We start from the raw sequence: 57,671 nt of genomic DNA on the forward strand, positions 1-57,671 counted from the left end.
GGTTATGATGTTCTGCTGCAGAAAACTATGAAGAGCTTAAGGCTAAATCAAACCGTTATTATCACAGGTGCTTCAAGAGGTGTTGGTGCAGCATGCGCCAATATTTATGCCAATACATACTCAGAAGGTATTAATTTAGTTTTAGTCGCAAGGCATATTGAAGGTTTAAAAGAGATTGAGAGCAAGCTTTCTAATAGTTCAAACTGTAAGGTGTTATGTGTTGAAGCAGATGTTAAGCTAAGGTCTGATTGTAATAAAATAATCGAAGCAGCTCTTTGTGAATTTGGAAGTATAGATGTCCTGATAAATAATGCGGGTTTACATCATCGAGGTGATTTTATAAACCAAAGTGCCGATTGTTTAGCAGATATGGTCGATATAAACCTCAGAGCACCTGTGTATCTTTCTTCATTAGCAATACCATACCTTTTAAAAAGTTCGCAAGCGTCGATCATCATGGTTGGTTCTTTAGCAGGGCATGCACCATTTCAAGGTGGAGCGGTTTATGGCTCAACTAAAGCAGGCTTAAGAAGTATGACTTTTGCTTTAGCTGATGAATTGAAAGACAAACATATTAAAGTTGCTGTGGTATCAACAGGACCTATAGCGACAGGCTTCATTATGGAGCATATTGAAAACGTTGCAGATATCTCTTTTGCTCAAAGCATCACTAGTGCAGAGCGTGTTGCAGAAGCGGTACTTGCTTTAACTCATAATAAAGCAACTGAGAGCTGCATTCCTTGGTTTAATAGTAAATTGTTACTTCTCGGGTATTTATCACCAAGTTTTAGACGATTAATTCAGCCGCTGTTATCAAAAATTGGCTTAATTAGAAAAAGAATATATTTAATGAATAATAAGTCAAAAATAGATAGGTAGAAATATATGGCTATCATTCCTTCACATTAATTAACAGTGTTTATAGGGGGCTTTGGTAAAGTTAATTCAAGGCGTAATGACGAGTCATAGCCACAGCTATTGCGAGGAATTTTATCGATGTAATAACGAAGCTAAAGCAACATCTATGAAATAGTTAATTGGTACCAATGGTATCATTTCATGTAAGAAAGCGAACCTGTTTAGGTTCGCTTTCTGATGGTGTTCTGTTCACAAATTTAATTGAAGATCCCCACTGAGGATCTTAAATTTAAACTGTGAATACGTGGCCTGCAAAATCAATAGGTTACATCGTCAAAAAATTAAATCTAAACTGTGAATTCTGGTGGGTTTTAGAAAATACAGACTAACAATTATTTAAATTAAATTTGTGAATAACTGTTTCTCAAATGTAATTTCTTGCAGTTTGCTAATGAGCACTATGAGATTTGCATGCCCCAGGAGCTCGGCATGCGCAGCTGGTTGGAGCATGACAAGGATGATCTTCGCACCTTGCGGCTATAAGAAGTGACTCTGGATATTTGCCGAAGTGCTTTTGATAAAGTGCTTTTGTTTTTTCGAATGCACTCTGAAGTTGCGCCTGATCTTCATCACCATAAATTCCGAAGTATGGGTAATGATGAAGAAAATAACCAAAAATGCTTTGGCAATCTTTATAGTATGCTTCAGTATCAAGGATATGAGCATGCCAGTATTTATCGACCAATTTATTAGGAACAAGATCAATTTTTGGATAAAGTTTTTTTAAAGTTAAGTACTTTTTGTATTCCTCTAATGCCAATTCACAATCATCTTTAGTCATTGTTGCTTCAGAGGAACTGTGAAGCTTCCAAGAAATACGGTCAAAATCAATCTTCGCTACTTGGTGAGCTATTTGAACAGAGGTTAAACTTGATTCGTTCATCTCAACTCCATATAAAGTCAGGAAATCTTGATTATATCCTTAGCGTTAATTTGCGAAATTTGATTTAGAAACTACTTATAACAAACCTGAATATAGAAAGGTTTCATACAAACTTGGCGTGCTTTTTTGGAGGTGTTCAGCAAATTGATGCTAATGTCAGGTATTCTTTTTTATATACCTTTCATTACGGGGAATTGAGCCTGGGATTACAGAGTAGAGCCATTCTTTGTCGTTTTTAAATAGCCATGTATAACTAGTCCTCAAAAGCTGCTGGATTTGCCCTCTGGCTAAGTTAGGATTCGTTTGGAGTAAGTCTTTCAGTAGTTTTCGATGCTTCAGTTGAGATGTTTGAAACCGCTGCTTTTTTCTTTGCTGAACGATGTCAGGATGTTGAGATAGTATTTGTTCGATAGCACCTCTACTACAACTGTGTTTGGCTGCTATAGCCTTGGTAGGTTGTCCAGCTTTTAACATTTCAACAATTGATTCTTTGCTACTGCCAAAAATTTGTTTAGGTCTCTTTGCTATATAAATGTCATTTTGAGTAGCGACTTTCTTCACGAAAGTTACACTCTTATTCAGTTCTTTTGAAACCGCTCTTAAGCTTAGTCCGCTTTTCAACAACTCCAAGCAGTTATTATCATTCCTACTCTCGACTTGTACACTGGAAACCATTTTCGCGGCTCGCTCTGAGCAACTTCGTTCCTGTTCAACTGATGATAAAAAGCTTCCCCAGTCAGTCCAGAGCAAACCAATAAGTAAAGCATGTTTGATAGGATGAAAGTTGCATCTGATATTGCGCAATAAGTGTGCAGGGTAGTTATTGTTTGCAATGATTGCATTCACAGTATCATTGCTCGTATTCGACCAATACTTGTTCGTCGCTTCTTTTAATTTTGATTGGTTAATTGAGTTGAGGTTAGAAGCTAGATTTTTTTCTACAAGGCGTTTTCTGTATACCTTATTAATTGTATTCAAATTAACCTTTACTTCCTTAGTTTGCCAAGCGTTAAATAGGAGTCCTGCAAGCAGCTTCTCTGAGCTATGAACTGGAGTTTGCTTTGGAGTTACTATGGATGATGGAAGGCAAAGTTCCATTCGGTGAGGTGCTCTCTTTAGTAATCTGACATTATGTTTGAGGCATATTTGAATTTGAGGGATTTGGTGAGTGACATGCCAAAAAGTTCGGCCGAGCGTTTTATAATCTATGGCGGCACACTCAGGGCAAAAATACAGAGCAGTATCTGCTTTAATACGGTTTGCTGAAATAGACAGTTTACTATGAAGGCTTTCAGTCTTGCCCAAATGCAATTGTTCGGTAACCTGCTCGTATCTCCGCTTATGTGTGAACATCTGAAAGGTGGGCAAAATTGTATGTTGCTCAATTAATTCAGTAGCTGAAATCCCAGTTAAGTCACTTGCTTGAGTTAGATAGGATGGAAAAATTGATGCTATTGATGAATGCTTAGATTGAAACAGCTTATCGATAGCGTCAATAGGTGACGAAAAACCATAGGTTATACTTACTGCTACTAACCAGCTGTATATTGTTTCGTCTTTATTCAGTGGTAAATGGTAATCTAACATTGAATTCTTTGGGGTTTTCAAAGAAGGCCATCCATATAATGTGCGCCATAGGGCTGACCTTTCTGGGGGTTATTACCGATTGGTGTAATGGTAATACTGCTGTAATTTTGTTTTTAGCTGAATGATTAAAAAAGACGTCCACCTTATTGTCTTCAAACCAATCAATGAAAATTTTTTCAAATACTCTAGCCATAACCTCTGCTGGTGATTTGTGAGCATCACTACATTGATAAAGATGGGCTTGTAGTGTATGAAGCATCGGGTATTCAAATACCGGCTTTATCAATGAACTGGGTTCCATATGTAACTGATATCCTATTCTTTGAATCAGGTGAGTGGCAGGGGTATGAGTAAAGTCCTCGTGAGTTAAAGGTTCTCCACAATCCGGACAATCTAAAGATGGTAGCGGCCATTTCCCTAGATTGTTGTTTGTCCATTTACACTTTTGGCATTGTGAAATGAGAACTGAATTGTCGTGTACACTACAAGTAATGGCAGTAGGAAGCTGATGACTTACTTTCCAATATGGTACACCGTGCTTTTGATAGTCTTGTTCTACGCACTGGGGGCAAAATCGCCAAGAATACGCTGACTTTAATGAGGTAAGCCCTGGTATATAAGGTTTTCTACCTTGCTGTTCATGTTTCCCGTTAACTAATACTTTCCTGCTTTGATAATGCAAAAAATGACTATAAAAGCCAGCAGTAGTGTTTTCCCTGAATACCTTTTCCCTATCTAACTCACCGAATTTTTCAAAAAAGTAATCATAAAGAGGGTGAGTGATATTGTGCGGCGATAAACGTTCTATAGCCCCAAATTCAGTTCTCTTTAATGTGTTGAAATTGCTGTATGGTTCTAGAAGCATCATTCTAGCTATACGAGAAAAATAGTGCTCGTCCGGTAAAATGGGAGTGGAGTAGGGCTTTCTTTTCATTGTATTAATCCTTTTCTCTATCACCGCTCAAAAAGCGAATTTCGGATATTTTCAAATGCTTGGACGATGTTGAGCTTGAGGAAAGTGACTGACTAAAAGTTGGTGCCGTAACTGGTGTCATAGACTTCTTTGGAGAGTTCTTACTGACTTTTGTTTCTGAAGCTGTTTCGCTACTTTCCTCATATTTTTCCTCCAGATGCTTTTTAGCCCTCAAATCATCCAGTTGATATGAGTGTATTGCTCCCTGGAACAGGGAGAATTGTGAGCGATGTAACTCTTCTAATATCTCTATCGAGTCAGTGCGAATTTTTTTATTGTTTTTGAGCTTGTGGTGCTTATGGGCTAAATATTCATTATGTAGCTTAGCGAGCCTTACCACATTGGAGGTTAAACCTACGGTGAGCTCATGGAACCGTCTTCTAAACTCTGAACTCAAAGAATGACAATTTAGTAATAATCGTTCTGGATAAAGTGCATTCATTAAGTCATTAAATGGCTTTTTATCATATTTAAGTCTTGATAATGAAAACTGTTTGTCTGAGAGCATTCTGCGAAGAGTTGTTTCCTCATACAGATGAGAAGAAGCGGTATTTCTTTGAGCATGGTCAAACAATCTTAACCCTTGCTCTGTGCAAGTGAGAATGACGGGAATACCAATCTTATTGAATAATGCGTCAAGGGTGATTAATGTCGGGGATTTATCTGATTTACTATATTTCAGCATGAACTGCACCTCATCGATGTGTATTAAGCCTATCTTGTATTTCTCTGCGATTAACTGCATTGCTGAAATATGTTCATCAACGGTATTTCTATTTTTATTACTCCAGTGGTCTTTAAGCTCAGTAGTACCTAGAGCTTGATCGACAGCTTGAAAAAAATTCAAAGCCAAGGATTTTATTGATGCAGTTGGGGGAAGATCGATAGACAGCCAGACAATTTGGGTTTGTGAGAACGGCTGGCCGCAATAGTTTGAGTGATTGATAACTTGTGGTATGCAGTTCAACGCAAATTGAATCATCGTACTTTTTCCAGAGCCACTTGGGCCAGAAACGACAACAGAAGGAGAGGTGGTACGTTTTATTGTTGTTTTAACGTACTCGGGTACTTGTATTTTGTGATGAAGCTTGAGAGCCAACGCTAGTTGGCAACTTAATACTTCAGGGGTGAGTGGATTTCTATCAATATACCCGTCGATGATAAGAGCTATGCATTTTTGATAAAATGAATATAACTTTTCATTAGCTATATGAGTTCGATCTATACGTTGGATGAAGACCTTTTGCTGCTCTTCGTTCAACTCCCAAAAGTCATGAGGATACTCCACCACACGGTTAACGACGTCATGTAACGCTTTTCTTGAAGGCAAGGTATGTAAGGCTTCAATCAATGGGTTTCCTTCACATTCAAGAATCGATGTTGTTTTGTAAGTAGCCTCAATCGTTAACGACATTAAAAGTCCTCCATGTCTTCATCTTCTGTTGAGAACGGCAGATCATTCTCTGGGGTGAATAGCCCTAGAGCTGAAAACACATCTTTTGCATGAGTGAGCGTGTTTAGCCTTTTTTGGACTTCCTTACGCTTTTTAATGTCGGGAACTATCCCTTTGCGAGTATTTTCTGGCAGTAAGCTAACTTCTCTGAGAAGCTTTTCAAACTCTTTCTTATGGAGGTTTCTCATATATGCTTTAAGCTGCTCAGCCATTTCGGCATATTCGACCTCTTTGGTTTTATTCCACTCAAGAAGATGTAAAACAGGTTCCCAGTGTTGCTGTGAGTAAGGAGACTCATTGTTAGGGTTGATTAAGGTCAGCAAAATATACTGGCCAGAATCGGATTGGTAGATAATATGATTGGTCCAGTCTCGGATGCGTTTTACGACAATTTCAATTCGGCCATGCAGTTTAGCCTTTTGATATAGCTTTGCTTTTTTAAAATAAGGATGATGGTATTTCAGACCATTAAAATAGACACAGTCAGCTCGAATTTTTGCCTTTTCTTCCGGAAGAAAAGCCCAACATATTTCGCCTCTTTCGTCCTCACAGGTTGGCCGTCCGCCTTCCATTTGAGTACTTAGAGAGTGCTCAAAGATCTCTTGGGGAGATGGAATTATGTCATCAACCGTAGCTTGGAAGTTAAGTCGTTTAAGTCGTTCAGCACTTTTGTTTTTTTCGATAATGATTAGAATCAACTTCCTGACAAGTGCATCGTAATCGTAAATGGCGTCATTGGACGGATGTGTCTCGGTTCTATCACATTCTTTAAAAATTGAGCCTGGCTCAAAATGAATGCTCGCATTATTTATCGCATTAAATGAGCTCTCCACAGTGCCTTTGCAATCTCCTCGGTATGCTGCGACAAGGTTTACTGCCTCTACACCAATTTGGCTCTTGAGAATTGAGTTTATTTGACCGTTAGGGTACTCAGTACCATTATCAATCGTTAACTCCCTTGGGATATGTCTAGCTGGCCAATCAGTTTCATCTATTTGTAACCCGTATCTTTGTGCAAATTTAACCTTACACATACAAGCATTGACCATAGCTTGTGCTGAACCATCAGAGTTTGGTCCATCAAAACCGAGGTAAAAACCAACGATCATAGTAGAGTAAACGTCGACGACAAAATATAGAACAGGGCGCCCCATTGAGTACCTGCCTGATTTATCGTATGGATAGCGGACATAAAGGTCTAAAACTGTGGCATCGATTTCATATCGATGGGTTGCACCTAAGACACCGTCAATTGCAGTTCCTTGTTTGTCTTTATGATCTTTTTCGAAATTAATATCACCCACTTCCATTTTTAATAAATCTGCTTTTTTGAGCATATTATTTAAGTGGTAATAAAAACAGGAACTTGAAATACGCCGATTTTGAGGGAGTAAAACCGTAATTTCAGCTTCCTCTTTTATGCCGTTGGAGTGAGTCAGAGGTCGAATAAGAGTTTGAGATTGGTGATGTTCGTTAAAATATTCAAAAAGCTTTTTCTTGCTGAGTTTCTTTCTTTGTCGATTCCATTTGGCAGCCACTTTTTTAATGAGCTTTTTATCTAGCTCTGTGATGCCTCTAAAAACCGTCTTAGAATATTGGTTGTTCTTGCCGCAACGACCTCTTTTGATTATTTGGTCACTTGGAGTAAGAGCAACGGGAAAGTTTTTACCAATCTTGTGCCAGTTTGTTGAAAGTAGGGCGTTTGGTGTGCACCCAAAAGTGATAAACCGATTAAGCGCGTTATAGAAAACCCCTTGTGACTTCCAATCACCACTTGGAATTAGCTGAATAATTTCTTCACCTAGCCCGTTCCCGTATAGGTATTTTTCAAGTGATTCCGGTGTAATTAAAGAGCGGATTTTTTCTAGCTTTTCATCACGACGCTTAATCCAAAGGCTGTAGTTTTTTTTCTTTAAAACTGCGTCACTGAGCGAATGTACTGCGGGCAGTTTATAATTGGAACCAAACGTAAGTTTATTGCTTTTAATATATGCGTCTAATTCTTCTTTATTAAAAATGAGTGGCTTGGGTGGATTTGCTGTTTGCTCTGCTTTAAGCATATCAGCAACGGCAATCTTAGACTGATTTATACTTATATGACAAACTCTGTACGACTTTATCAATACTGTGTTTTCATTTTCGCAAGGTTTCTCTCGATATAAATGCTCACCTATAAATCTCATGCAATCGCCTCCATTGACTGGGAGTCCAATAATTCAACGGCTCTAAATTTTTGGAGGTACTGATGGGGACTTAAAGGTAAGAAACCATACAGCACACAGAACTTAAATAACGAAGTAACTGTCTGAATATCTGTGTTTAACTGAAGGCTAATGGTGTGAAGGAGATCACTTAAGTGAGTCCATGGAGCTTTACACCAAGTTGTTTCGAAGCATTTAAGAAAAGCTTGAATGTTACTTTGAGATGGCGATAGGTGTTCAGCGGATTTGCAAAACTGTATATTCCAATGTCGCTCTTTAGTGGCATCTCTTTCCGTAACAACTTTATATTCGATACCTAGGCGGCGCCAATATTCAGCTTCGATTGCAAACTTTTGCCAAGTTCTACGGCGAATTTTTTGGCGAGTTCCATTTTTGTTTTCTTTGTAAATTTGGTCGAAATACTTGAATGAATACGCCGTAAAGTGGGTTCCTTTTCCGTCAGGAGAAACACTCTCAACCACAAAGTCAGTTGTCATAACATGAGCTTCAAATGTTCTCCAATTCCGAGGATGAAGAATATTCATTTCAACCGCAATATCAAGTGTCGTATCCAGATCTAATGCGTATTGCTCAAAAATAGCGACAGTTTCAATCTGATATAGAAGCACCGCGTACATTCTTCTTTCTCCGTCGCTCAAAAGATGCACCTGGCGATTTTGCTTAGTGCAGTGGATCCAGTGGCGACGACCGATTTTGTTAACACTTCTTACGCTTAAAAATGGGCGATAAACTCCATCTCGAATATCTCTCTCCCAAGTTTTGAACTTCTTTAAACTCTTTGTCGTAACATGTACTGAAACTTTTCCCATTTCGCCCCCTGCTTTGTCCAAATTTGTGGCTGATTCCTTTTTATTTATTATCAAAATAATCCACGTGTCAATAGGTGTTATTTGTGTAAGCTTATGAAAAACAACAAAAAAAGTTGTTAAATTGAATGGTGTGTTTTAGGCGTTTTAAGCGAACGAAATTTGCTTTCATTGGTTAATTTCAATGTTTGCAAATTGCATTCTTTTTAAGTTATTGAACTTCAAAGAGATATTATTTTGTGGCTTGCTAGCTATTTCTTGCATTGCAAAATGTTTTCATTGTGTATTTTCAAGGTTTACTTTTTGATGTGTGAGTAAATTTTTTTATAAATTTATGTTAATCAATACGTGAGGTGGTTAGTTTTGTTGTTTTTTTGTTCAGGAAGGTTCGGTGATATAGCTCTAAATTTGTTATGGGTGTCCACTATGAATAGCTAAGTTTAACTAATTGTATTGCCTGTTAATTGCTTTTATTTTCCCCTTGCACGCTTGGATTTTTGAGTGTATTTTGCTCATAATTTGTACAATTCATTATCAATTAAACTCAAACAGAAACACTTTAGAAGTGTTTTTCACGATCCTCGATAACCCGAAAAGAATGAGGTGAAGCATGGTATTAAAGCCGCGTGCGTATTCCTATAACGCGATCATTGAAGATGCGCTATCCCAAGCAGTCCGTTTAGGATTGCAGTCTCCGAAGTCACGCAACACAGGTAAGCGAGGTATCGCTGGGCTTTGCATGTTGCAAGGTCCAACTGGAGGGGGTAAAAGCAGTGCCTTGTATCGGCATGGCAAGGATGATGGACTGGCTCCTGCTCTTGAGCAAATAAAGTCAGTAAATCACCAATCAATTTTTGTCACCCATAGGTGGAATATTCTCCATGACGTATACGCTAATGTCATGAAGAGTAAGGATTCTAGTGGAGCTCCTCTCACTGCAAGTGTTATCTACGCTCAGGATGAAAATATCATTTCAGCCCTACTAAGAAAGCCTCTTCCTCATGAGATAGATGTTCAATCACAAGACTTACCAGATCCTCAATATAGTTTAGAGAACTTGTATAACAAGGGATTATTGCCTCATGAAAAATGGGGGTATCCTGTTATACGGCGAATCGCCCGTAAAATAATGCGTGATGCGAGTATATTGGAGAAAAACAGTTTTCAGTCGTCAGCATCGTCAGATAAATATTCGCTTTTGAGGAAAAAAGATTTACAACGTTCTTGTGCCCAACTTGAGTTTATGTTGTTAAAAAATATGCAACTTATTGAAGCTGAAGTTAAAAAAACAGAAGAAAACTATGGTGAAGATTCTAAATTAACAGAGGTGGCGAAGCGAAAGCTTCATGCCTTTAGAAGTGATGAATGGATTCGTAGACTATTTCCAGGTATTGCATGGAATGATGATAAACAACACCTACTAATCATGACGACACAGAAACTATTTTCCTCCTTTTACGACGGTGTGAAAAAAGTGCGGATATCAAGTAATGATCTGAAAGATCACGTTATATTTATTGATGAATTTGAATATCAGTCTGATGTACTTCAAGGGTTACTAGCTCAATCTCAATTGGTACATGAGCCACCTGAATGCTTAGGGCAATTACTTGATTGCGGTCGAAGGTTACTTAAAAGAATGCAATTTGATGAAAGTGGCAGAGTACCCGAGATCAGAGAAAGACTTACAAAATTATTAAATGATCTTGAAGGCGAATTGAAAGACAACAACATTAACCTGAAAGAAGATAGGGCTCTAGTGATATCAGCTGAAGATCACCTAGAAGGAAAATCCTTTAAGTCACAGTATCTATTTCGAGCTGACCATCTGGTTACTAGTAACAAACTTTCGATGACTCAAGCTTCACACGGATTCGAAATAAAAGAAAGGCATTACAGTTATAAATTAACAGCTGATGAAATCGATATCGATAAATTCCTACGGCTAATGGAAAAATACATACGCCGATTCAGTTTACTGTTGTCAGACTTTTCTGCTTCAAACGGGGAAGAGCAAGATTTATTAAGAGAATTGAGTGGCTTGCTGTTTGACGCAGCTAATGATTATCGACCTTCTCACTATAGCAGTGCTTTACCAAACATGTCACTGTTCTCTTTACCGCAGACCAGTTTGCCAGAGCTTAACAGTCTTCGAAAAAGCAATATCCTACCCAATACCCATGCAAACATGTTTGGGCTTACTAATTGGCAATTAAAGCAAAATGATCACAAATATGACCTAGACCGTCTACGTATTCAGGTTCGGCGAGCTTTTTTACCGACGACTCCCGAAGGTTTATTGCTTTCATTAGCCAGTCGTAATTTAGTATTTGGACTATCTGCAACATCGTATATTGAAAGAGCGCTTGGTCATTTCGATATTCGTTGGCTCAACTCTGCATTGCGTTACATTGCGGAATGCCGTACGCCTGATATCCAGAAAAGCTACTTAGGGCATGAGCTCAAAGATAAACCAAAAGACTGGAATAAAAGGCCTATACCTTACTTTCAATCTAGCGCTGATATACAAAGCCAAAATGATATGATCTCCTACTTGAGTGATAAGAAGGCAACCCTCCGACAAATCGACCTAGCAGTATCAGTTTCTGACTTTGACGATCATTTATGTCAGAGGGATCTACTCGAGGTTCTCTCTAATTTAGCCCCCGATTTCTTTCAGGACTCCGACAGAGATATTTCATCAGGAACTAAGGAATATAGAGAAAGAACGCTTTTAAAACTCATCAATGTAATTGCATTGGCTGCCACGAAAGAAAAGCATAAGGGTCAGCTCGCTTATGTTAATTCAACGAAATATTTTCGAAAATGGTTAATAGAAGATGAAGCAAAAGCTAGCCGTAACAGCATCAAAGGGCTATGTAAAAATGAAAAAGTTGTCAAAGAATTCAGCCAAAATAAGCTATTGGCTCCATTCAAAGATGTTTTCATTCCAATTAATGTAAATGGACAAGGCATTACTATATGCCTACTAAACGCTGAATGCCAAAAACGGTCTGGGTTTAAAGACGCCTACCAAGCCGCATTCGATTTAGAATATCCAGTTCTTATTATTACCCAGACTGCCTCTGCAACAAATGGAATCAATTTAGACTTTAAACTGGGCAACGGTAAGAGCATGGATCTTACATGTATATATATACTTGAGTCTCGTCATTACTATTTTGCATCGCATGATGATAGCGATGAAAACTTAGATAAAATGGCACATGCGGGTTATGAAATGCGAAATTTAGACAAACTCCGTAGGTACGGTGAAATTTCGAGAAAAGAGCATAGAAAATATATTTCAGCTGTAATGGATGGAACTGGTTACCAAATATCAAAGCTTAATAATTCTGTTTATAAAAAGAGTTCGGACTACATAAAAAATACGGCGGCAGATATACAGCAACAAGTCGGTCGCTTGGAACGAGTTTGGGATCATATTGGTAACGTTGAAATACACTTATCGCATCAGCTGGCTCAAGACTTAATTAGATTTACAGCCTTACCTGCTTATACTAACCATAGACAAATACTGAGTGAGTTAAATCAGAAACTTCTTTGTAGGCTAACTTCCATTGATGATGAATCTTCTAACGATTTTTTCAGTTCCATGTTCACTCCGAGTCAGACTGGTAAAAACGCCGTCAGTATTATTGATGACAATCTAATTCCTGCGATTCGAAAGTCACGCAACAACCCTGAAATGACAAATGACATAGCCGAACTTTGGACTCAATTGGGGCGTGCTGTACTTCAATTAGATTATGCTTGGAATCCTAAAAGTTTTGTTTATGGCATTCATACGCCATTAAAAGATTGGGCATGTATTGAAAAGCCAACTCACAGCAGTACATTCAGAGAGTTATGGTACGATTCTGAAACATGGCAGTTCTTCAGTGAACCAGGTAAAGGACGAATCCCCTATTGTCCAGACAAACTATACAGCTACATTCAGTCACACAGCGCCATCATAGACTGGTTCAATAAGAAGGGTTACAGAACTTCAATGTACCCAATCGCTTGTGAGTTAGAAGAAAATTATGTCCTCCACCCTCATGTTACTCAGCGAATTTTACAAGGAAGGTTGGGTGAAGAAGCAATACGAGGTTTGTTGCATGCGCAAGGCGTAACTACTCACGCATCCTTAAATTGCCAAAGTGTACTTGAGCTTTATGATTTTACAGTCTCAAAAACTGATTTTAGGGTAGACGCAAAATTCTGGGGAAGTGATAGCCTCGATAAAACTGATGAGCAATACCTAGAGTGGTTAATAAATGGCGCTCAACCTGACAAAGCTCCGCTTGGATTGATTAGTAGATTGCAAGCAATTCGAAATGCGGAAGGCTCGAATACTAAACTAGCCATACTTAACTTTGTCTGCACAGAGCATGACGCTTCACTTGTAGGATTTAACGAACAATTGAAGCAAGTGTCTGTTACTGTAGCCGACATTATCGTACTTAATGGCTGCATAGGTCGTGATACTAAAGAAACGGTAACCACTGGCTTTAACCACTTTGTGGATTTAGTTTCTGAACAACAAAACAAAAAAGAGGATTAAAAGGTGAGCAATAACAATCAAATAGTACGAGAATTGCCCCTTTCTCACACAATTTACTTAGACAGTGAAATAGACCCAGAAAAAGCTCAGAAGCTAGTGGTTTACCATTACCCATTGAACAAGTCATATAGATGGCGGGAGTGGAAAGAGCATCTAGATGCAGAACTCTCTAATCGCTACTATCCATATTTGATGCGAAGCTACAAAGGGCAATTTGGCTTGTTTGTAGCGGTTGATTCTGACAACAGTAAGCCGCCAGTTATCCTCAATAAAGATGAAGTGGAAATTCGCCCTGAGAAAGTCAAATACTCTGCTGAAATGAACCCCATCTGGATACGTTTGATAATGCGAAAAGTATCTGCGTTTGGTACCCACTGCAAAGGAAGTCATACATTAGGTCGACCTTTACTTAAAATAGATACTTGGAACAATAAAAAAAGTGCTGGAGTCAATGCCATTAGTTTAGATTGCAGAACCCAGCAACGAAGGGATCGGAATACGACAGAAGTAGTTCTCTTTCATGAGAATGTGCCACTGCGAGTATTAGATAGCAAAAAAAACACCGCAGAACACCGTAGCTCAATGTGGGTATATGATAAGAACAACGTCTTAGTCCGCTGGATACCTAAAAAAGGTGAAAAGTCTTCAGGGCCTGTGTATTCCGAAATACGTAAAAATAAGAATAAACGAAAGCAACGTGTATTTATTGATCTTTCCAATGCAGAAGCATTTAAGACCAGTTGGCCATGTTTACTCAAACCTATTCAAGATGAGTTGATTGATAAAGCCCAAGAATATGGTTTTAACCTAAAGCCTAAAATCTTAAACCTTAGACCATTACCTCTCAAGACTAAATATAAACAAGGTCCAAAAACTCGAAATACAATGCCTAGTGTAGCATTGCTAGAAAAAGTTCTTGTGCTCGACTTACGGTTCTCAAAGAACATATCGGCTGAGCAAATGTTGTTACCACTTAATCAAGCGCTATCTGAAAAAAGTATTAACACGCAACTTCATCTATTACCTGATTGTGCCCCTCAAAATATTGATAGCCTTGAATTCAGTAAGTCTGATTCAATTTTAGTTCTTTTAGATCAATATCCTGGAGTTATTGAAGACCATTACCCTCTCACCGCTAAGCTTCGCGCTAAGGTCGCTTGCCAGCATATTAATGTAAACCCATATGACTTAGATGGTGACTCCATCGAAGCCAAGCTTATCAATGAAATTAGCGACGAAGAAAGTGCTGAAACATACTTAGTACCTGAAGACGAATACTATAATTATGATCCATGCATGTTTGAAACAGATAGCAGGATGGAAGCTCTGAAACGCAATTTAGAAATTGTCATCAAAGAATTAAGCATCAAGCATTTGCTGCATGATGAACACGTTAAACTAAGCTCTATGTTTCCTGAAGAGCGCAACATTCTAACAGAAGAACTAGTCGTTATAACCGACGGTTACCTTTTTACAGTTGAAAATGATAGACCAGTACTCATTCCCTTTAATTCAACCATAGTAGAGCATGAAAAAAATTGTGATTTAGTTTTAGGGAAATTTAATACCTCAGTAAAGCAACTGTTTGCATTGTTGAGTAGAGAATGGCCATACAGCTACCAACCACAGGTGGTAATGCAAGGTTTTGGTAGTGATGCAGAAAAGTATGCTAGGTTTGCTCGTAGGCAGACCATTGTTATACATAAAGCAGAATCTGTTTCTATCTACTACCAAGACCCCAAGTACGATACACCTCATATGCTTCCGAACCACCTTGCAGAAACTCTGCAAGAACTTCAATCACAAAACATCTCTATGCCATTAAAACAGTGGCAGTTACCTGAAAGAGGTGTGTTAGAAGAGCATATTAATGAATTGAAAGAAGAAGGTGAGCTACCAGAGAAAAGTGCAAATACCTTACTTACGCAGCTTGATGATATTCATGCATGCTGGCATGAAGCACTTGGTGCTTTATGGAAGGAAAACCGATCATCAATTGAGTACAAAGAACTCAAGCAACATGCATTTAAAGCACTGTTAGGTGTGATGAACAATAAGTTGCCTGAAGGTGAAATGCCCAAAAAAATTGTAAGTTCAAGCCTCAGCGGTTCTTGGACCAAAGTTGCCTCCAGAGTATTTGGTATTCCATTGCAAGATATTCGAGCTTGGTTAAGAGACATTCCGGGTATTCAAAGATTATGGCATGACCCAGAGCAAGGATATTATATTGTAGGCAGTTTAGCGCCGCCTAAATTACAACTAGCCAGACAACCAAGTATCCGCCAATGGCATGCACTTCAAGGAGATATGAATACTGAGCTACTTGCCTCATTAATTGATGTTGACTGGGTTCGCTCCAACCAACTTGCTGGTAACCCTTGTGTGGCATTACTCGTTAGACGGTGGAGGGATTGTCAACATAACGAGGAAGTGGCTTTATAGGTAGTTTTGTCTTTGATAAAGCAAGTAATAGCTTAGCATGTGTTTTGATGCTTAAAACAATCATTATAGATATGGCTAAAATGATTGTTTTAGGTAAGAGAGAATAGGCTAATATGAAAGTATTCTTAGTTTGTATTCAAGAGGTCAGAGTTCCTAACAGTAAATTCATATTTACTGTAAGCCTAAACTTTGGTCGCTTGTTTTGGCACTATGAAATATAAAAGTATCCGTCTATCACCTTCTTACATACAAGCGAGAAATGACAAAGTCACCAGAAGATTCAACTTGAGCAGTTTCTTTTCTTATATATTCTGAATATAAACAAGTAACATTGGGGTAATTAAAACTGCATAATATTGCAGATAAAATATGCGGTTTGGGACCAAATGGTATGATTGAAACGTTGAATTCAGATCGAAGAGGCGAAAGCATTTGTGACATGTTGTCATAACATGTAGCGATGCTATTTATTGGAAGCTTTATCAACTTGTCTTCACCGCCAAGACTATGAGAAATGAAATCTTTGTTCTTTTCTAAGCATGTATTTTCATAATCATAAGTTGCGGCCGGAGCCGCCATAATGCCAAAACATTTATTTGGATTTAATAGATTATATAATCTTTGCGGTCCATACCTATCGAAACCGAGCATAAAAATTGCAGCATTATGTCTTTTGGTTAATGAAATACCTTCACAGCCAGGGATAATACGAAGTTCACCTAGCTCTACATTGAGGTCTAAACTTTTATATATTGCTGTTGCGTATGTTAAATCAATAATTACTTTTTTATTACAGAAATTCACTAAATAGTTTAAAATTGAAGCATACCAGGCACGAGACATAGATGTATAATCAATCAGTATTTTAACTTCAGAATGATTGATTGTACTGATTCTTTCACTTAACTCTTTGTGTATTATAGAAATCTCTCTTTGTGAAACTTCTAGAAATTGGTGTCCGCTCCAGTTGTCTGAGAAATAATTAAAACACTCTGTACGAACAGGATCGTTTTTATGTTGGTCGAAAGCTAAAATTATGACGTTGTCGATATTATCTTGATTTAACCTTGTTGCTACATCAATGCAACGCTCTTCATAACCACAAGAAAATAAGGCAATATCATATTTTGAATTACTCAGTTCACCAATTGATATGTCATCTACATGTAACTTATTCATTAACCCCCTCCAAATCTAAATTGTATTGCCCATCATTATTTCTTTTATTTTTTGCTTTAAATCTGCTATACGAATGATTGTTAATTATTACAGATAAGTTAATAGAATTTCCCTTTCTTGGCATTAAATAAAAATGAGGTGATAAGCAAAAAGCTAATACGAACCTTCCCTTTCTGTTTGGCATTTTATTATCATTGTCTAACCCTCTAAAGTCAGGGTAGATAAGACCTAAATCGACAGCTGTTTCTACATATTTCCATATATTGTCATCTTCAACATCAAATGAAAAAGAACTGTACGTGTCTGTATTTATTTTGTCTGTATGCAGCTTATCCTTGAGAAATCTTCCAATTGTTGTAAACAAGTCAAAGGCTTTTTTACCGTCAATTTCGAGATTAAGACCATCTAGCTCAGAATAAGAAAATTCTTTTAATTTTGCACCTTGTTCCTTGTCTGAAAGAGTCTTTAATTCAGTGCCAGATTCGATGTTTTTTGAAAATAGATAGTTGAATAATCTTAATAATCTTCTTGGATTGCCATCTGCACAACGGACAACTAAAGAATATCCAGAATATATAGATGGAGAAGCATTTCCTTTATATTTTTGAAATGAATCCTTTAAGGTTAAAGTGCCTCTTAACTTTCTTGATATTGAATTGTTAAAAAGAGTGTAATCATGTTTTATTAGCCTTTTAGATCTTTCTATCGTGTTAATGTCACAATATTCTTTAATTTTTTCCATTAATTTTTCATCTGGAAAAGCATCTTTGGGCGAATCAATTAAAATGGAGTTCCCTAAGAGAGATTTTAAGGTAATGTCTTTGTTTATAACAGATGAGTTAGCTATTCTTTTTTTAAAGAGTTTTTCTGCGAAATGTTCAAAAAAGTATTGAGAATTATTTTTTGCATTTCCATGAAGCCCTTGTTTGTCAATGTTCAAGTAATCAAAGTCATGCCCCATATTTAAAGGAGTGCCCGTGTCAGTTTCTAATGTGTAGTGACGATATGGCATAGTTGTTATCTTAAATATTATCTCATTATATGATCTCATATGAGTATTCAAGATTTTATGGTGTTCCTTTGTTAAAAATTCTGCTTCATCAATACATACACAAAAAGTTGATGCGCTTGATAATCCAATTTCTTTCTTTACTGTCGAGAGAGCCATTGTTAATGGTTTAAATAAATCTGTATTAAAATTTAGTCCCACCAACTGCTCTTCAGAAGTTAATTCTAGTTTTAATTTTATTTTGTTAAATATAATATTTTTTTTATACTCTATGATTTCAAGTTCATCATAAATATCACTGATGGTATTTAATTTTTTTGATAACCATAATTCGGAAATTTTATTACAAATAGCTTGCTCTTTTAAGACCCTATCTATTTCATCCTCAACATATGAAACCAAACAGCTTCTAACAGTATCAAGAAATCTTGCGCAGGAAGATAAATTTAAACTCCATTTGAAAAGTTGATTGTTTTCATCGATATCACCTATTGAGTTAACCCACTCTACTTTTAGAGGGATATAAGTAGCTATAAATGAGCGTTCATTTATAATTTGATTTGCTTTATCACTCTTAAGCTTAGTTAGACACTCATGAGAAAGCATTTTAATTAATGCAGTTTTCCCTGAACCTCTAGAACCTAAAATTATATGGTTTTTATTGGATATAAGAGACTCAAATGCTGGAGTCCAAACAAACTCGTCAGCTAGTTGATCGGCAGTGAAATATCTTGCATTAGAATGCTCAAATATATTATTGAATCCAAATAAGTTATGCATATTAGTTTCCCTTCAACAGAATGAATAGCTCATTTTGTCCCGGAGTTTTAAATATTGTGAATCCCATTTCATGAGATAAATCACAAATAGTCTTGTCAAGTAACTTTCTTGAAGTGTAGATAATATCTGCATAACTTTTTGAAAGTTCACTCCACTTTACATGTGTCTGAGTTTCAAAAAAATGCTCGATCGATTCCTTTAGCCGTTCTTTTAGCTCGACGGGGCGCATTCTATTACCGAAATATTCCTTGTGAGGAATTCCATTAATAGATTCATCTTTTGTCCAACCATGCCCTGTGTTGTGCGACCAGCTCACGACTTTTCCAAAAGGAGTTTTATTTAGGTCACAAATTTTATCTATTTCAATTTGATGTATAGTATTTGGTACTCCTTGGAACCACCTGTCATCTAAACGTGCTGAGAAGCTGCCTGCACAAAGTATATTTATCGGGTGCTGGTAATCATCTGAATACTGGGTGAGCCTTGGGATATGTTTATGACCATGAACGATAAAATTGATGTTATTTTTGGAGGCTATATCCATTAATATGGCTGCATTTTCTATAATGCTGTGGTCTGCTCTATCAAAAGGTAAGTCAGGCTGTTGAATTGGGTGATGATGTACGACTAATAAGTTAATTTTTTCACAATCTGAAATTTTTAACTCTTGAAGCTTCAAATCCAGTGCTGCTAAGTCTTGTTTTCGAACAACACCATGGTGAGGCTTTTTGTCATAATGATCAAAAGCCGAACTATTAATGCCTATTACGTTGAGGCAATCATCAGACCAAATTGTGAAATATGGCTCACTGTAATAGCTACCAGAATGGGATTTATTTAGACATTTTGAAAAAAAGTCATTAAAGCGTAGATTGTTATATTTACGCTCTATTGTGATTCTGATGTCTTCATTTGCTTTCATTGATGCTTCTTCTTCGTCCCAATTACCATCATGATTCCCTGGAACAAAAAAAATATTTGAATGATCCACCCTTAAAATGTCTGCAATTTCTTTTAAGCGTTTAGATGCGAGTTCAAATTCATCTTTAGTAGCTCTATTTGTTATATCTCCCGCTATAATCACATAGTCTGCGCTTATTTCCTCTTGTTTAGAAAGCTTTTTTAGTTCTTCTAGTAGCTGGTTTTTTACTGCATTACCTGAATTTCCAACAGAAAACTCATTTGAAACAGCTGCATCACCAACATGTAAATCACTAATAATTATTATTTTCATTTATGCTAGATAATTACAGGTATACCAATATGGCATAATGATAACATATCCATGTTAATAATTAGGTCAGCGATTAAACATTTTTGGATGATTTAACAAAGATTATAGGTGGGATAAAGTAGCATGTGCTTACAATAAATAATGAAAATTGTGGCAAGAGTAACAGAATGTATTGCTAAGTAAGATGACTCGAATTCTAGAGTAAGAAAAAAGCGAACCACCTCAGGTTCGCTTTTTTTCTTCTCAATGCGTTCACAATTTTAATTTGATTCACAATCTTAATTTAATCGTTCACAAATTTAATTGAAGATCCCCAACTAGGACAAATTACTCATACGCTTCCATTGGCACACAAGCACAGAACAAGTTGCGGTCACCAAACACATCATCAATGCGGTTTACGGTAGGCCAAAACTTGTTGGCTTTAACCGCATCTGTTGGGAATACCGCCAGCTCGCGACTGTATGGACGTGAATCAAACTCTGCGTCCATGATGTCTTCTAGCGTGTGTGGTGCATTACTTAACGGGTTGTTGTCCGCTGGGAATTCACCTGCTTCAACTTGAGCAATTTCCTTGCGAATATTAATCATGGCTTCAACGAAGCGATCTAATTCAACTTTAGACTCAGACTCTGTAGGTTCAACCATTAGCGTACCCGCAACAGGGAAGCTCATGGTTGGCGCGTGGAAGCCATAGTCGTTTAGGCGTTTAGCGATATCCATTTCGGTTACACCAGAGCTTTCTTTAAGCGGGCGCAAGTCGATAATACATTCATGAGCAACACGGTCATTACGACCTGTATAAAGCACTGGGTAGTGTTCAGCTAGCTTTTTCGTTACATAGTTGGCGTTCAAAATCGCAACTTGAGTCGATTGTTTTAGACCTTTGCTACCCAATAAACGAATGTACATGTACGAAATCGGTAAAATGCTCGCGCTACCGTAAGGAGCCGCTGATACCGCGCCATTGTTGTCGCTCTCGCGACCTGGCTTAATCAAGCTGTGACCAGCCACAAATGGTGCAAGGTGAGATTTCACACCAATTGGTCCCATACCTGGGCCGCCGCCACCGTGTGGAATTGCGAAGGTCTTATGTAAATTAAGGTGAGATACATCAGCGCCAATAAAGCCCGGTGAGGTGATACCTACCTGAGCGTTCATGTTGGCGCCGTCTAGGTAAACCTGGCCACCGTGCTGATGGATGATTTCACAAATCTCTTTAACCGTTTCTTCGTATACACCGTGGGTAGAAGGGTAGGTGATCATGATGCAAGATAAGCTATCAGCCAGCTCTGCTGCTTTTGCTCGTAAATCTTCTAAATCAACGTTGCCGTCTTTATCACATGCGGTAACAACGACTTTCATACCTGCAAGTTGTGCAGAGGCTGGGTTAGTACCGTGAGCTGATTGTGGGATCAAACATACATTACGGTGACCTTCACCACGAGACTCATGGTATTTTTGAATCGCTAACAAGCCAGCGTATTCACCTTGAGCACCAGAGTTTGGCTGCATGCATACAGCATCGTAACCCGTGATATCCACTAACCAATCAGATAGCTCATTGATCAGCTGAGTGTATCCTTGAGCTTGATCTAGCGGGCAGAATGGATGCATGTTTGCAAACTCAGGCCAGCTTACCGGTAGCATTTCAGCAACAGCGTTAAGCTTCATCGTGCATGAACCCAATGAAATCATTGAGTGGTTCAAAGCTAGATCTTTGTTCTCTAGGCGTTTGATATAACGCATCATTTCCGTTTCGCTGTGGTAACGGTTAAATGTTGGGTGCGTTAGGATTTCATTATCACGTTCTAGGCTTGCTGGGATTGAAGCAGAATTAATAACTTGTGCATCTATAGCTTCAACATCTAAACCATGACCTTCACCTAAAATGATGTCAAACAGTTGTGCAATATCATCACGAGTGGTGGTTTCATCTAAGCTGATACCAAACTGAGTATCAGAGTCGTAACGTAGGTTAGCTTGAGCAGCGATAGCACGAGTTTTGATGGCTTCTAATTCTGATGACTCAAAGCTAACAGTATCAAACCAAGTGTTGTTTAGGCTGTTTATGCCTTTTGACTTAAGACCTGCTGCAAGAATATCAGTCATGCGATTGATACGAGTAGCAATGGTCTTTAGGCCTTGTGGACCGTGGAACACTGCATAGAACGAAGCCATGTTTGCGAGCAGTACCTGTGCAGTACAGATGTTTGAGTTCGCTTTTTCACGACGGATATGTTGCTCACGAGTTTGCATTGCCATACGCAAAGCACGATTACCGCGAGTATCTTGAGAAACACCAATGATACGACCTGGCATTGAGCGCTTGTAAGCATCACGAGTAGCAAAGAAGGCTGCGTGAGGACCACCATAGCCCATTGGAACACCAAAGCGTTGCGCACTACCAAATACCACATCAGCACCGAGTGAAGCTGGTGATTTAAGTAGAACCAATGACATGATATCAGCCGCCAGAGTTACAATCGCTTTTTTGGCTTTTAGTTCAGCAAACAGTTCAGAGTGATCGTTAATTTGACCTAGCTTGTTGGTGTATTGGAATAGCGCACCAAATAGCTCGTGGTTAACGGCTTCATGAGCAGGGCCAACGATAACGTCAAAACCAAAACATTCAGCACGCGTTTTTACTACGTCGATGGTTTGTGGGAACACATCATCAGCAACAAAGAAAATGTTGGCTTTTTTAGCTTTTGATACACGCTTTGCTAATGCCATAGCTTCTGCCGCTGCCGTAGCTTCATCAAGCAAAGAAGCCGATGCTAAATCTAACCCTGTTAAATCCATAGAAAGGTGTTGGAAGTTAAGGATGGCTTCTAGACGACCTTGAGCGATTTCTGGCTGGTAAGGAGTGTAAGCCGTGTACCAACCCGGATTTTCAAATACGTTTCTTAAAATGACGTTTGGCACTGTGGTTGGGTAATAACCCATACCAATATAGCTTTTGAATACTTGGTTTTTGTCAGCGACACCACGAATGTAGGCTAAGCCTTCCGCTTCATCATTTGAGCGCCCGACATTTAGTTCGCGACCTAAACGGATATTTTCAGGAACAATTTGCTCCATTAAATCATTGAGTGACTCAGCGCCTACTTCATTGAGCATTTGCTGTTGCTGCTCGGCATCAGGGCCAATGTGGCGAGTCAGAAATAATTCGTGTTGTTCTAGTTGGGTAAGAGTTTGTTTGCTCATTTTCAGCTCTGTTTATTGTTGCAGGTCAGAGGTATATACGAACAAAGCCCCAAAAGGGGCTTTGTTTATGCACAAAATATTATTCTTCGTCGATAACAGCTTGATAACCGTCAGCGTCTAATAGGTTATCAAGTTCTGCTTCGTCAGAAGCTTTAACGCGGAATAACCAGCCTTCAGTAAAAGCACCGCTGTTTACAAGTTCTGGTGAGTCTTCTAACTCTTCGTTAATCGCAACAACTTCGCCAGATAATGGAGAGTAAATGTCAGAGGCTGCTTTTACAGACTCTGCAACTGCACAGTCTTCGCCAGCAGAAACGGTGTCGCCTACTTCAGGCAACTCTACAAATACCATATCGCCTAAAAGCTCTTGTGCGTGTTCAGTAATACCAACAGTAAAAGTACCATCGCTTTCTTTACGCGCCCATTCATGAGACTTTGCGTATTTTAGTTCAGTAGGTAGATTGCTCATCGTTTTATTCCTTTTGGTATAGCTTAAATCTTAATTCTTAATTATTGATTCTTAAAATGCTTGTTTGCCGTTACGTACAAAGGATGGCTTAACAACTTTAACTGGGACGCGTTTTTTACGCATTTCTACTTCAGCTGTTTCGCTAATGCCTTTTGGTACACGAGCCATGGCGATAGAGTATCCCAACGTTGGGGAGAATGTACCGCTGGTGATCACACCCTGCTGCTCGTTACCGTTTATATCGGTAAAGAAAATATTCATGCCGTGGCGCAGTACACCTTTAGCTTCCATGACGAGACCAACCATTTTTTCTGTGCCAGCCGCTTTTAATGCTACAAGCGCTTCACGACCGATGAAGTTACGGTCTTCTGGCTCCCACGCAATAGTCCAGCCCATGTTGGCGGCTAGTGGGTTAACAGTTTCGTCCATATCTTGGCCGTATAGGTTCATACCTGCTTCTAGGCGTAGCGTATCGCGCGCACCTAAACCACATGGACGAACGCCAGCATCTAGCAATGCTTGCCAAAGATCTGCGGCTTGTTCTTGTGGAAGGATGATTTCGTAACCAGCTTCACCTGTGTAGCCTGTTGTCGCTATAAATAGGTCGCCAGATTGCACGCTGAAGAATGGCTTCATTCCTTCAACAGCTTGTTGTTGCTCTGCTGAAAATACTTTTGCAGCCTTGGCTTTAGCATTTGGACCTTGTACTGCGATAACTGCGAGTTCAGGACGTTCGGTGATCGTAACCTCAAATGCTTCAGCTTGTGTATTTATCCAAGCTAAGTCTTTTTCACGAGTCGCAGAGTTAACAACTAAACGATAGTGAGTTTCTGTTAAGAAGTAGGTGATCAAGTCATCGATAAGACCAGCTTCGTGGTTTAGCATGCCGCCGTATAATGCTTTACCAGCAACAGAGAGTTTTTCGACGTCGTTAGCAAGTAGGGTACGAAGGAAAGGTTTTGCTTGTTCGCCAGAAATATCAACCACTGTCATGTGTGATACGTCGAACATTCCTGCGTCTTGACGAACCGCATGATGTTCTTCGATTTGAGAGCCATAATTAATTGGCATTTCCCAGCCGAAGAAGTCCACCATCTTGGCGTTTGATTCCAAGTGTTTATCAAAGAGTACCGTTTTATTTGCCATTATCATCCCTTCTGGAGAGTAATATGTTCTCGTTATTGTTTGGTGTTTTGAACAAAATAAAGTTGCGAAATTATACCTCTTAAAGCGAAGTTGTATACAAAAGATTTTTTATGGATAAGAGTGACTTGCCGAGTGCAGGGATTGCTTTAGTACCTAGTGGTACGGAGGATTTAATAGTCGAAAAAATAACTGAGAAAAACTAATGACTGAGATTAGTTTTATTGATGCCAAATGACGGTTGTTAATTTTTTATTAAAATCATGTGGTTAAGGCTGCACTAAATAAGCAAAGCACATTGTTCATGTTTTAAAGTTAAAGTTCACTAACGAAGTCGCCAGAGTTTTTTGGTATGAAGCGGTCTGGATTAGACCGCATTAAGATTATTTACACAGTTTAGGAAGTTTAATTTTTTGCCCTAAAGCCTGTTTTGCGAATACAGTTTTCAAAATACCAAACTGGTCTACAATGTTCAGTCCAAAATCTCGAATAGCCTTTTTGATTGGGTTGTCACCGGCAAACAATCGCTTTAAAGCTTCCATAGATGCAATCATTTCTACGGCTTCAGCTTTTCGCCAGCGTTCTAAAGCTCGAAGATTGCGATACTCTCCAAGATCTAAGCCTTCTTCTTTCAAGTCGATTAGGGTTTCGATAATGCTGGCAGCATCCAAGAAACCAAGGTTTACACCTTGTCCTGCTAACGGATGAATGGTGTGAGCGGCATCACCAGCTAAAATCAAACGTTGGCGAGCGAAGTGTCTGGCATAACGCATTCTTAAAGGAAATGCTAAGCGTTCGCTGTCTAACTGGCATAATCCCAATTTGCCATCAAAAGCGGCAGTGAGTGATTTTTCAAACTCTTCAGGTGACATTGCCATAAGGTCTTTTGATTTTGCTGGCGGAACAGACCATACAATAGAGCATAAGTGATTGTCATTTAAAGGGAGAAATGCCAATGGTCCTTCAGAAGAAAATACCTGACGAGCGCAATGATTATGAGGTTCGGCCGTTTTGATGGTTGCCACAATGGCGTGGTGATCATAATCCCAAAAACTGAGTGGAATGTTACTTTGTTGGCGTACCCATGAATTTGCACCATCAGCCGCAATAACTAACGAAGTTGTTAGGCTAGAGCCGTCACTCAATGTTAGCCAACACTCTCGGTCACCAAAGGCAATGTTGTTCACTTTTTGGTTTTGAATATGAGTAAGGGCATGGCACTCTTGAGCTCTCTTGGCTAGCGCTTGAGTAATATTGTCATTCTCGATAATCGAACCCAGTTTAGATTCCATTTCCGATTCGGCATCGAAGTGTATTGAGCCTAGGCCATCTTTTGTCCACACTTCCATTTGGTTGTAGTCACCAACTCTCGAATTATCAAGATATTGCCAAACACCAAGATTTGACAATAAATTTTGACTGGCTTTGTTGATAGCGCTGACACGTAAACGAGGCTCACCATCAACAGGCTCAATAGAACCAGCATCAATCACAATCGTATTAATATTGGATTGGGCAAGGCCAATTGCGGTAGCAAGGCCAACCATACCACCGCCAATGATGGCGACATCGTAACTTTGTGTGTTTAACATGTTATTCCAAAAAATTTAGGGCGTACCCTATTACGCTGTTGTATATCCCATGGCTGTTTTCGCAACTGGAGCCTTTAACGGTGGCAGGTAACTTAATAATCTTAGACTTAAATTACGAGTAACCGCCATCGGCCATAAGTCGTTAGAAAACCCTCTAACCAAGAACTCTATGCGACTAATAGTATTGCTTCTGTCCAGCTCTCGGAGTTTGAGGTATCCATGAGTAACGCTAGAGCTGCCTACGTCAGAACCATTCGACTGTCGGGAAATCACTTTTATTAAGGCCAATATATCTCGCATGCCTAAGTTAAACCCTTGCCCTGCGATAGGGTGCAGTGTTTGGGCTGCATTTCCAACAAAAACACAACGATGGTGAATCGGTCTTGGCATATAGCTTAACTTGAGTGGATAACAGAATCGTTCACCCAGATCAATAAATTGTCCTGCTCTGAATCCAAATGCGTGTTGCAGCTTAGATAAAAATTCAGGTTTTGGTAGCGCCATCCATTCATTGGTCGTTTCGGGTGGTAAGGCCCAAACTAGTGATAAGCGGTTTTGTTGATTTTCAGGACGCATTGGTAACAAAGCTAATGGACCAGTGTTGGTGAATCGCTCCCAAGCTCTGTTCTTATGTTCTTGCTCGCAAGCAATATTGGCGATAATGGCTGACTGGTTAAAATCAATGACTTGTTGTTCTAGCTTTAATTGCTGGCGAACAACTGAATTTACACCATCTGCAGCTACCACTAATTTAGCCGTGATTTGTTGACCTGAATTTAGTGTTAACTTGTGATGTTCTGGAGTTGCAGTTAGCTCGGTAATGCTATTGGGGCAAAGCAAGTTTACTGATGACTGCTGTAGTGCTTTGTATAGCTGCTGTCCAACTTGTGCCAGTTCTACCACTTGCCCCATATAGTCGACATTAAGTTCATCAGCATTCAATTGGGTCATGCCGAAGTTACCACGGTCAGAAATATGAATATGGTTAATAGGTGTGCCCAGATTATCAATATTCGACCACACACCAATTTCTTTCAATGACTTAATGGTATGGTGAGCTAAAGCGATAGAGCGAGCGTCAAAGCCTGGGTGCTCATCTGAGGGAGTAACGGCCTCAATTAAAGCAATTTTCAATTTGCGTTCTGTGAGTTGCTCTAGGCCTAGTGCTAAAACACTGCCTACCATGGCTCCGCCAATGATGGCTATATCGTAATCAGTAGTCGCATTATTTTGTTGTGATGAAGACATACAAAATCCGTTAACTCGAAGTGCTTGGAAGTGGCTATCAATCAGTTAGTGTAAAGTGTCAGGTTTCTCTTGATTACTTGATGGAAGCTCGGGAGCAAATTCGGAATAACACAAAATCGCCGATACTCGGACAAACTCTTCTAATTCAATAAAGGCTGCTTCTGATTCATTGTCATCAGAAACGTCTAATTCAACTTGTGCTATCTCAGTTAAGTCCTCAATGACCTCTTTAACTTCAGCAGACGCTTGTTTGAGTTTTGGTTGAATAATAGCAATTGCGGCCAAATAGCTTTGCACCCATAAAGACAGAGCTTCAACTCGTACATTTAGAGACTCTTCTTCTTCCGGTAAAAGTAAGGTGAAACCAAATTCAAACTCTTCAAGTCGTTCTAAAGTGTCTTTGTAAAGGTCTTCGATCAGGTTGTGAAGATCAGCAGGGAATGGTTGACCGTCACTTATTAACTCTTGCATTGGTGTGATCCAAGCTTTTGATTTATGTTCAACACCACCACAAATTAGCCCGACTAATGTGCCGTGAACTTCGGCTGGGTGTTGTGCGAGTTCTGCGGCTTTTAGGGCTTGAGATAATTTTTCAATGCGTAGTGACGGTGTAGTAACCATTTGAGAATTCCAAGTAAATCAATGTCGGTAGGTATAGTAACAGATGCCCACAGTGGAGTGTAGCAAGCATTACTACTGCGACTATACACTTCTGATTTATTCGTAAAATTAACGAACAGGAGTGGAGCTGTGTGATTCATGTTGCGCATTTATCAAATCAGGCAAAAAGAATTTTTGAGCATTCAGTTGTTCAATCCATGTTTGTGCGTCTTGAACAAAGTTTAAAAAGAATTCAATGAAGCTGTTTGGGAAAAAATTGTCAGTTGAAAGTATCACAGAAAGGACAAGTTCCTGTTTTTCAGGATCTAAGCTGTATTGGTAAGTAAACCTTGAGCATGAAGTTACATTCTGCTCTAAGAGCAATTTCATTAAAATTAACTCATTGTTGGACTCACTTAATTTGCCAATAGGGCACACAAGCTTGATGATATTAGGATACCAATTGATAATAACCTGTGATTGTTCATCAAGTTGTATTATACAACAGCTTGAGTCTTCAATATCGTTTTTAGGCATGCCAGCATATTCAAATAAAGCAGAAACAAGTGATTTGGAGTCATAGTTTATTTTCGTCTTTGGTGGAGTTATGCTGGTCATTCTTTGGCTCCTGTTTCTGTCCATTTTTTAACTAACTTATTTAAACTAAATAAAGTTGTATCAATATCTGATGAAGATAATTCTCGAACTTGAGGATGCGTTTGTTTTAGAGCAGTAAATACATTTACTGAATGTACGGTTTCTAAAAACATTTGAACATTTTTTATTTCATTTAAGTTTAACTGTGCAGCGTCTGTATCAAAATGCAGGTTAAGATAAACTGCAAACTCGTATTCGCTAAGGTCAAGTTTTTGTTTCAAAACTATTCGGTCGTCATCAGTTTTTCGGGCACCGTCTCTTAACCATTCATATTTATCGCAAAAAGCTTTCGATTCTATGGGGGTTCCTGTTTCGATAATTTTTCGGGCTTCGGCTAATTCTTCTAGAGTTAAGCCATTAGAGTTGGCAACGTGAGTTTTAAATTGTTTAAGAGATAGTCTCTTTTGATGGAGCCCGCTTAAAATAGCCAGCTCACGTTTGGATAATTTAGACCACTGTGCTAAACATTCCGATTGAGCTTTATAGGCACTGTCATATCTACTTAGGTGAGCTCTTTTTTCATCTTCACTTAGTTGCAAGTCTTCCTTGGCGAGTTCAACTGTTGAAAGTGGATTGCTCAAAGCATCACTAAACGGGATACTCGATGGAAGTTGTGTATCTTCAGTGGCTTTAGGCAAAGACATTTGGGTTTTGAAACGAATTGCTCTTGCCGCCTTTTGCTTTAATAAGTCACATTGCTTGAGTGCAGCTGCTTTTTCTTCTGGTGTTTTATAGTGTTCGGAGTCTATATCGACAGGGGGAAGTTGCTTATCATCTGATAAGTTTGCCATTTGTTCTAACCATGACAGTTTGTGAGTCTCTCCTTGCACTTTTTGGGGGACATCTTGCTCATTTCTTTCAACTGGGGAGGGGGACATCAAAAAAGGGCTTATGTGTGGGTCACTGTCGGTTTGCGTGAATGTAAACTTTGGATTAGTACTTTCATTGGTCGTTGTTTGAGTCTCATCACTGCTGCCGGTTTTATCAAAAGTTAGATCATCAAGGTCGCCGTCATCACCAATATCCAATGTCGGCGCAGAGCTGGTATTAGATAGCATTTGTTGAGTAATGGCTTCAGGTTGTCTGTATTGACTTTTTTTTATTCTACCTTGATGCTCTAAAGCTTCTTCTAGGGCTACATCATCTTCAGAAAAATTAGGCTGCATGCTCTCATCTATAACAATGTCGGCGAATGATTCACTTGAAGCTAGTGACTCTGACGAGCCTGAAGGGGTGTTTAATAATGAACTTGATGGTAAATGATCGTTTTTTAAACTTCCTTCTTTTAGAGAGGCTCGATACAACTCAATCTTTTCTTTTCCTATTAACGAAACGAATAATTTTCCAATAAGTCTAGCCTCAGTCCAACCATGATTTATCAAAAAATCATATAGTCCATTACCAGTAGTGGCTTTAGGTTCAGAGGCTTGTGCTGATGTAGCTTGTATGTCATTACCAGATCCTGGTCCTTGTACCTGCATAGACATAATTTATACTTCCTTGTGATTTGATTACTAATAAGAATAGATGCAATTGATGATTTTAGTGAGTTATCTAATGCGTAGATTGTTAAATATTCAACAGTTAGCTTAGATATAAGGTTTTTTCATTGCACTTTTGTTTTAGTAATCTTATAGTCCTGTCACACATCTACTATGAAAGATGTAATCTTGATGTGATTCGATTATGCTTAATAGATAGATGAACTTTAAGATGAGGATACGAAACTAAAATGAGTAACAAAGCCGTTAATATAATGCTATTAGGCCGTACCTACTCGATATCGTGTCCTGATCACCAAGAAGTGATATTAGTAGACATTGCCGCAAGGCTAGAAAAGCAGCTAGAAAAGTTAAAGGACAAAAGCCCTAACTTTAGTCGTGAAGAAATTGTGATAATGGCAGCATTAAATCTTGGTCACGAGCTGTATGCTGAACAACAGAAGAATAAAGAATATCAATTGGAAATGAGCAAGCGTATCAGCTTGCTTCAAAATACTCTTGAAAAAGCGCTCTTGGAAAGAGCGGAAAATGAAAAATAACTTATTTTGTTGAAGCGATTAAACTAGTCGATTTAACACACCCGTTTTGCTCCTCGGGATACATGCCAGCTGGTAATGTCCCTGTGCCGATGCTTACAACTTAAGGGTGAAGGTTTTACTGACATTGAGCAAGCTCGGCTTGACCGAGAAGCCTTAGGAGGTATAGCTTTACCCGCCTTGAACTTACGGTTCAAGGGCTTACACCGGCAGCGGTATTCTGGGGAGCAGCCTAATGATTCCTGTATTTTCACTTTCCTTCAAATTTCTAAAAAACACCCACAAAGAATAATTTCGTAGGATAAAACTGTAGCTCTTCTTTTTGTAAGAAAGTTAAGAGCTATTTGAGTTTTATACCAATGGAACAACAATGAAGAAACAAGTATTACTTTTTCAACTAAGGGCTTAAAAGCTGGTGGTGATTACACTTACTTTTGTTCTTTCCCTGGTCACTCTTTCCTAATGAAAGGTAAGCTTATCGTTAAGTAAGATAAATGTTTTGTAATCGTGTTTTTTAAATTTTTAAACTCGAAAAGCACGATTTAGTTAGAGTTTGATGCTAGAAATTTAAATCCACTATTCTAGATAATTTAATATTCCAATTGCTGCCTTACGCCCTTCATCAATGGCCGTTACCACTAAATCGGCACCACGAACCATATCTCCGCCAGCAAAGATTTTTGGGTGAGAAGTTTGATAATCGTGTTCTCGACGGTTAACCACTACTCGATTACGGATATCCAGTTCAATATCATATTTGGTTAACCAATCAGCTGGGTTTGGCTGAAACCCAAAAGCGATGATTACTGCATCGGCTTCAATAACGCTGTTTGAACCTTCAACCAACTCAAAACTTGGTCGAGCATCAGCCGCTGATTGTGCGATTGTTGTTTGCAAACATTCAACGCCGATAACTTTGCTATCTTCAACTTTTATTTCAATTGGTTGGTGATTAAAAGTGAAATTAACGCCTTCTTCTTTGGCATTGACGACTTCATTGGCAGAGCCGGGCATGCTGGCTTCGTCTCGGCGGTAAATCAAGGTAACTTTTTCTGCACCTTGACGAATCGCAGTTCGGACACAGTCCATGGAAGTATCACCACCGCCAAGCACCACAACATTTCGGTCTTGGAGATTGATATAAGGAAACTCTGATGTTTCTTGTTCAAGAATGTGTTGTGTATTGCCAATCAAATAAGGGAGGGCTTGGTAAACGCCTTTGGCTTTTTCGTTTGGAATGTTAGCTTTTAACGCTTTATAGGTTCCCAACCCTAAAAATACTGCATCATGTGAATTGATGAGTTCATCAAAAGAAATGTCAACGCCAACATGAGTGCTTAAGGTAAACTTAACCCCCATTTCTTCGAGGATATTACGGCGATTTTTAATAATAGACTTTTCGAGCTTAAACGCTGGAATACCGTATGTCAGTAAGCCGCCTATTTCAGGATATTTATCATAAACAGTGGCTTTTATCCCATTTCGAGCTAAAACATCTGCGCAGGCTAATCCGGCAGGTCCAGCTCCTATAATTGCTACCTTTTCTGTACGTGTGTTCACATCTGATAAGTCAGGTTTCCAGCCCTGTTTTATAGCGGTGTCAGTGATGTATCGTTCTATATTGCCAATAGTAACAGCGCCAAAGTCGTCATTTAAAGTGCAGGAACCTTCACATAGCCTATCTTGTGGACAAACTCGTCCACACACCTCAGGCAAGCTGTTGGTTTGATGAACCAAGTCAGCGGCTTCCATTACACGGTTTTCCGAGATCAGTGTTAACCAATTGGGAATATAGTTATGCAGTGGGCATTTCCATTCACAATAAGGGTTACCGCAATCTAAACAGCGTGAAGCCTGAGAGTGGATCTCTTGCGGTTGATTAGGACGATAAATTTCAACAAATTCTGCACGACGAAGGTTGATTGGCTGCTTTTCAGCTAAGTGGCGCTGTGTGTCTATAAATTGAAAATCATTGCTCATAGTGCCACCTTTTCAACTTGGTCATTTTTCCAATAGTTAATGATTATTACTTTAGTCATGGAATTATCCTTGTTGCTTTAGTGGAATATTGAGCTCGGTTCGACGCTCACCAATCAGTAATTCATCAATATCAACATTCTTAGGTTTCACTAGTTTGAAATAGTGCTTCCAATGTTCAAATTCTTCAATAATATGTTGGCCGTGCTCACTGCCTGTTTCTGAAACATGGTGTTGTATGAGTTGTTTAAGTCGATCTTGATGCCCTTGGTGTTCAATGTTGATTGATTCAACAAACTCGGGATTAAGGCGTTTCCCGAATTTACCGTAGCGATCAAATACATAAGCGTATCCACCTGTCATCCCTGCACCAAAGTTGACACCAGTGCGTCCTAATATGACAACAGTTCCCCCTGTCATATATTCACACGCATTATCACCAACCCCTTCAACAATGGTTGTCGCGCCAGAGTTTCTTACGGCAAATCGTTCTCCCGCTTGTCCTGCAGCATAAAGTTCGCCTCCTGTTGCACCGTATAAGCAAGTGTTTCCAATAATGGTGGCTGACTCACTAGCAAAGCGACTATTTTCAGGCGGTCTTATTGTGATCTTTCCACCAGACATCCCTTTCCCTACATAATCATTGCTATCACCACAAAGTGTGAGATTGACATTGGGAGCGTTCCATACTCCAAAACTTTGTCCTGCACTGCCATTGAAATTAAGGTTAAGTTGGACTTGGTTTATGCTTGAGTTTGGCTGTTGGGCAAGGTAGCCCGAAATGCTTGCGCCCACTGCGCGGTCAGTATTACTGATATCATAATGACCAATGAAGCCAGAATTTTGCTCGATGGCGGGTTTACATGCTTGAAGCAATGTTTGATTCATTTCACCTATGTCTTGAGGGGTGTTTAACTCCGTCCATTTGGTTGGGTTATCGTGTACTGATGTTTCTTTAGCTAATACTTTGCTTAAATCAATGTATTTATGGTGTGCTAACTTACCTGTAATTTGGCTTAAAAGCTCACTGTGACCAATGATCTCCTTAATTGAACTTACTCCTAGCATTGCCAGTTGCTCACGTAAATCTTGGGCTAGGAACTTAAAATATTGCATTACACTTTCTGGTTTACCATGGTAATGCTTTTCACGTAAACGTTTATCTTGGGTTGCAATGCCGGTAGCACAGTTGTTTAAGTGACAAATTCGTAAATACTTACAACCTAAGGCAATCATTGGAACGGTGCCAAAACCAAAACTTTCAGCACCTAATAAAGCCGCTTTAATGATATCGGTAGAGGATTTTAGTCCACCGTCCACTTGCAAACGGATTTTATGGCGAAGCCCATTCTTAACTAAAGATTGATGAACTTCGGCTAAACCTAATTCCCAAGGGCTACCCGCATATTTCACCGAAGTGAGTGGGCTAGCACCTGTACCGCCATCGTAACCAGAGACGGTGATCATATCGGCATAAGCTTTAGCTACACCGGTGGCAATCGTGCCAATTCCTGGGGTTGAAACGAGTTTTACAGAAATTAAGGCTTTGGGGTTCACTTGCTTTAAATCGAAAATAAGCTGAGCTAAATCTTCAATTGAGTAAATGTCATGATGCGGCGGAGGTGAAATTAAAGATACCCCAGGTTTGGCGTATCTTAAATTAGCGATTTCAACACTGACCTTATGGCCGGGAAGTTGCCCTCCTTCTCCTGGCTTTGCACCTTGGGCAATCTTAATTTGCAGAACATCGGCATTCACTAAATATTTTGCAGTTACGCCAAAACGGCCTGAGGCTATTTGTTTAATAGAGGAATTACGCTCTGAGTGATATCGACGAGCATTTTCGCCGCCTTCGCCTGAATTAGAGCGCCCGCCAAGTCTGTTCATTGCAATTGCCAATGCTTCATGGGCTTCGGTGCTCAAGGCTCCGATACTCATTGCTGCGGTATCAAAACGAGAGTACAAGGCCTCATCTGGCTCGACTTTATCAATGGCTAATGGCGTCTTAGACCATTTGATTTGTAATAAATCGCGTAATGTTGCGATTGGACGTTGATCGACTAACTCACTGAATTCTTTATAAAGGGAGTAGTCTTGAGTGTTCAGTGCCGATTGAAGTTTGGTGACCACATCTGGATTAAAGCAATGATATTCTCCACCATTGACGTATTTTAGTTGTCCACCTTGGTTAAGTGGTAAAAACGATTTTCTTGCTTGCTTATGCAGTAATATTTGCGAATTCGAAATCTCATCGAAGCCTATCCCTTCAATGCGGCTTACGGCTCCTTTAAAGCAAAGTTCTACAATGTCTTTATTGAAGCCGATAATTTCAAACTGTTGGCTACAACGATATGAACCAATGGTGCTGATCCCCATTTTTGACATGATTTTACGCAAACCTTTCTCAATGCCTGAACGATAATTGAGGTTGAGTTTGGTGAAATCTTGCTGCTGGATTTGAGCCATTGAAGCAATAGATTCATACACTAAATATGGATAAATAGCTGTAGCACCAAAACCGAGTAATACAGCAAAATGATGAGGATCTTTGGTGGTTCCTGATTCAACAATTATGTTGGTATCGCAGCGGAGATCATTATCAACAAGAGTTCGGTGAACTAAGCCTACCGCAAGAACGGCTGGAACAAGTGGCTGAGTATTGCTATCAACTCGGTCTGACAGTATCAGTAAGGTTGTGCCATTTTTCGCAAGTAATTTCGCTTCTCTAGCTATTCGATTCAGAGCTTCTTCAAGACCTTCATTTTCATTGTAACTAAGTTGAATCGTATCGTGTCGATAATAGTCTGGATTTAGATTCTTTAGCTGAGAAAAATCACTATAAAGTAGTATTGGTGACTGGAACATTACACGATAAGCATGACCTGTTGTTTCATTAAACAAATTCTGCTCACGGCCAGCGCAAGTGGCCAATGACATCACATGCTTTTCTCTCAGGGGATCGATTGGCGGATTGGTAACTTGAGCAAACTTTTGTCTAAAAAAGTCATACAAAGAGCGTTGCTTACCAGATAAAACTGCAATTGGAGTATCATCTCCCATTGAGCCGATAGCTTCTTGGCCGTTGCTGGCCATAGGCCAAATGACTTGTTCTAGTTCTTCTCTGGTATAACCGAATTCTTTTTGGTAAGCCAAAAGCGTTGACTTACTCATTTCGAGGTGGCCATGCTTTGATTCAGGTAATTCTTCGGCAGGGGTTAATACTGTACTGTGTTCTTTCATCCATGCTTTATATGGGTGACGGACTTTTAAGTCGTTATCTATTTCGAATGATTGAAACAACTGACCTTTGAGAGTATCTAAAACTAATAGTTCACCAGGACCAACACGTCCTTTAGCGATCACATCAGAATCTTTGTAATCCCAAATGCCGACTTCTGACGATACCGTTAAAATGCGATCGGAAGTGATGATATAACGAGAGGGACGCAGGCCGTTTCTATCTACCGAGCAAGCGGCAAAGCGACCATTGGTCATTACCACGCCAGCAGGGCCATCCCATGGCTCCATATGCATGGAGTTAAAGTCATAGAAAGCTTTTAGATCATCATCCATATCAGGGTTGCTTTGCCATGCGGGTGGAATAAGCAAACGCATGGCACGATATAAATCCATTCCACCACAAAGTAGCATGTCTAACATATTGTCTAATGAAGATGAGTCAGAGCCTGTTTCATTAACAAAAGGTCGAGCTTGTTGTAGGTCGGGTAATAATGGTGAATGAAACTTATAAGAACGGGCTTTCGCCCATTGTCTATTACCGGTAATGGTATTAATTTCACCATTATGAGCGAGATAGCGAAAAGGCTGTGCTAATGGCCATTTCGGGTGTGTATTAGTAGAAAACCGTTGATGAAATAAACAAATCGAGCTTTTGAAGTTTGGGTGCTGTAAATCAGGATAATACTTATCCAAGTCACTTGGCATCATCAAGCCTTTATATACAACGACCTGACCAGAAAGACTGGCGACATAAAAGTCAGGATCATCATGAATGCTTTGCTCAAGGCGGCGGCGAGCCATAAATAGACGTCTTTCTAGATCTTTTACGCGCCAACCCATTGGGCTATTTATTAATACTTGTAGAATTTGTGGCTCTGATTCTGCTGCAATCTCGCCTAATACATCGCTATTTGTCGGAACTGTGCGCCAACCTGCAATGCTCAGTGTTTCTTTTAATAGCTCTTCTTCAAATTGCAGTTTTACGCGTTCTGACTTTTGAGGATCTTTGCTTACAAAAAGCACTCCAACAGCAAACTTTTTATTAAGGTGCCAATCGTTTTCTTTGGCTATCTCAACGAAAAAGTCATTTGGGGTTTGCATTAAAATTCCACAGCCATCTCCAGTCTTACCATCGGCAGCGATTCCCCCTCGGTGTTTGAGTTTATCTAAGCTGTGTATCGCACGCTGCACAATTTCATGGCAAGCTTCGCCATCCATCTGTGCTATCAAGCCAAATCCGCAATTGTCTTTTTCAAAGCTAGGGTGATACAAGCTCATTTATTACTCCATTTTATATGATTATGCCTTACATAAATATGCAGCAAGATTGATTAAAATATAATTATTAAAGAGGGAGGTCAAATGCTGGTGGTGAATTTTTGCGTTTGTTTGTTACTTTTTTGTAAGTTGTTTTCTTTGTTTTGCGGCTAACTATGGCTTTGAAACAGGCCTAGGTGACTTTAAAGTTTCATACACCATGAACTATGTACTTGAGTATGAAGAACGTCGTCCAGGTTCTAATGGTGGGTCTCGTGTCAATAAAGAAGTGGGTGACTTTGAACTGCCTAAAATGCGTTCTCGCCTAAATACAGATTGGAGTCATAATGACTTAAAGGCTAATTTAGCTATCAACTATATTGGTTCGTTTAAGCAAAAAAATAGTGATGAACTTCCAGATGTTAAGGCCATGATAACTGTTGATACTGCAGTAAGTTATTTTGGTATAGACAATACGGTATTGACTCTGGGGGCTACTAACTTGTTTAACAAGAAACCACCATTTGTATATAACGAGTTTATGGGGTTCTCAACTAATACACATAGTGGTCAAGGGCGTTTTTGGTATTTGAATGCGTCTTATAAGTTCTAATTATTAATAGAGTTGCAAAGATTAAAGGCTCTAAAGCTTATTTTAGAGCCTTTATTTTTGGCTAGCCTACAACATTAAAGGTGTTTTTATTCTCGAACCACTTTGCGGCGTTTCGGTTGATAGATACCCAGACCTGAAAAGCACAAAATACAGCCCAAACTCCTAAAATGGTGTATTCAGTCATAGTTGAAATCGATAGATTTATTTCCAATAACTTAAAAATTGACTCGTTGGCTTGAGATGCGGCATAAGGCAAAAAGCTAATGGCGAAAACTTGAAGACCGGTAAACACACGCAACATTAATAACGCTGCTTTTTGCTTGCCGATAATTGCAATAACTAACACGATAAGCACAATGCAAAAAATAACGGCCGTTTGAGTCAGTAAACCTGCTGCAACGATAGCTAGATAGCACAAGAGTAGTGTAATAAGAGATTTAGGCATAAGTGTTAATGTCATGGTTAATTTGCTGGGTACATAGCCCCTAAAATTGCAGTTCTTGAAGCGCCTGTCACATCGGGTAAATTCCCTGATAATCCTTGAGTATAACGATAAGCTAACCAAGCAAACGCAACTGCTTCCACCCACTTGGGGTCAAGTCCTAATTCGCTTGTGGTTGTAACCCGATAATTAGGCTGTAGAGCTTGTAATCGTTTCATCATTTCAGAATTTAACGCACCGCCACCGCACACAAATAGTTCGCCAGTAGGTGACAGCTTGTTGATCTGGTCACTGATACTCATACAGGTCAAGTCTAACAATGTAGACTGAATATCTTCATCTGGAAGATGAATAAACTCACTGAGTTGTTGGGTTAACCAAGCTTGGCTGAATAACTCTTTTCCCGTGCTTTTGGGAAAAGGTTGTGAAAAGTAGGTGTGAGATAATAAGTGATTCAATAATGTTGAGTCAGTTGTTCCACTTGCTGCCCATTCGCCGTTATTGTCATACGCTTGCTCTAAACGTTGCTGGATCCAAGAGTCCATTAAGGCATTTCCTGGCCCGGTATCAAATCCAACAACAGGAGAACCGTCAACCGGAAGGTAGGTGATATTAGCGATTCCACCTATGTTAAGAATGATCCTTTGTATCTTTTCAGAAGCAAATATTTGCTGATGAAAGGCAGGAACTAGTGGCGCTCCTTGACCGCCTAACGCTATATCCTTACGGCGGAAGTCGGCGATAACATCAATGCCAGTTTTAACCGCAATGGTATTTGGATCTCCGATTTGAATACTGAAGCTGTTTTCCAAATTTGGCATGTGCCGAATGGTTTGCCCATGGCTACCGATAGCAATTACCTGAGAGCTATCAATTTGGTTTTGTTCAAGTAAACCATTTACTGCTTCAGCAAATACATCGGCTACTTGCCTGTCTAATCTCCCAAGACGATTTACTTCATCATTGCCCGGTTGGCTAAGTCGTTGTAAACCTTTAAACAGATGCTTTGGAAAGGGCTGGGTATAAGTGGCGACAACTTGATATTGCTCTTTGGTAAAATCTACCAGTACCGCATCAACTCCATCGATACTGGTTCCAGACATTAATCCAACAAAATAAGAAGGCATAAGGCGTTCACATTAATTAGTTATTAGCAGTTTCAGAAGAAAGGGAGGGAGCTCCCGCGATGTGTAACTGCTTATTATGCTCAAGTTGAGCCATAAGTACCTTACTAACCTTAAGAAAATCAGCTTTTTGTTTTCTATGGATAGAGTCAGATTTTGGTAACTTAACGGTTCTAGGGTTACGATGCACGCCATTCACAATAAATTCATAGTGAAGGTGAGCACCCGTTACACGCCCCGTTGAGCCTAAAGTACCAACGATTTGGCCTTGCTTGATACTTTGTCCCTTGCGGACCTTACGTTTTTTAAGGTGCAAATATTTAGTGGTGTAAGTGTCATTGTGCTTAATAAATACGTAGTTACCATTGTATTTATTGTATGAGGAAGCAATGACTTTACCTCGGCCTGTAGCTTTAATTGGGGTACCGACAGGAGCGACGTAGTCAACTCCATTATGAGGACGAACTCGGCCAGTTACTGGATGTAGTCGTCTTGGGTTAAAGTTCGAGCTAACACGAGTGAAATCTACAGGTGAACGGATAAACGCTTTTTTCATGCTACGTCCAGTTTCGCTATAGTATTGTCCATTACTATAGCGTACAGCAGTATAGCGATCGCCTTGGTTGATAAATTCCGCAGCAAGAATGTTACCATTTTCTAAAAAGTCGCCATCTGCGTATTTTTGTTCAAAGATAAGTGCAAAGCTGTCGCCTTCTCTGATGTCTAATGCAAAGTCAACATCCCAAGTAAAGAGCCCTGCTAGCTGCATGATTTGGTTGGGAGTAAGGCCTGCGTCAACAGCAGCATTCCAAAAGTTGGTTTTAATTTCAGATGTTGCAAACTTAGTGCGAGTTTCAATCTGTTTTTTATCAAGCTTTTGTGTATATTTATCGCCTTCTTTGCTGATAACTAAAGTATTTATTGGGTCAATAATATATCTAAGCTTGGCAAAACGATTGTCTGCATCTTTAAATATTTCAATGTCTTCGCCAGGTAGAATTTTTAGCAGGTTCTTTTTAGCTAAAGACAATTGAGTAATTTCGTAGACTTCTCTTGATGTTAAGCCGCTACGCTTAAATAAACGAGCTAAAGTGTCACCAGAGCGAACTTTAAAAAGCTCACCTTGTTGTAATTCAGGTGTTTTGGCTTCTGACTCAACTAATTGAACTGTTTGATCTACTTCTTTTGAGTTTCGCAACTCCTTTTGAGGAGGCTTAGGAGTTCTAAAAGCAAGAGGAACTGAATACAAGGTATTTGGTTGAAGTTGACTTTCAGCTGTTTGAAGTTGGCTTTCAGGTGTTTGACGAGATGCTTGAGCTTCTTCTGATGGAAGCAAAATGATGATCAACGAAATACTCAATAATAGAGCTAAGACAATTTTATGAATTGTTGGTAGTAAATTTACTAATTTAAAAATCCGCAACATCAACCCGATTATCCACTATCTATAAAACATGAATCGTGCTTGCCATTTAGCGCACAGTTTGCAATGAATTATCCTATTCTTTGCAATTTGTATTTATCAGCTTCTTAGCCGAATTTCCACTTTATCCCCTTTTTTTAATTGCTTTTATTCTTGCAGGGGTGAAAAATTACGGCCTAATTCAAGCTTATATAATGGCTTTGAGTATACACACTTTCAATTGTTCTGGCTAACAAGTAACATTACAGTCTTTTATTTTTGAGACGAAATTCATAGAGGTCGTGGGCGCAATGGCTGATTTAAACAAAGCATTGGCAGAAATTAAACGTGGGACTGATGAAATCCTACTAGAAGCAGATTTAATTGAAAAATTGAAACTAGGGCGACCGTTAAAAATTAAGCTAGGAGCAGACCCTACCGCACCGGATATTCACCTTGGCCATACGGTAATTCTTAATAAGCTCAGAACCTTCCAAGAGCTTGGCCATGAAGTGATTTTCCTAATCGGTGACTTTACTGGAATGGTGGGTGATCCAACAGGCAAAAACAGTACTCGTCCACCTCTAACAAAAGAACAAGTTTTACACAACGCTGAAACGTATAAAGAGCAAGTGTTCAAAATTCTTGATCCAGCTAAAACCCGTATCGAATTTAACTCTAGTTGGTTAGAAGAGTTGGGTGCAGCAGGCATGATCCGCTTAGCTTCACAGTTAACCGTTGCTCGTATGCTAGAACGTGATGACTTCAAAAAGCGTTACGGTTCAGGTCAGCCTATTGCTATCCATGAATTTATGTATCCTCTACTACAAGGTTATGACTCAGTGGCACTTGAGTCTGATGTTGAGCTAGGTGGTACAGATCAGAAGTTCAACCTACTAATGGGACGTGAACTACAAAAAGCGGAAGGACAATCACCACAAACTGTCATCATGATGCCATTACTTGAAGGCTTGGATGGCGTTAAGAAAATGTCTAAATCTGCAAATAACTATATTGGTATTAGTGAACCAGCAGGTGAAATGTTCGGTAAAATCATGTCGATTTCAGATGAGTTGATGTGGCGTTATTTTGAACTATTATCATTCCGTCCATTAGAAGAGATTGAAGGCTTCAAGCAGCAAATCGAAACGGGTTCAAATCCTCGCGATATTAAGATTTTGCTAGCCAAAGAAATCATTGCTCGTTTCCATGATGAACAAGCAGCAGAAGCGGCACATCAAGAATTCATCAATCGTTTCCAAAAAGGCGCGATGCCAGATGACATTCCAGAAATGGATATTGCAGCTGGCGAAGGCATTGCTTTAGCTAACTTGCTTAAAGAAGCTGGTCTTGTAGCTTCAACCTCAGAAGCCATGCGTATGGTTAAACAAGGTGCTGCTAAGTTAGATGGCGAAAAGCTGGCTGATGCTAAGCAAGTGTTTGCTGCTGGTGAACAAGGCATCTTCCAAGTTGGTAAGCGTAAGTTTGCGAAAGTGACGTTGAAGTAGAAATTAACTATAAAGTTCTTATCTGTCGCTCCTGCGAAGGCAGGAGCCTAGCGCCTTTTACACTTAAAGCCGCTGGGTACCTGCTTTCGCAGGTACGACTGTTTAATCTTTATATATATTTGTTAGTTCAGGACTATCTCTTCAAATCAAAAGCGGGTAAAGATAAATGCCACTTTATTGCCGCCAAGCGAATGCCAAAAGCACTTAACATAGCAATACACATTGAAGTGAAGTGATCTAAAGCTGTTGATAAACAAATACAATAAGCTATCCCGCCAACAATTGAAGCTGTGGCATAGATTTCAGTTCTAAGCACCATAGGAACCTGTCGGCATAATACATCGCGAATAATTCCACCGCCAACACCTGTTAGTACCCCCATTATTACTGCTGAAATGCTGCTTAAGCCAAGGCTCAGTGCTTTTTCAGTACCAATAATGGTAAATAAAGCTAAACCAAGGGCGTCAGCTATTGGAAGGACGTACCAAGGTGCATTAGGGCTAGTACGATTAAAAATAATCGTCGCAATAACTGTCGCGAGCACAATCAAGATATAAGTCGGATCTTGTAACCAAAAAACGGGAGTTGTTCCTAATAAGGCGTCTCTAATACTACCTCCGCCAACAGCGGTAACTCCTGCTAACACGAGCACACCAAAAGGATCCATTCTGTGATGTCCAGCGGCTAACGCTCCAGTGAGTGCAAAAACTGCTGTTCCCCAGAGATCGAAGAAGTAAATCCATTCAATCATTTATGTTTGCTCATTTCCTTTAGATGAATGTTTAGTGCATCAACCGAAATTCTGATTTCAATTACTGAAAGCAACAAGGAGTATAGCAACATCATTAAACTGACACCGAAAATTAACGAGCCGACATGGGAAAAACCAAAATAAATCAAGATCATGCAAAACACACAAAAGGCAAAAGACAGCACTCCAGCTTCTTGCATGCGCTTAATAATTGCAATGCGCTTGTGAAGGTTTTTAATCTGACCGCTGTTAACGGGTTTTTCTCTATCACTCAAGTTTCTGATCAAAGCAGCTAAAGAGAAAAATCGATTGGTATAAGCAAGCAACAATAATGATATTGCAGGAAAAAGTAGCGCTGGCGTGGTTAAAGAAATATGTATATTTTCAAGCAAAATAAAGCCCCGCAATAAAAAATAGAAGCAAGATTATACCTGTAATTTTATTACAGTGTCATTGTTAACTATTGTAGTTACGACGATCTTCACGAAAATTATCTAATTCAATTGCTTCAATATAAAAGTAGATTAATTAGACTAAATTTACTTTTTTAATTCATAAAAACAAACCCTTAATTTTTATATGGAATGGAATATTGATTCCATTTTTCCATAATTGATTGTTATAATCGAAATGATAATAGTTAACATTACTAATTGTGGTAAAGGGAAAATGAAACCAACATATCTAGCAAGTGTGATTAAACTCGGGTTAATGGCATCAGTAATTGCAGCACCAATTGCAGCGGCAGAAGACGAAAAGATCGAGCGAATTGTTGTAAGTGGTCAAAAAATTGATCGAGAATTGCAGGAAACACCAACCAGTGTTGCAGTCGTTACTGAAAAACAAATGGAAGACGAGCAGTTAGTTAGCTTGTATGACGTTATTGATCAGATACCTAACGTAGCTGGAAATTTTGGCAGTGACTTCAGTATTCGTGGTGTAAATGCATTTAACGTATCTGGTGGTGGTAACAGTTATCTTGCTAGTGTTTATGTTGATGGTGCAGCATTACCTTATCGAATGATTCAACAAGGTGGATTCAATGTTTGGGACATGAGCCAAGTGGAAGTGCTTCGTGGGCCACAATCAACACTTCAAGGTCGTAATGCTCTTGCGGGTGCTATCTGGATGACAATTCAACAACCAACTTATGAGTGGTCAGGTAAAGCCAGAGTGAGTGTAGGACAGCATGGTCAACGTGATCTTGCTGTTGCAGTGGGTGGTGAGTTAATTGAGAACCAGATGGCATTTCGCTTTAGTGGCGAAAAGAATAGTTTTGATGGTTTCAACCGCAATATCACTCGTAACGAACACTCTGACTTTAATGATAATCAAACTTACCGTTTGAAAGTTTTAATGGAACCAGAAGCGATTGAAGGGTTAAGTGCAACCCTAAGTTACACGTTCAACGATAGTAAAATCGGTGTACCTTGGGTAAATGGCCCTGGCGCAAGCGCAAGTAATCGAATTACCGTTTTTAACGCACCTACCTTTGAAAAAACCGATAATGATATTGTTACTTTATCTGTGAACTATGATTTTAATTATGAATGGTCATTAGAGTCTGTGAGCACCTACATTAATGCTGGGTACGGTTATGAGTGGGATGGTGATACAACTCCTATAGAAAAAGCACGGCTTATCGATAACCGTACAGACAAAACCAGTAGCCAAGAGCTCCGATTTATTTATGAAGGTGATGCGTTAGACCTTGTATTTGGTGGCTATTATTCTAATCTGGAAGTGGAAGATAAATTCCATGGTCCGCGCTCGTTAACTCTTGCAGAGTTAAACGTACCAACTTTACTACTTGCACCTAAAGATAAAGGCGGATTAGGATTACCAGCTCATATCGCTCAAGCAGTACTTTCACAATACAGTAAGTTTGATCCGGCACAGATCAATGCAAAAGGTCACTTAAATCAAGATGTGACATCTGCTGCTGTTTATTCTGAATTCAATTACCGAGTTAGCCAAGAATTCGCCGTATATGGCGGTTTGCGTTACGACTATGAGAAGCAGCGCCGTGAGTCCAATAACGACGTTAGTATTGCCAATGCTGAAGATCTTCCAAACCCTGCTCAGTTAGCGCAAGTGAACCCATTACTTGCACAAATTGTTGCTGGATTAAATGCAAGAGTGCATCAGTTTGCAAAAGACGCATCAGGTAAAGAAGCGCCTGTTGAAGATAGCTTTAATAAATTATTACCTAAACTCGGGGTCAGTTACTTCATCAATGATGACATGAGTACTCACTTTACTTTCCAGCAAGGTTACCGCAGTGGCGGTGTTGGGCGTAATATTGCTCGTAACGAGATCTATACTTACGATTCAGAGCACACCAACAACTATGAACTGAGTTTCCGTAGTGCATGGTTGGATAATGATTTAACGTTAAACGCTAATCTATTCCTGTTGGACTGGAAAGACATGCAAGTTCTAGTTGATGGCCTCGAAGGTGGTAACAAAGGTCGTTTCGATAAATACACTCGCAATGCAGGTGAAGCTCAAGTTAAAGGCTTTGAAATCGAGCTAGCTTATAGCATAAATGATGAGCTTAACTTTAATGCTGGTGTTGGTCAGGCAAGATCAGAATTTAAGAAGTTTGAAATTACTGACTCAAAAGGCAAGACGGTCAACTATGCGGGTCAGTCATTTGCTAAAGCACCTGAGTGGACTGCAAATATGGGCTTCACTTATCGTAACGATGATGGTGTTTTTGCCAACTTAAATGCTAATTATCAAGATACAAGCGCAGCAAAATTAGTTGATAATGGTGAAGCGGCATCAATAAGAACCAATGCGAGAACCATTGTTAATGCTCGCTTTGGTCATAACTGGGAAAACTTTGGCGTATTCGTAACCGTTAAAAACTTATTCGATGAAGATTATTTAGCTGCTGGAGCTGGCGGTCGCAGTTCATTTGAATTTGGTTCAGAACGCCAAATCTCACTTAACTTAACTGCTGAATTTTAATGCTTTTATGAATCAGTTGGATTAATAAAAGGAGCTCAATTGAGCTCCTTTTTAATGTCCTAAGTTTACCAATCACCTATTGTAATATTGGTTGTTTTAGACTGATGATTAACGTCTTTATCTTTAACAGCGTCGTAGGCTCTGACAATACAGCTAAAGGTAAAGTTTGTGCCGTCATAACCCTGAACTACCACACCATAAGGAGGGCGGTAGTGAAAGTTATTTGGTAAGCCATCGTTTATAACTCTGTCATCTAAGAGGATGTTTTTACCATTTATTACAGCTGTGATTGAGTCTATTTCTGAAGAGTCGTCTTTAGGTTGGCAGGGTAAAAGTACGGAAGAATCTTTATAGAGGAAGATGTTTCCACCTGTAGGGTACTTAAAATAGTTGGATTGATCAGCTAATGCTGCATTACTAAATAAACCAACAAATATAAAAGATAAGAAGCAGGTTTTCCTTATAGAATGTGTTGAAAGTAAACCTTTAATGCCATTGAACATACTGACTAACTCTGAAAGAAAGATGGTTACATTCTATTCTTCCAATCTTCATTATTTAAGTTAAATAAAGTTAATGGGTCAACTTAAAGTGTGGCGTTTTTAGAGATTGTAATGAGGGAGTATATCTGGAGCGTATACTCCCTCTACCGAAAGGGGATCAGAATGACTTTTTACTGTAATAAGTAACCACAAAGCCAATTAAACTTAATAAGCCTAGCCATACGAAAATGCCTCGCAATAAGCCATAGCTCGCCATACAGCAAACCATTGATAAGGCAAGTAGAGCAAAACCCAATAAGCGCCTTTTAGGGGAGGATGTGAAGCTGGTTTGTTCTCGTATTGCTGTAACACCCAAAACTAACAACAAAACGGATAACAAGATGATCATGCCTTAACTCCCTGCTTTATGTTTACGTTTTCAGGATTAGCTTCAATCACAGGTTGTGATTGGTACTGCCTGAGCAGATACAAAATTCCAACACCTAATCCTAAACAAGCCAGATCTGCACCAATAGCAATGGGGTTGATGTTTGATAGCTGATAAATATAGCCAAACAATACCAGCTTAATCGGAACTATGCTGAGTAAGCACAAGCTTGTGATCCAAGTGAAAAGCTTAGCCGTTTGCTGCTCGTTTTTGTAAAAGAAAGCAAACAAGGTCGATAGCCCCCATATTGGAAAGAATACGTAAAACATCGCTGCGCCGACATTGTCGATGTTGGTTAACTTGTCCAATAAAAGTTGGGCAGGAAATAACGTAAAGCTTGCCAAAACGACACCGCCGCAGCTACCAAGAATAAAGCGATTGAATCTTTTGTAGGTGGCTTCACTAAACTCTGGGTTGGTTGCTGAGAGTCCTCGCTTAATCCATAACATCATGCCCGTTAACGGCAGTAATGTAGTTGATAAGCCAAGTACAGTCCAAATGAGCTTAACTAAGATACCGCCAAAATTTCCGTAATGAAGTGGAAACATTAAGTCGATAATTGGCCCAGAGAACCCTTCGACTTTACTTAAGTTACTGTAGCGTTCTACAAAGCTGGCATCTGCGGCTTTATAAACGGAAGTTTGGAAAGCAATACTGGTACCGCCATAGACACTGACTAAGGCTAATGCGCCTTTATCACCAAACTCTTTAATGGTGATAGAAGCAATTTCTCTATCGCCACCAGTCGTCTTTTCTGTTTCTAATACCTCTGCGATTTTCATAGGAGCATTGATGTGTTGAACCGTTACTTCAGGCGTTGCAGTGAACGTTTCAAGTAATTTATCTTGGTCGCCTTCAAAGCTGACGAAAGCGGCTGCAGGAACCAAAACTACGATAATTAAGCCAAGAAAAGCACCGGTAAAACCTATTATTCCGTGAAACAACATTCCCCAAATACCCAAAACCTTATGGCCGTCATTGAAGGTTAATGTTGTGTTTTTATCTCTACGGAAAGTAAAGAGTTGCGCTAATTTTTTACGATGGATGATGAAACCTGTAACGACAGAAAGTAACAAGGTTAATCCAAGTACACCCGTTAATAACAAGCCAATGGGTCTACCTAGGTGTAAGTCAGCATGGAATCCAATAATAAAATTGGCCATACCATATTCTCTGGCTTCGAATAGTTCATCTGTTGTGCCTTCTTTCTTAGATAAAAGTTGATAAGTAACAGGATCTAGCTCTATCAAATATCCTCGTTCTTCTGGCTTTGTATTTGATGTAGAAGGCGAGTCTTCGATTCCGCTGTGCGCTTCATAAAAGATAGTGAGGTTTTGAAAGCCTCGAATACTTGGTAAAAATATCGCGACTTCTTCGAGATAAGGTTTTGGTATGTCTTGAGCGTACTGGTTTACCAGCTGCTCAATTCTTTTTGTATCCATTTGCGCAACAGATGGATAAGTAGGGTTTGCCCAAATTTTCAGCTCAGGCTTCCCAAATACGGATAAAGAGCCCGTAAAAGCAATAACAAACAATAAAATACCAGTGATAATGCCGACCCAAGCATGAATGCTGTAGAGTTTTTTTATGGTTCTACTTTTCATTTATTATTGCCCTCCATTCAGAGCCAAGTAGCTCAAGAAAGCATGACTGATGGTAATGAACAGCATTACCGCCCAAGCGTGCCATGACTTTTGACTCAAATAGCTATAAATGAACAGGGCTATCCAGATGAAAGGGAAAAGTAAAATGGGTAAAGCAATTTGATCGGCTAATTTAAAGGGGAGGTAGGTTGTCATCCCAGGGATCATAATTACAGCGGTAATAAATGCCATAAGGCAAGCTGCGAGGTTTCGGCTGATTTTATTATCAACGCTATTTCTTCTCTTCGGTTTTGTTATTGAAGTCATTACGATTTTCCATATTCGCGATAGGCTTATGGTAAACCGTACCTTATTTGTAGTAAATAATAATATTGATAATGATTCGTATTGGATTGTGTGTAAAATATAAAATATGTGAACTTTGTTACCAAGCATGAACCTGCTAAACTTGCCAAAATCTTGCATTTTGAGGAAAACACTTTGGAATTGATGAACATTGCTCGCGTTAGATGGGCTTGTCGTCGCGGCATGCTGGAGTTGGATGTTATTTTTCAGCCATTTGTAGATGCACATTATGAAAATCTGTCAGAACAAGACAAAGCGACTTTTGTACGTTTACTTGAATGTGAAGACCCCGAACTATTCGCTTGGTTTATGGGGCATGAAGATTGTCCAGATCCTGAGCTTGCAAAAATGGTAATTACTGTCCGTGGTCGCCCGAAGCCATAGTTTTTCTCTACAAGCTTCATTTATGCAGCGAATGGCTTTTATTGGATTCGCTGCACTTATCCTTTCCAGCTTTTTTGCTTGGCCAGAAATAGAGCTTATATTGATTAAGCTATTTCAAGTGACACTGTTTTTACTCTGCTTATTTTTGTTAATAAAAGAGTTTAAGGCATTACAACAATGGAAACTGGCATTTCAATTAAATGAACAAGGTGAACTCAGAAAGTTTGATTCTACGCATATTTACACCATAGAAAAACTGTGGGTTTCAGACTGGTTTTGTGCGTTTTATTTGAAGGTTGAGAATTCGAAAGGCAAATTTAAACGAGTTGGGACAGTATTTGTTTTTAAAGATATGTTACTAGATTCAAGTTATCGGCATTTGTGCAGAATGGTTCTAGTTGTTGGTTGATAAATTAATTACTGCGCTTGCTTAGCTTTAATTTTTTAATCATTTCTTCATGATCTTTTCGTTCGAAATTTCTCAATGGGTCGAGGTAGGCATCAACATTGGGTTGCCTATCGGCTTCAGGTGTCATTTGTTTTAGTACTTGTCTTACTTCAACCTCTTGCTCTTGTGGTGTTAAATTTTTAAGAGGTGGAAGTCTGCGGCATAATTCAATACTTGAAGCAACCGCGTATCGAGTACAGTTTTTATGATCGAAAAATGATTGCCAACCTGTTTGGTATACATCAATCCCTTCGGGATACTCTTTACCTGCTTTTGAATCAACAATAATGGCAGTATTATTTACATAGATCACTAATACAGTATGAGGGATAAGTGTTACTCCGAATTTTTTCCCTCGATCATTTACCCCCATTAACTCCATCTTGACATCGGGAGCTCCTTGATATCTTCTAGTGGCTTCCTCAAAGTAAGACTTTAATGTATTTTGTTCCACATGAGTATGTTCATGCAAAAATTCAATACCTTCGTGTTCAACATCAATGCTACTTAAGTACCTAGTCGCTGCATAAGTGACCATTTGTGTGTCTAAGCGTTCCGTTTTGGAAATAGGCGTAAAAGATTGATCAACTTGTTCCACGGTAACTTCATCACCCGTTATGTCATCGTAACCCTCTAGATAGTTATCCGTATTTCCAGTAGTACTTACTCTATCACTTAAATCACCTTGACATTCTTCAATAGCATTGCCGTCAGCATCGACAGCTGGTGCTTTTGGTGATGCGCTTAAAGAAGACTTAACTCTACTCGCTTCTAGCATTTGCATTTGTCTTCTAAATTGGAGTGCTAATTCTGATTCTGTGATCAGTTCAATAGAGGTACTGAGTTCGGCTACAATTCTGGCTTTTTGTGCAATTGATCCTGAGAGAGCTTTAGAGACTGCTTTTGAAACTTGTTTTTTGGCATCTTCAGCCTGTTCAGGGGTTAGGTGACGAAATCGGAGCTCAAAATAAATTTTTATAGTAGCAGTGAATGCTCTAACTTTTGCAATTAATTTTTTCCATACGGTTTGTGTTTTAGCAAACTCTTGTAAAACTTGAAGCCCTACATTAATCAATGGACGCCCATGGCGGGATTCCCAAGCAGCTAAATCTTTTACCTTTTGCGGATATTTATCTGCAATAGTCTTTAATGATAAATTATTTAGATCAGATGGGTTGCTAAACAATGTGTGTAGAAAAGTATGTCCTTGTCTATCTGTTATTGACAATATGTCATCAGCACTCTCAACTTGCATAAGCAATTCGAGCATTCCTTTATGGTCTTTAAGACATGATTTAGATAATGGCTGTGAATCGTCATGCTCTTGAGAAACAAATAAGTGGAAAATTGTCTGTCCCTGCTCATTTAGAAGGGCTATGTTGAAATTTGGATTGAGAACAGCCTGAGCAAGCGCATTATAATCACTACTTTTAATAGCTTCTTCAGCTTGAGAAAATAGCACCGCTTCATCAGAACTCGTTTCCACTAGTTCTGCTTGGGTAAGATCAATTTGCCTTACACTGATTGAAGGTATGTCTGACATGCTATTTGACTTAATACTAAAACTTACTTAGAGGATAGTATTTACCATAGATAACGAAAGAATTTTTTGCTTATATTGACAAAGTTTAATTTGTCGGAAAATTATAATTCACTTAGGTTTATCAAGCTGTTGGTAGTGTATAAAAAAAGCTACAAGCATAGGCTTAGACATTAACTACTTCAAAGCAGGGGCTTGAATTAGGTAGTGTTCAGCCGAACACTATGACAAGCATCGGCTGAAAGATAAATTACTCTTGCTGAAATCCTGTATTTTGAGGTGTCACAAGCAATACCTTAGTTTAGGGGTGTAATACCGTAGGTTTTGACTGTGGTAACTTTTCAGGGTAGTCGGCGTTGAAATGTAAACCTCGACTCTCTTGTCGGGCAATTGCGCAACGGATGATTAATTCAGCCACTTGCACTAGGTTTCTCAGCTCAAGTAAGTTATTACTAACACGGAAGTTTGAATAATACTCTTGAATTTCCTGTTGCAGCATTTCACAGCGACGCAGTGCCCGTTCTAAACGTTTGTTTGTTCGAACGATTCCAACATAATCCCACATGAATAGTCGCAGCTCATGCCAGTTGTGGGCAATGACCACTTCTTCATCTGAGTCCGCAACTTGGCTTTCATCCCAGTGAGGTAAGGATGAAGCTAATGATAGTGACGGTAACTGAGATAAAATGTGTGTTGAAGAAGAACGAGCATAGACAACACATTCTAGTAGTGAGTTACTGGCTAGACGATTAGCGCCATGTAATCCGGTGTATGATACTTCGCCGATGGCATATAAGCCTTCAACGTCGGTTTTCCCATTGCTATCTACCATGACTCCACCACAAGTGTAATGGGCGGCAGGCACTACGGGAATTTTGTCTTTAGTGATGTCTATACCTAGCTGTAAACAACGTTGATGTATGGTTGGAAAGTGATGGATAACAAAATCAGCTGGTTTGTGGCTGATATCTAAGTACATACAATCAACACCTAACCGCTTGATCTCAAAATCAATGGCTTGCGCGACAATATCTCGTGGGGCTAATTCAGCACGCTCATCAAAATCAGGCATAAAACGAGTGCCATCAGGGCGCAATAAATAAGCTCCTTCGCCACGAAGAGCTTCGGTGAGTAGGAAGTTTCGAGCATCTGGATGATATAAACATGTTGGATGGAATTGATTAAATTCCATGTTCGCGACTCGACAACCTGCTCGCCAAGCCATCGCAATACCATCACCACTGGAAACATCAGGATTAGAAGTATACTGATAAACTTTAGAACACCCACCTGTTGCTAATACGACGGAACGTGCTTTAACCGTCTCAACTTGCTCATTGTCTCGGTTCCAAATATAGGCGCCTAATACACGATTTCCAGCTAAGTTCAGCTTTTTGCTAGAAATTAAATCAACAGCATTGTAGCGTTCTAGCACTTGGATGTTCGGGTGTTCAAGCGCACATTGCTGCAAGGTTTTTTGGATTTCTTTACCTGTAGCGTCTGCCGTATGTAGAATACGTCGGTGGCTGTGTCCGCCCTCTCGGGTAAGGTGGTAAACTGAGCCTTGAGGTTCGGTTACGGCTTCTTTATCAAAAGCAACACCCGACTGTATAAGCCACATGATAGCTTGCTTACTGTTTTCTACTGTATGCCTTACGGCAGACTCTTCACAAAGGCCTGCACCAGCGATCATAGTGTCTTGAACGTGGGCTTCGACGGAGTCGTCATCATCAAAAACTGCGGCAATACCACCTTGAGCGTAATAGGTTGAACCTTCGGAAAGTTTTGATTTTGATACTAAAACTACTTTACACTGCTCAGCAAGTTGTAATGCAACGGTAAGACCTGCAGCACCACTGCCAATAACCAGTACATCAGTTTGGTGTTCTTTTGCTTGTGTCATTCAGGTTGTGATTATTTTTTTCATGGCACTAATGGTAAAACAAATATAATTTTAATGCTGTAGCAATTTTTATAAATTCTAAAATATGCAACAGGGTATACATATAACTGACATGCAAACTTGTGATAACAATCATAAGGGGTTAGTAGGGTGCAAGTAACAAGATAAAATAGTGACTAGGATCTAATTTTTTTAACAAGTAAACCATATTTTTTATGATCCAAGTGAACTAATTGAAAAGGCGTATGTCTATTGAAGTGCAAGTAGCAAAAACACACTTCGAGCGACTATATATTGTCAGCAAGTAGATTGAGGAGTAGTCGGCTCGAATGAGTGGACAGAATAGTGATCAAATAATCATAGAGCGCGTGCAGCGAGGTGATAAGCAAGCTTATAACCTGTTGGTTCAAAAGTATCAGAGCAAGGTCATTAACTTGATTTCTCGTTATGTTCGAAATCAAGCTGATGTGGCGGATGTTGCCCAAGAGGCATTCATCAAAGCCTACCGAGCACTAGCGAACTTTCGTGGTGATAGTGCATTTTATACTTGGTTGTATCGAATTGCAGTTAATACGGCGAAAAACCATTTGGTATCGCAGGGGCGTAAGGCCCCAGCAAATGATATCGATGCGGAAGAAGCAGAGTTTTATGATGGTAGCGACGCCCTTAAAGAGTTCGCATCTCCGGAGCGCTTGATGTTATCAGGTGAAATCAAAAAAGTAATTTTTGATACACTGGAGACATTACCAGAAGAACTTAGAATGGCGTTAACGTTAAGAGAACTGGAAGGAATGAGTTACGAGGATATTTCAAATATTATGGAGTGTCCTGTCGGAACGGTACGTTCAAGAATTTTCAGAGCTCGTGAAGCTGTAGACAAAATGCTCCAACCTCTTTTGGAAAGATAAGTTGGAATTTAGATAGGTGACTAATGGATAAGTTAGATCAAGAGTGGTTATCGGCTGCCGTAGATGGCGATATTGACGAACAGGCGATAAAAGCACTTAGCAACGATAGCCATGCACAAGACAAGTGGTGTAATTACCATCTAATTGGTGATGCAATTCGTGACGAGCTTCCAGATGCCATGCCTTTAGATTTAACTACTGGTATTGCCAGTGCGCTGGAAAATGAGCCTGAACTTCTCGTTCCTCAAGCGCCAGAAACTAAAGTGACTGTTGAAGAACCTTTAGTTGCCAACGCTAAAGTTGTGCCTCTGTTTAAGCAAGTTGGTCAATATGCAATAGCGGCATCTGTAGCGGTAATGGCAGTTATCGGTGTACAGAATTACCAGCAAGCAGAGCAAGAGAATCACCCATCACCCGTGTTGAATACATTACCCATCATGGGGAGTGCTTCTCCGGTAAGTTTGCAAGCAGAGCCTAGTTCGCATGCCGTTTCTGCACAAGAATATAACGAGCAATTGCAAGAACAACGCCGACGTATTAATGCTTACTTACAAGATCATTTATTGCAACAAAGGTTGAACAGTAATAGTAGTTTGTCGCAAAATTCAGATAATTAAGTGACATTTTTAGGGCGTACCCTAATTTAGGAGTAAGTTTGCGCAATATTTTGATTTTTCTGTCGCTCGTTGCTTTGCCCGCATTAGCACAAAACGAAATGACAGCTAAAGCTTGGCTTGAAAACATGAGCCAAGCTTTACAGCATCAAGGATACAAGGCTTCCATGGTGCAAGTTCAGGCTGGGCATATACGCCCTTTAGTATACTTGCATGACAAAGTGGATAATAAGGAAGTTGCTTTTCTAGAATACCTTAATGGTCCTCCTCAGAAAGCGGTTCGCATCGGCAATACTGTTACTTTCATTGAACATGATCAAACGCCTTATAGTATTTTTTCTAAGCGCATTGAAGGATTGTGGCCTGCTGCATTTACTAGCAACCTCGATATTTTAAGTCATAGTTACCAGTTTGTTCTCGGTGGCCGAGCAAGAATCGCTGGTCGGCCAGGACAGTTGGTTAGAATTATTTCAAAAGATAATAACCGCTTCAGTTACCGCGTATGGTTAGACATGGATAATTTCCTTCCACTTAGAATGGATACCGTAAGTGTTGATAAAAATTTACTTCAACAATTGATGGTGGTTGAAATTGGCCAGTTCGATGCTACTCCCGAAATTCTAAAGGAAGCATTAAAACGACAGTGGCCAAGTGCTAGAATTATCAGCCCTCAAAAACAAACTTATAACTGGAAATTTACTTGGCTTCCGAAAGGATTTAAGGTAAAAACTCGTGATCATCACAGACTTTATGGTAGCCGTGAACCAGTAGAATATATAGGCCTTACAGATGGTCTCGCTAACATTTCCGTTTATATTTCAGAGTCCAAAACTACTGAGTTACCAACTGAGTTAACCTCACAAAATGGTATGGCGATTGTTACTGAGCGCGTTGGTGATGCTGAAGTCGTTGTTGTCGGGCAGGCACCGTCAAAGACATTAGTTGAGATAGCGAAAAGCTTGCGACTAGACAATTAATACCAATTACTGTAATTGGTATTAATCATGAGTAATCAATTATGATGGAAGAAAAAGCCAAAGTAGTCTCTGCGGCGAAAGATGGTTGGGTTATGGTAGAAGTGGAGAGCAAAAGTGCTTGCCATAGTTGCCATAATGAGGAGTCTTGTGGTACTTCTGCTGTGGCCAAAGCTTTTACTCCTAAAACTCAAGTGTTTTCTCTTCAAACAAACCTTGAATTACAGCCTGATGAACTCGTGAAAATTGGCTTGCCAGAGTCGGTCATTCTTAAAGCCGCTGCTTTAGTGTATTTATTACCGTTAGTGGGATTTTTTATTATGGCTGGATTAGCGACTCTGTTTTTCGTTCGTTTAGAACTGATTACTTTTAGCTCTCATTCTGGTGATCTACCTGCCATTATCTTTGGCGGTTTTGGAGCTGTGATAGCATGGTTTTTAGGCCGTAAAAAAGCCAAAGAGCTTGAACTAGAAGCCAGTCCAGTGATTGTTGAACGCCTTGGTCATTCAATTAATACTCCGCAGACAAACTCCTAATTGGTATCTTTGCCGCAATCAGGTACAATTCAGCCCTTTATTGTGTTACTTCAAAATGCAGCTTATACCATTCACATCAATTAACTGTGTTTATAGAGGAGCGTTAGCAAAGGAAATACAAGGCGTAATGACGAATCATAGCCGTAGCTATGGTGAGGAATTGCAACGATGTAGTTTCAAAGCTAATGCTTCTTCTCAGGCATAGTTAATTGGTACGAATGGTATTACATGTGTTTCGGCACCTAGCCTAGGTGAGCATTCTGAAGTAACACCTATTTTTCTTAGCACTGAATAGAGTATTAACGCAGCATTAGAATGAAGAATATTAGAAACTTTTCGATTATTGCCCATATCGACCACGGAAAATCTACCCTATCAGACCGCCTTATCCAATATTGCGACGGCTTAAGCGATCGTGAGATGGCGGCTCAAGTTCTTGACTCAATGGATATTGAGCGCGAACGTGGAATTACTATTAAAGCTCAGAGTGTTACTCTAAATTATAAAGCCAAAGATGGTGAAACTTATCAGCTGAACTTTATTGATACTCCAGGTCACGTTGACTTTTCATATGAAGTTTCTCGCTCTCTTGCAGCATGTGAAGGCGCACTGCTGGTGGTTGATGCAGGCCAAGGTGTTGAAGCTCAAACGCTTGCAAACTGCTATACCGCATTAGAAATGGACTTGCACGTTGTTCCAATCCTTAACAAAATCGACTTACCTCAAGCTGATCCAGAGCGTGTAGCTGAAGAAATTGAAGATATTGTTGGTATCGAAGCGATGGAAGCGGTTCGTTGTTCTGCTAAAACCGGTATTGGTATTGAAGAAGTTTTAGAAGAAATTGTATCTGAAGTTCCAGCTCCTGAAGGTGATCCAGAAGGCCCATTACAGGCACTGATCATTGACTCTTGGTTTGATAGCTACTTAGGTGTTGTTTCTTTAGTACGTATTAAAAACGGTGTACTTAAGAAAGGTGATAAGTTTAAAGTCATGTCGACCGGTCAAACGCATACTGCTGATCGTGTTGGTATCTTCACGCCAAAACAAACGGATATGCCTGAGCTTAAAACAGGCGAAGTAGGCTTTGTTATCGCGGGTCTTAAAGACATTCACGGTGCACCAGTAGGTGATACGCTAACTCATGCAAAACACGGTGCTGAAGAGGCATTACCCGGATTTAAAAAG

45 protein-coding genes and 1 other RNA gene (1 of these 46 running past the window's edge) are annotated in these 57,671 nt (G+C 39.5%); 16 read left to right on the forward strand and 30 right to left on the reverse strand.

The window, feature by feature from the left end:
• On the forward strand, nucleotides 1-879 hold an 879-nt coding region (locus AC1EU0_RS15820; RefSeq protein WP_480303534.1), incomplete at its 5' end, for an SDR family NAD(P)-dependent oxidoreductase.
• Nucleotides 880-1,306: 427 nt separating this feature from the next.
• On the opposite strand, the gene AC1EU0_RS15825 is transcribed toward AC1EU0_RS15820, so the two are convergent.
• From AC1EU0_RS15825 to AC1EU0_RS15850, 6 genes are all read right to left on the reverse strand, one after another.
• Nucleotides 1,307-1,801, reverse strand: a complete 495-nt coding sequence (locus AC1EU0_RS15825) for a glycine-rich domain-containing protein (protein WP_480303535.1) — start codon at nucleotides 1,799-1,801, stop codon at nucleotides 1,307-1,309.
• 156 nt (nucleotides 1,802-1,957) lie between these two features.
• Entirely contained in the window at nucleotides 1,958-3,409 is a 1,452-nt protein-coding gene (locus AC1EU0_RS15830; protein WP_480303536.1) for a TnsD family Tn7-like transposition protein, read from the reverse strand.
• Entirely contained in the window at nucleotides 3,360-4,322 is a 963-nt protein-coding gene (locus tag AC1EU0_RS15835; protein WP_480303537.1) for a TniQ family protein, read from the reverse strand. The genes AC1EU0_RS15830 and AC1EU0_RS15835 overlap by 50 nt, the downstream gene beginning before the upstream one ends.
• 4 nt (nucleotides 4,323-4,326) lie before the next feature.
• Nucleotides 4,327-5,775 (reverse strand): ATP-binding protein, encoded by a 1,449-nt coding sequence (locus AC1EU0_RS15840; RefSeq protein ID WP_480303538.1) that lies wholly within the window; start codon nucleotides 5,773-5,775, stop codon nucleotides 4,327-4,329.
• The gene (locus AC1EU0_RS15845) at nucleotides 5,775-7,997 is read right to left on the reverse strand and encodes a hypothetical protein (protein ID WP_480303539.1); all 2,223 of its coding nucleotides are present in this window, start codon (nucleotides 7,995-7,997) and stop codon (nucleotides 5,775-5,777) included. The genes AC1EU0_RS15840 and AC1EU0_RS15845 overlap by 1 nt, the downstream gene beginning before the upstream one ends.
• Nucleotides 7,994-8,845 carry a TnsA endonuclease N-terminal domain-containing protein gene (locus tag AC1EU0_RS15850; protein WP_480303540.1) on the reverse strand — a complete coding sequence of 284 codons (852 nt, stop codon included), beginning with the start codon at nucleotides 8,843-8,845 and terminating at the stop codon, nucleotides 7,994-7,996. The genes AC1EU0_RS15845 and AC1EU0_RS15850 overlap by 4 nt, the downstream gene beginning before the upstream one ends.
• A 607-nt stretch (nucleotides 8,846-9,452) precedes the next feature.
• On the opposite strand from AC1EU0_RS15850, the gene AC1EU0_RS15855 reads away from it, so the two are divergent.
• Both AC1EU0_RS15855 and AC1EU0_RS15860 read left to right on the forward strand, forming a co-directional pair.
• A complete protein-coding gene (locus AC1EU0_RS15855; RefSeq protein ID WP_480303541.1) occupies nucleotides 9,453-13,409 on the forward strand; it encodes a hypothetical protein in 3,957 nt (1,318 codons plus the stop codon).
• A gap of 3 nt (nucleotides 13,410-13,412) precedes the next feature.
• Nucleotides 13,413-15,851 (forward strand): hypothetical protein, encoded by a 2,439-nt coding sequence (locus AC1EU0_RS15860; protein WP_480303542.1) that lies wholly within the window; start codon nucleotides 13,413-13,415, stop codon nucleotides 15,849-15,851.
• Between the two features lie 234 nt (nucleotides 15,852-16,085).
• On the opposite strand, the gene AC1EU0_RS15865 is transcribed toward AC1EU0_RS15860, so the two are convergent.
• The 11 genes from AC1EU0_RS15865 to AC1EU0_RS15915 form a co-directional block, all read right to left on the reverse strand.
• The gene (locus AC1EU0_RS15865) at nucleotides 16,086-17,030 is read right to left on the reverse strand and encodes a hypothetical protein (protein WP_480303543.1); all 945 of its coding nucleotides are present in this window, start codon (nucleotides 17,028-17,030) and stop codon (nucleotides 16,086-16,088) included.
• A complete protein-coding gene (locus AC1EU0_RS15870; RefSeq protein ID WP_480303544.1) occupies nucleotides 17,023-18,819 on the reverse strand; it encodes an ORC-CDC6 family AAA ATPase in 1,797 nt (598 codons plus the stop codon). Before AC1EU0_RS15870 ends, AC1EU0_RS15865 begins: the two co-directional genes overlap by 8 nt.
• Before the next feature lies 1 nt (nucleotide 18,820).
• Nucleotides 18,821-20,053 (reverse strand): metallophosphoesterase family protein, encoded by a 1,233-nt coding sequence (locus AC1EU0_RS15875; RefSeq protein ID WP_480303545.1) that lies wholly within the window; start codon nucleotides 20,051-20,053, stop codon nucleotides 18,821-18,823.
• Between the two features lie 327 nt (nucleotides 20,054-20,380).
• On the reverse strand, nucleotides 20,381-23,263 hold the full coding sequence (gene gcvP, locus AC1EU0_RS15880; protein WP_480303546.1) for an aminomethyl-transferring glycine dehydrogenase: 2,883 nt from the start codon (nucleotides 23,261-23,263) through the stop codon (nucleotides 20,381-20,383).
• Between the two features lie 79 nt (nucleotides 23,264-23,342).
• Nucleotides 23,343-23,732, reverse strand: coding sequence for a glycine cleavage system protein GcvH (gene gcvH / locus AC1EU0_RS15885; RefSeq protein ID WP_480303547.1), 390 nt, complete (start codon nucleotides 23,730-23,732; stop codon nucleotides 23,343-23,345).
• A gap of 51 nt (nucleotides 23,733-23,783) precedes the next feature.
• Nucleotides 23,784-24,878 carry a glycine cleavage system aminomethyltransferase GcvT gene (gene gcvT / locus AC1EU0_RS15890; protein ID WP_480303548.1) on the reverse strand — a complete coding sequence of 365 codons (1,095 nt, stop codon included), beginning with the start codon at nucleotides 24,876-24,878 and terminating at the stop codon, nucleotides 23,784-23,786.
• A gap of 380 nt (nucleotides 24,879-25,258) precedes the next feature.
• Nucleotides 25,259-26,467: an FAD-dependent monooxygenase gene (locus AC1EU0_RS15895; RefSeq protein WP_480303549.1), complete on the reverse strand. Its 1,209-nt coding sequence runs from the start codon at nucleotides 26,465-26,467 to the stop codon at nucleotides 25,259-25,261.
• Between the two features lie 30 nt (nucleotides 26,468-26,497).
• Nucleotides 26,498-27,715 (reverse strand): 2-octaprenyl-6-methoxyphenyl hydroxylase, encoded by a 1,218-nt coding sequence (gene ubiH, locus AC1EU0_RS15900; RefSeq protein ID WP_480303550.1) that lies wholly within the window; start codon nucleotides 27,713-27,715, stop codon nucleotides 26,498-26,500.
• A gap of 45 nt (nucleotides 27,716-27,760) precedes the next feature.
• Nucleotides 27,761-28,336 (reverse strand): UPF0149 family protein, encoded by a 576-nt coding sequence (locus AC1EU0_RS15905; protein ID WP_480303551.1) that lies wholly within the window; start codon nucleotides 28,334-28,336, stop codon nucleotides 27,761-27,763.
• Between the two features lie 108 nt (nucleotides 28,337-28,444).
• Nucleotides 28,445-28,933, reverse strand: coding sequence for a type III secretion system chaperone (locus AC1EU0_RS15910; protein WP_480303552.1), 489 nt, complete (start codon nucleotides 28,931-28,933; stop codon nucleotides 28,445-28,447).
• The gene (locus tag AC1EU0_RS15915) at nucleotides 28,930-30,459 is read right to left on the reverse strand and encodes a hypothetical protein (protein WP_480303553.1); all 1,530 of its coding nucleotides are present in this window, start codon (nucleotides 30,457-30,459) and stop codon (nucleotides 28,930-28,932) included. Before AC1EU0_RS15915 ends, AC1EU0_RS15910 begins: the two co-directional genes overlap by 4 nt.
• A gap of 245 nt (nucleotides 30,460-30,704) precedes the next feature.
• Between AC1EU0_RS15915 and AC1EU0_RS15920 the strand changes: the two genes are divergently transcribed.
• From AC1EU0_RS15920 to AC1EU0_RS15930, 3 genes are all read left to right on the forward strand, one after another.
• Nucleotides 30,705-31,013 (forward strand): cell division protein ZapA, encoded by a 309-nt coding sequence (locus AC1EU0_RS15920; RefSeq protein WP_480303554.1) that lies wholly within the window; start codon nucleotides 30,705-30,707, stop codon nucleotides 31,011-31,013.
• Nucleotides 31,014-31,060: 47 nt separating this feature from the next.
• Nucleotides 31,061-31,241, forward strand: a non-coding RNA gene (gene ssrS, locus AC1EU0_RS15925) — 6S RNA.
• A gap of 153 nt (nucleotides 31,242-31,394) precedes the next feature.
• Nucleotides 31,395-31,499, forward strand: coding sequence for a plastocyanin/azurin family copper-binding protein (locus AC1EU0_RS15930; RefSeq protein WP_480303657.1), 105 nt, complete (start codon nucleotides 31,395-31,397; stop codon nucleotides 31,497-31,499).
• 87 nt (nucleotides 31,500-31,586) lie between these two features.
• On the opposite strand, the gene AC1EU0_RS15935 is transcribed toward AC1EU0_RS15930, so the two are convergent.
• Both AC1EU0_RS15935 and gltB read right to left on the reverse strand, forming a co-directional pair.
• Entirely contained in the window at nucleotides 31,587-32,990 is a 1,404-nt protein-coding gene (locus AC1EU0_RS15935) for an FAD-dependent oxidoreductase (RefSeq protein WP_480303555.1), read from the reverse strand.
• Between the two features lie 63 nt (nucleotides 32,991-33,053).
• Nucleotides 33,054-37,505 (reverse strand): glutamate synthase large subunit, encoded by a 4,452-nt coding sequence (gene gltB, locus AC1EU0_RS15940; protein WP_480303556.1) that lies wholly within the window; start codon nucleotides 37,503-37,505, stop codon nucleotides 33,054-33,056.
• A 199-nt stretch (nucleotides 37,506-37,704) separates the two neighbouring features.
• Between gltB and AC1EU0_RS15945 the strand changes: the two genes are divergently transcribed.
• Complete coding sequence (locus AC1EU0_RS15945; RefSeq protein WP_480303557.1) at nucleotides 37,705-38,097, forward strand: hypothetical protein; 393 nt, start codon at nucleotides 37,705-37,707, stop codon at nucleotides 38,095-38,097.
• 61 nt (nucleotides 38,098-38,158) lie between these two features.
• Here AC1EU0_RS15945 and AC1EU0_RS15950 read toward each other — a convergent pair whose 3' ends face one another.
• From AC1EU0_RS15950 to AC1EU0_RS15960, 3 genes are read right to left on the reverse strand one after another with little or no spacing between them, the layout of a single operon-like run.
• Nucleotides 38,159-38,557 (reverse strand): hypothetical protein, encoded by a 399-nt coding sequence (locus tag AC1EU0_RS15950; RefSeq protein WP_480303558.1) that lies wholly within the window; start codon nucleotides 38,555-38,557, stop codon nucleotides 38,159-38,161.
• 2 nt (nucleotides 38,558-38,559) lie between these two features.
• Nucleotides 38,560-39,666, reverse strand: a complete 1,107-nt coding sequence (locus AC1EU0_RS15955; RefSeq protein WP_480303559.1) for an anhydro-N-acetylmuramic acid kinase — start codon at nucleotides 39,664-39,666, stop codon at nucleotides 38,560-38,562.
• A gap of 16 nt (nucleotides 39,667-39,682) precedes the next feature.
• Nucleotides 39,683-41,089: a peptidoglycan DD-metalloendopeptidase family protein gene (locus AC1EU0_RS15960; protein WP_480303560.1), complete on the reverse strand. Its 1,407-nt coding sequence runs from the start codon at nucleotides 41,087-41,089 to the stop codon at nucleotides 39,683-39,685.
• Between the two features lie 287 nt (nucleotides 41,090-41,376).
• Between AC1EU0_RS15960 and tyrS the strand changes: the two genes are divergently transcribed.
• A complete protein-coding gene (tyrS, locus tag AC1EU0_RS15965; RefSeq protein ID WP_480303561.1) occupies nucleotides 41,377-42,573 on the forward strand; it encodes a tyrosine--tRNA ligase in 1,197 nt (398 codons plus the stop codon).
• A 133-nt stretch (nucleotides 42,574-42,706) separates the two neighbouring features.
• Here tyrS and AC1EU0_RS15970 read toward each other — a convergent pair whose 3' ends face one another.
• The gene (locus tag AC1EU0_RS15970; protein WP_480303562.1) at nucleotides 42,707-43,324 is read right to left on the reverse strand and encodes a trimeric intracellular cation channel family protein; all 618 of its coding nucleotides are present in this window, start codon (nucleotides 43,322-43,324) and stop codon (nucleotides 42,707-42,709) included.
• Nucleotides 43,321-43,716 (reverse strand): DUF2721 domain-containing protein, encoded by a 396-nt coding sequence (locus AC1EU0_RS15975; RefSeq protein WP_480303563.1) that lies wholly within the window; start codon nucleotides 43,714-43,716, stop codon nucleotides 43,321-43,323. The genes AC1EU0_RS15970 and AC1EU0_RS15975 overlap by 4 nt, the downstream gene beginning before the upstream one ends.
• Nucleotides 43,717-43,993: 277 nt before the next feature.
• Here AC1EU0_RS15975 and AC1EU0_RS15980 point away from each other — a divergent pair, with 277 nt between their 5' ends.
• Nucleotides 43,994-46,300, forward strand: coding sequence for a TonB-dependent receptor (locus AC1EU0_RS15980; RefSeq protein ID WP_480303564.1), 2,307 nt, complete (start codon nucleotides 43,994-43,996; stop codon nucleotides 46,298-46,300).
• A gap of 65 nt (nucleotides 46,301-46,365) precedes the next feature.
• On the opposite strand, the gene AC1EU0_RS15985 is transcribed toward AC1EU0_RS15980, so the two are convergent.
• The 4 genes from AC1EU0_RS15985 to AC1EU0_RS16000 all read right to left on the reverse strand — a co-directional run bounded on the left by AC1EU0_RS15985 (nucleotide 46,366) and on the right by AC1EU0_RS16000 (nucleotide 49,140).
• The gene (locus AC1EU0_RS15985; RefSeq protein WP_480303565.1) at nucleotides 46,366-46,803 is read right to left on the reverse strand and encodes a hypothetical protein; all 438 of its coding nucleotides are present in this window, start codon (nucleotides 46,801-46,803) and stop codon (nucleotides 46,366-46,368) included.
• Nucleotides 46,804-46,960: 157 nt separating this feature from the next.
• Nucleotides 46,961-47,191: a hypothetical protein gene (locus tag AC1EU0_RS15990; protein WP_480303566.1), complete on the reverse strand. Its 231-nt coding sequence runs from the start codon at nucleotides 47,189-47,191 to the stop codon at nucleotides 46,961-46,963.
• The gene (locus AC1EU0_RS15995) at nucleotides 47,188-48,834 is read right to left on the reverse strand and encodes a PepSY-associated TM helix domain-containing protein (protein WP_480303567.1); all 1,647 of its coding nucleotides are present in this window, start codon (nucleotides 48,832-48,834) and stop codon (nucleotides 47,188-47,190) included. The genes AC1EU0_RS15990 and AC1EU0_RS15995 overlap by 4 nt, the downstream gene beginning before the upstream one ends.
• A 3-nt stretch (nucleotides 48,835-48,837) precedes the next feature.
• Nucleotides 48,838-49,140, reverse strand: a complete 303-nt coding sequence (locus tag AC1EU0_RS16000) for a hypothetical protein (protein WP_480303568.1) — start codon at nucleotides 49,138-49,140, stop codon at nucleotides 48,838-48,840.
• 174 nt (nucleotides 49,141-49,314) lie between these two features.
• Here AC1EU0_RS16000 and AC1EU0_RS16005 point away from each other — a divergent pair, with 174 nt between their 5' ends.
• Complete coding sequence (locus AC1EU0_RS16005; protein WP_480303569.1) at nucleotides 49,315-49,563, forward strand: FAD assembly factor SdhE; 249 nt, start codon at nucleotides 49,315-49,317, stop codon at nucleotides 49,561-49,563.
• Nucleotides 49,544-49,972: a protein YgfX gene (locus tag AC1EU0_RS16010; protein ID WP_480303570.1), complete on the forward strand. Its 429-nt coding sequence runs from the start codon at nucleotides 49,544-49,546 to the stop codon at nucleotides 49,970-49,972. The genes AC1EU0_RS16005 and AC1EU0_RS16010 overlap by 20 nt, the downstream gene beginning before the upstream one ends.
• 4 nt (nucleotides 49,973-49,976) lie before the next feature.
• Here the strand turns inward: AC1EU0_RS16010 and AC1EU0_RS16015 are convergent, their stop codons facing one another.
• Both AC1EU0_RS16015 and nadB read right to left on the reverse strand, forming a co-directional pair.
• On the reverse strand, nucleotides 49,977-51,554 hold the full coding sequence (locus AC1EU0_RS16015) for a hypothetical protein (protein ID WP_480303571.1): 1,578 nt from the start codon (nucleotides 51,552-51,554) through the stop codon (nucleotides 49,977-49,979).
• A gap of 298 nt (nucleotides 51,555-51,852) precedes the next feature.
• Nucleotides 51,853-53,454: an L-aspartate oxidase gene (gene nadB, locus AC1EU0_RS16020; RefSeq protein WP_480303572.1), complete on the reverse strand. Its 1,602-nt coding sequence runs from the start codon at nucleotides 53,452-53,454 to the stop codon at nucleotides 51,853-51,855.
• Between the two features lie 329 nt (nucleotides 53,455-53,783).
• On the opposite strand from nadB, the gene rpoE reads away from it, so the two are divergent.
• The 5 genes from rpoE to lepA form a co-directional block, all read left to right on the forward strand.
• Entirely contained in the window at nucleotides 53,784-54,362 is a 579-nt protein-coding gene (gene rpoE, locus AC1EU0_RS16025) for an RNA polymerase sigma factor RpoE (protein WP_480303573.1), read from the forward strand.
• Nucleotides 54,363-54,385: 23 nt separating this feature from the next.
• Nucleotides 54,386-54,979, forward strand: a complete 594-nt coding sequence (locus AC1EU0_RS16030) for a sigma-E factor negative regulatory protein (RefSeq protein ID WP_480303574.1) — start codon at nucleotides 54,386-54,388, stop codon at nucleotides 54,977-54,979.
• Between the two features lie 38 nt (nucleotides 54,980-55,017).
• Nucleotides 55,018-55,953, forward strand: coding sequence for a MucB/RseB C-terminal domain-containing protein (locus AC1EU0_RS16035; protein WP_480303575.1), 936 nt, complete (start codon nucleotides 55,018-55,020; stop codon nucleotides 55,951-55,953).
• Between the two features lie 41 nt (nucleotides 55,954-55,994).
• Nucleotides 55,995-56,486: a SoxR reducing system RseC family protein gene (locus AC1EU0_RS16040; protein ID WP_480303576.1), complete on the forward strand. Its 492-nt coding sequence runs from the start codon at nucleotides 55,995-55,997 to the stop codon at nucleotides 56,484-56,486.
• Nucleotides 56,487-56,801: 315 nt separating this feature from the next.
• Nucleotides 56,802-57,671, forward strand: partial view of a translation elongation factor 4 gene (gene lepA / locus AC1EU0_RS16045; protein WP_480303577.1) — the 5' end (the start) only. 921 nt of this gene lie beyond the right edge of the window; only the first 870 of its 1,791 coding nucleotides appear in the window; its start codon is at nucleotides 56,802-56,804; the stop codon falls past the right edge of the window.

It is taken from the genome of Parashewanella sp. 2210YD4-3, from assembly GCF_056591735.1.

Bases quoted from the DNA above. Each gene is read 5' to 3' on its own strand.
- AC1EU0_RS15850 (WP_480303540.1), bottom strand. From the start codon at position 8,845: ATGGGAAAAGTTTCAGTACATGTTACGACAAAGAGTTTAAAGAAGTTC.
- gltB (WP_480303556.1), bottom strand. From the start codon at position 37,505: ATGAGCTTGTATCACCCTAGCTTTGAAAAAGACAATTGCGGATTTGGC.
- gcvH (WP_480303547.1), bottom strand. From the start codon at position 23,732: ATGAGCAATCTACCTACTGAACTAAAATACGCAAAGTCTCATGAATGG.
- gcvP (WP_480303546.1), bottom strand. From the start codon at position 23,263: ATGAGCAAACAAACTCTTACCCAACTAGAACAACACGAATTATTTCTG.
- AC1EU0_RS15955 (WP_480303559.1), bottom strand. From the start codon at position 39,666: ATGCCTTCTTATTTTGTTGGATTAATGTCTGGAACCAGTATCGATGGA.
- AC1EU0_RS15910 (WP_480303552.1), bottom strand. From the start codon at position 28,933: ATGACCAGCATAACTCCACCAAAGACGAAAATAAACTATGACTCCAAA.
- AC1EU0_RS15865 (WP_480303543.1), bottom strand. From the start codon at position 17,030: ATGAATAAGTTACATGTAGATGACATATCAATTGGTGAACTGAGTAAT.
- AC1EU0_RS15950 (WP_480303558.1), bottom strand. From the start codon at position 38,557: ATGACATTAACACTTATGCCTAAATCTCTTATTACACTACTCTTGTGC.
- AC1EU0_RS16040 (WP_480303576.1), top strand. From the start codon at position 55,995: ATGATGGAAGAAAAAGCCAAAGTAGTCTCTGCGGCGAAAGATGGTTGG.
- AC1EU0_RS15990 (WP_480303566.1), bottom strand. From the start codon at position 47,191: ATGATCATCTTGTTATCCGTTTTGTTGTTAGTTTTGGGTGTTACAGCA.
- AC1EU0_RS15960 (WP_480303560.1), bottom strand. From the start codon at position 41,089: ATGTTGCGGATTTTTAAATTAGTAAATTTACTACCAACAATTCATAAA.
- AC1EU0_RS15970 (WP_480303562.1), bottom strand. From the start codon at position 43,324: ATGATTGAATGGATTTACTTCTTCGATCTCTGGGGAACAGCAGTTTTT.
- AC1EU0_RS16030 (WP_480303574.1), top strand. From the start codon at position 54,386: ATGGATAAGTTAGATCAAGAGTGGTTATCGGCTGCCGTAGATGGCGAT.
- AC1EU0_RS16015 (WP_480303571.1), bottom strand. From the start codon at position 51,554: ATGTCAGACATACCTTCAATCAGTGTAAGGCAAATTGATCTTACCCAA.
- AC1EU0_RS15945 (WP_480303557.1), top strand. From the start codon at position 37,705: ATGAACTATGTACTTGAGTATGAAGAACGTCGTCCAGGTTCTAATGGT.
- AC1EU0_RS15870 (WP_480303544.1), bottom strand. From the start codon at position 18,819: ATGCATAACTTATTTGGATTCAATAATATATTTGAGCATTCTAATGCA.
- AC1EU0_RS15855 (WP_480303541.1), top strand. From the start codon at position 9,453: ATGGTATTAAAGCCGCGTGCGTATTCCTATAACGCGATCATTGAAGAT.
- ubiH (WP_480303550.1), bottom strand. From the start codon at position 27,715: ATGTCTTCATCACAACAAAATAATGCGACTACTGATTACGATATAGCC.
- AC1EU0_RS15985 (WP_480303565.1), bottom strand. From the start codon at position 46,803: ATGTTCAATGGCATTAAAGGTTTACTTTCAACACATTCTATAAGGAAA.
- AC1EU0_RS15935 (WP_480303555.1), bottom strand. From the start codon at position 32,990: ATGAGCAATGATTTTCAATTTATAGACACACAGCGCCACTTAGCTGAA.
- AC1EU0_RS15875 (WP_480303545.1), bottom strand. From the start codon at position 20,053: ATGAAAATAATAATTATTAGTGATTTACATGTTGGTGATGCAGCTGTT.
- gcvT (WP_480303548.1), bottom strand. From the start codon at position 24,878: ATGGCAAATAAAACGGTACTCTTTGATAAACACTTGGAATCAAACGCC.
- AC1EU0_RS15915 (WP_480303553.1), bottom strand. From the start codon at position 30,459: ATGTCTATGCAGGTACAAGGACCAGGATCTGGTAATGACATACAAGCT.
- AC1EU0_RS15845 (WP_480303539.1), bottom strand. From the start codon at position 7,997: ATGAGATTTATAGGTGAGCATTTATATCGAGAGAAACCTTGCGAAAAT.
- AC1EU0_RS15980 (WP_480303564.1), top strand. From the start codon at position 43,994: ATGAAACCAACATATCTAGCAAGTGTGATTAAACTCGGGTTAATGGCA.
- nadB (WP_480303572.1), bottom strand. From the start codon at position 53,454: ATGACACAAGCAAAAGAACACCAAACTGATGTACTGGTTATTGGCAGT.
- AC1EU0_RS15825 (WP_480303535.1), bottom strand. From the start codon at position 1,801: ATGAACGAATCAAGTTTAACCTCTGTTCAAATAGCTCACCAAGTAGCG.
- AC1EU0_RS15895 (WP_480303549.1), bottom strand. From the start codon at position 26,467: ATGTTAAACACACAAAGTTACGATGTCGCCATCATTGGCGGTGGTATG.
- AC1EU0_RS15840 (WP_480303538.1), bottom strand. From the start codon at position 5,775: ATGTCGTTAACGATTGAGGCTACTTACAAAACAACATCGATTCTTGAA.
- AC1EU0_RS15995 (WP_480303567.1), bottom strand. From the start codon at position 48,834: ATGAAAAGTAGAACCATAAAAAAACTCTACAGCATTCATGCTTGGGTC.
- AC1EU0_RS15920 (WP_480303554.1), top strand. From the start codon at position 30,705: ATGAGTAACAAAGCCGTTAATATAATGCTATTAGGCCGTACCTACTCG.
- AC1EU0_RS16000 (WP_480303568.1), bottom strand. From the start codon at position 49,140: ATGACTTCAATAACAAAACCGAAGAGAAGAAATAGCGTTGATAATAAA.
- tyrS (WP_480303561.1), top strand. From the start codon at position 41,377: ATGGCTGATTTAAACAAAGCATTGGCAGAAATTAAACGTGGGACTGAT.
- AC1EU0_RS15905 (WP_480303551.1), bottom strand. From the start codon at position 28,336: ATGGTTACTACACCGTCACTACGCATTGAAAAATTATCTCAAGCCCTA.
- AC1EU0_RS15835 (WP_480303537.1), bottom strand. From the start codon at position 4,322: ATGAAAAGAAAGCCCTACTCCACTCCCATTTTACCGGACGAGCACTAT.
- rpoE (WP_480303573.1), top strand. From the start codon at position 53,784: ATGAGTGGACAGAATAGTGATCAAATAATCATAGAGCGCGTGCAGCGA.